Below are 56,816 nucleotides of genomic sequence, written 5' to 3'. Positions count from 1 at the left end.
GCCCGTAATTGTGGGTGTAGAGCGAACCTTCGACGTGGTGATGGTGATGGTGGTGGTGGCGATGCTTGTGCCCGGCCGCGGCCGGCGCGGCGGCGGCAACCGACACCAGCGCGACGGCGCAGATCAGCTTGACGAGGGTCATCGGAAATCTCCTGCTTGCCGGCAATGAACGCGATCCAACCCCATCGGGTTTCATCGCTGACCTGGCCGATGTCAAGCGCGTTGCGGCGCGGCTCCGGCCTGCAGCGGGCGTTCCACCGCGCGCAGCGTGGTCTGGCCGCCGGCGCAGCCCGCCAGCCGCTCGATTTCGGCCGCGATCACCTCGGCATGGGCGTGGTGCGCCATATGCCCGGCGCCGGCGATGCGGACCAGCCGCGCCCCCGGCAGCGCATCCGCCAGCGCCTCGGCGTGGATCCGCGGCGGCACCACCGGATCGGCGCTGCCGGCGACGATCACGGTCGGCACCCGGACGGCCCCGTAGCGCGGCACGTGGTCGGTCAACTGGTCGCGCAGCCCGGAATATTCCTGCAGGCTGCCGGAGAACCGCTTCGCCATCAGCGCCAGCCCGAGCCGGCTGCGGTCGACATAGTCCGGCGGCGGCGTTTCCGGCCGGAAGATCCGGCTCGCGACGCGGTCCGTCATCGCCATGAACATCGGCGGCAGCACCGTGTAGTTGATCGACGGCTTCATCAGCACGTCGAACACGCGCTGGACCCAGCGGATGCCCTGCGGCCGCGGATGGGTGGTCGGGTTGATCACCACCAGGCCCTGCACGGTGTCGGGATTGTCGAGCGCGTAGCGCAGCGCGATCAGGCCGCCGAATGAATGCCCGACCACGATCAGCGGCCCGGCCACGCCGAGCTCGCGCAGCACCTCGCGGATCAGCGTCACCTGGTAGGCGGGCGACGCCAGCGGGCCGAAGCCGGGCGCGCTGTAGCCCTGTCCCGGGCGGTCCGGAATGATCACCCGCAGCTTGCGCGACAGCCGCTCGCCGAGCGCCATCCGCATGTCCTCGCTGCAGAGGTTGGCGCCATGCACCAGCAGCACCGTCGGCAGCGGCCGGTCGGAGGGCTGCGCGGCGGGCAGATCGAGCACGTGCATCCGCACGCCGTTGGCGGTGACGAACACGCCGCGCGGCGGGAATCGCGCCTCCAGCTTGCGCGCGATCGAGCAGGACAGCCATCCGGAGCCGAACAACAGCGCGGCGGCGATCAGTACCAGCACAATAGCGGCAATCATTCGGATCCCTTCGCCCGCTCAGGAACGGCGGACAAGGTCCGCGACGACAACGGAAATTTGATCATGCCCGGGGGCCGCCGCAATTGATCTTCCGCAATAGGGCACCGAGGCTCGCGGGTTACGGCTCGATCAGCTCATCCGATGGGTTCTCATGCTGCACAAAGTCGATCAGCCGGACGATCTGACGCTGCCGCCGCGGCCGCCTGTGATCATCCGCTGGGCGGGCGCGATCTGGCGCCACAAATGGCCGGTGCTCGGCATCGGGCTGGTGCTGATCGCGGCCGGGCTCGGGCTGGGGCGGCTGCTGCTCGGCCCGCAGGTCGCCGCCGTCGTGGTCGAACGTGGCAATCTGGTCCAGAGCGTGGTGGCTTCCGGCCATATCGAGACGCCGTACCGGGTCGAGATCGGCAGCCAGATCACCGGCACCGTCGCGGACGTGCTGGTGCGCGAGGGCGAGGAGGTTCGCGAAGGCCAGAAGCTGATCTCGATCGAGGCCAGCGAGCTCGAGGCCGCGGTGGTGCAGGCCGAGGGCGCGGTGGCGCAGGCCGAGGCGCGGGTGCGCCAGTTGCGCGAACTGACCAAGCCGGCCGCCGACCAGTCGCTGCAGCAGGCGCAGGCCAATCTGCTCAACGCCGAGGCCGCCTATCAGCGCGCCTCCAAGCTCGCCGCCTCCGGCTATGGCACCAAGGCTGTGCTCGACGAGGCGACCAAGAATCTCGACGTCGCCCGCACCCAGGTCCGCACCGCCGAACTGCAGGTCTACACCTCGAGCCCGGTCGGCAGCGACTATGTGATGGCCGAGACCCAGCTCGGCCAGGCCCGCGCCACGCTCAACACCACCCGGGCCCGGCTCGGCTATGCCAGCATCACCGCGCCGCGCGACGGCGTGCTGATCACCCGCAAGGTCGAGCGCGGCAGCGTGGTGCAGCCCGGCAAGGCGCTTTTGGTGCTGGCGCCGGCCGGCGACAGCCAGATCGTGGTGCAGATCGATGAGAAGAATCTCGGCCAGCTCGCGCTCGGCCAGCACGCGCTGGCGTCCGCCGACGCCTATCCGGACAAGCGCTTTTCGGCGCGGCTCAGCTACATCAATCCGTCGGTCGACATCAACCGCGCCTCGGTCGAGATCAAGCTCGCGGTGACCGATCCGCCGCATTATCTGCGCCAGGACATGACGGTGTCGGTCGACATCGCCACCGCGCGCCGCGACAATGCGGTGATCGTGCCGGCGCGGGCGGTCAACGACGCGACGACGGCGCCCTATGTGCTGAAGGCCGAGAACGGCCGCGCCATCCGGCGGCCGGTCAAGCTCGGCCTGCGCGGCGTCGGCGCCTACGAAGTGATCGAGGGTCTCGCGCCGGGCGACCGGGTGATCCCGCTCACCACCGGCGTCAAGCCCGGCGATCGCATCCGCGTGGTCGTGCCGTGAAACGCTGGCTGCCGTTCGAGTGGATCGCCGCGGTGCGCTTCCTGCTCGACGGCGCGACGCAGACGCTGGTGATCGTCGGCGGCATCGCGATCGGCGTCGGCGTCATCGTCTTCATGTCGGCGATGCTGGCCGGGCTGCAGGCGAATTTCATCAAGCGCGTGCTGACCTCGCAGCCGCAGATCCAGCTGATCCCGCCGGATCAGGTGGCGCGGCCGCTGCGCGACGAACCCGGCACGGTCGAGCTCGCGACGGTGCAGCGCCCGACCCAGCGGGTGATCTCGATCGACCAGTGGCCGAAGATCCGCGCCGAGATGCAGGCGCGGCCGGACGTGGTGTACGCGGCCGCCACCGCGTCGGGCTCCGCACTGGCGCTGCGCGGCGACACCAGCCGGGCGATCACGCTGTACGGCATCGAGCCGGAGATCTATTTCCAGATCGTCAAGGTACCGGATTTCATCATCGCCGGCGAAGCGCAGACCACCACGGAAGGCATCCTGATCGGCGTCGAGCTGGCGCGCGATCTCGGCGCCTCGCTCGGCGACAAGATCATCGTCTCGACATCGCTCGCCGGCAATCGCGTCCTCACCATCAAGGGCATCTTCGATTTCGGCAACAAGGCCGCCAACCAGCGCAACACCTTCGTGACGCTGCGCAACGCCCAGAGCATGCTGGGCCTGATCGGCGGCATCACCTCGATCGACATCACCGTGGCCGACATCTACGCCGCCGAGACCGCCGCGCAGGAAATTCAGGCAACGCTTCCGGTGAAGGCCGAGAGCTGGATCAAGACCAACGCGCAGTTCTTCACCGCGGTGAAGGCGCAGCAGAATTCCAACACGCTGATCCGGCTGTTCGTCGGCCTGTCGGTGGCGTTCGGCATCGCCGCGGTGCTGATCGTCTCGGTGATCCAGCGCTCCAAGGACATCGGCATCCTGCGCGCGATGGGCACGCGACGGGGACAGATCCTCCGGGTGTTCCTGATTCAGGGCGGGCTGCTCGGCTTCGTCGGCGCGCTGATCGGCTCCGGCCTCGGCGCGCTGGCGCTGTTCGTGTGGCATCAGTCGGCGCGCCAGGTCGACGGCAGCGAGCTGTTTCCGCTGATCCTCGATTCCGAACTGTTCATCGCGTCGTCGCTGCTGGCGACGCTCACCGGCGTCGCGGCGGCGATCGCGCCCGCGCTGCGTGCGGCGCGGCTCGATCCGGTGGTGGCGATCCGTGGCTGAAGTCCTGCGCCTCGACGGCATCCGCAAGTCCTACAATGTCGGCACCCCGGTCGAGACCGAGGTGCTTCACGGCATCGACCTCAGCCTGCAGGCGCGGGATTTCCTGGCGCTGATGGGGCCGTCGGGATCGGGCAAGTCGACCCTGCTCAATATCATCGGGCTGCTCGACAGGCCGACCGCGGGCAAGCTGACGATCGACGGCGAGGACACCGGCCTGCTCGGCGACGGCGCGCTGACGCAGCTCCGCGGCCGCGCGATCGGCTTCGTGTTTCAGTATCACTATCTGATCTCGGCCTTCACCGCGCGCGAGAACGTGATGATGCCGATGCTGGTCGATCGCGGCCGTCCCGATACGGCGATGGAGCGCCGCGCCGACGAACTGCTCGACCGCGTCGGCCTCAGCCGCTGGCGCAACAACAGCGCCAGCAACATGTCGGGCGGCCAGCAGCAGCGCGTCGCCATCGCCCGCGCGCTGGCGATGGACCCCGACCTCGTGCTCGCCGACGAGCCGACCGGCAATCTCGACACCAAATCCGCCGACGACGTGTTTGCCCTGATGCGCGAGATCAACCGCGAGCGCGGCACCACATTTCTGCTCGTCACCCACAATGACGATCTCGCCAGACGCTGCGACAGCATCGTCCAGGTGGTCGACGGACGGATTGCGGGGTAGGGCAGTTAGTCCAGCGTCGAGCAGGCGGGGCGAGCCCTGCTGCATTGCGCCGCAGCCGCGAGACATCGGTGGTCGGTCGATCTTGTCGCAACGCTGCTCCCGTTCACAACTCTTTTATTGCGACTCCGCGGTGCCGCTCGCCGCTCTGGCTGGTATTCGAGAGCGTCGTCGCTAAGTTCAGGAGACAGGTTCGGTGCTGTTCCATCGCAGCAGCGTTACAGTCCCCAGGAGGAATCAACATGAGCACGGTCGTTCTCAATCGCCGCAAGCTGCTCGTCGCCAGCGGTTCCTTCCTGGCAGCCGGCCTGTCGTCCGGGCTGTTGCTACCTGCCCGCGCGGAAGGCCTCGCACCGACTCCGTCGATGTCGGGCGGGGCCAACAATTATCGCAAGGGTGCTCCGATCGTCGATCGGATCGGCGGGGGTGGATTCTGGATGAGAGGGACCGTTCGCCGTGCAGGTGACGGCGCTCCGCTCGCCGGGCAGCGGATCCAGATCTGGGCGCATACGGTCGAAGGGCAGGAGCACGAGCAGCGCAGTCACGGCGCCACGCTCACCGACAAGAACGGCGAGTTCCGTCTCGAGATGCCGCAGATCATTCCGGTGTTCGGCCAGCCGCACGGGCACCTCGCTTATGACAGCGACGAATTCAAGACCGTGTTCCTGCGTCCGGTCATGCGCAGCGCAAAAAACACCAGCCTGGAAGCGCACTTCGTCCTTCAGCCGGTCTGACTGAATTGGAGACAAAGGCATGAATCGGGTCCGGGCGGCCCTGGTCTGGGCAGCCCTCGCGGCCGCCATCGGCGTGCCGATCGCCGCCGCGGCCATGAGCCCTTTGCTCAATTGGCGCGGTCCAGTCTACATCGTGGCCGGGTTCGCGGGGATCGTCGCGCTCGGTCTCGTCCTGGTTCAGCCTTTGCTGATCGGTGGCTACCTGCCCGGACTGTCGGCCTTGCGCGCGCGGCGTGCGCATCGCTGGATCGGCGGCACGCTGGTGGCCGCCGTGCTGATCCACGTCGGCGGTCTGTGGTACACCAGCCCGCCGGAAATGATCGACGCGCTGACATTCACCTCGCCGACGCCGTTCTCGCCGTGGGGCGTGGTCGCGATGTGGGCGATCTTTGCGGTCGCGCTGCTCGCGGGCGTCCGCCGACGATTGGGCCTCGGGCCGCGACAGTGGCGGATCGCCCACATGCTGCTCGCCGTGGTGATCGTCGTCGGCAGCGTCGTGCACGGCATGCTGATCGAGGGGACGATGGAAATCATGTCGAAGGCGGCGCTCTGCGCGCTGGTCGTCGCGGCGGCCGCAACCGTCATGGTCGACTTGCGGGTGTGGAGAAAGCGAGCCGGCTGGCGCGAACAGAACCCGGCGCCACGGTAAGCGGACCGAGCCGCCGCGCGATCCGTTGGCCGATGCCGCGCCCTTGACAATAATCCTACTATGATTATAGTCCGCGTTGTCCTGTCCGTGAGGGGCGCTTCGCGAGGCGTCGTACAAGCGGGACAGATCGACGGGTTGGGAAACCAGCCCCGATGATAGTTCGGCAATGCCGGCTCGGCCGGTGGAGTCGGACGGACGCGGCGTCCTGCGCGTCGTGCCTCGCAAGCACGCGTCCGGGAGGCAGAGGTCACCGTCCGCCGCTACTACGAGCGGCTGCCGCTTTCGTGGCTGGACGGGCGCAGCAAGGCCGGGGAGATCCCGCACCGCTGTGCTCCCGGAAGAACGGTCCCGATGCCCAAAATCGCCGCGGTGGGCGCGCCGACGAGGCGTTGCGCGATGGTCCGCAAAGCCATCGCGACACTCACCACCTTTGCGCCTTTCGGCGCGCCCCCACCCCTCGCTGTGAAGCGACGGGTGCAAACCTCGGACGCTTCGGCGCCGCGAGAGCGAATGGCCGTGGCTGTTTGATAAGTGAAGATGCCAGCGGGTGCAGGTCCTCAGCTCGCGCGCCGTCATCCTGAGGTGCGAGCGTAGCGAGCCTCGAAGGATGAGCCGCACGCACGGTCCACGTCTCCGCATCTTTCGAGGCTCGCCCTCTCGGGCGAGCGCCCCAGGATGACGATGCTTGAGATTGCCGCGCCGGCAGCGCCGCCTCGCGCCATGCGCGCGAGGCGATGCGTGGAAGGGCGGCGCCTACTTCGTCTGCGGCGTCACGCGGTCTTCGGCCTTGAAGTACTTGCGGGCGTGGGCGACGATCTGGCCGTCGGTCGGATGGTCGACGGTCTCGACCGCGGCGATCTTCGCCTTCAGCGCGGGATTGTGCTGCTCGATATACTTCACCAATTCGGTCTTGGTGTGCGCGGGGCCGATCACCAGAATGGCGCCGGCGTCCGCAATCGCGTCCATCGCCGCCTTCAGGTAATGCGGATCCTCCGGCTTGTGATGGATCTGCTTGGCGGGATGATCAGGATGAACCACCGTGCGCTCGACGTCCTCCGGATTGAAATGGAAGACGCGGGCTTCCTTGTGGTCGATCCAGATCACGGCGTGGAAGTGGTGGGTCGTCATGAGGCGGAATCCTTTCAGGCGCGCGCCGGACGGCCCGGCACGCTTCCTGCGACCTTAGCCGCGGAGCGGAACCCGCAGCATGCGCTCGATCAAATCCCGCCTATTTCTTGATCAGCGGGCAGGCCGGATCGGGCGGGCCGAACGCCTCGTCGCCGGAAATGCGCGTCAGGATCTTGTAATAATCCCACGGATATTTCGACTCCTCGGGACTCTTGACCTGGACCAGCATCAGATCGTGCACCATCAGCCCATCCTCGCGAAGCCGGCCGTTGCGGGAGAAGAAATCCTCGACCGGCTTCTCGCGCATCTTCGCCGCGACTTTCAGCGGCTCGTCGGTGCCGGCGTTCTTGATCGCCTGCAGATAGTGCATGGTCGAGGAATACACGCCGGCCTGCCACATCGTCGGCATCCGGTTCATCTTGGCGAAATAGCGCTTCGACCATTCGCGGGTCTTGTCGTCCATGTCCCAATAGAACGACGTCGTCAGCAACAGGCCCTGCGCGGCCGGCAGGCCGAGCGAATGGATGTCGGTGATCAGCGCCAGCAGCGCCGCCATCTGCTGGCCGCCCTTGAACACGCCGAACTCGGCGCCGGTCTTGATTGCATTGATGTTGTTCGGCGGGCCGCCGGCGATGCCGATGATCTTCGCCTTCGAGGCCTGCGCCTGCAGCACGAAGGACGACAGGTCCGGCGTCGCGAAAGGCGGCCGCACCGCGCCCAGCACCTTGCCGCCGCTCTTCGTCACGACGGCAGCCGCGTCGCGCTCCAGCGACTGGCCGAAGGCGTAGTCGTCGGTGATGAAGAACCAGCTGTCGCCGCCGCGCTTGACCACTTCCTGCGCGGTGCCGACCGCGAGCGCCCTTGTGTCGAACACCCATTGCATCGCGTAAGGCGAGCAGAACTTGCCGTGGAAATCCGCGGCGCCGGTCGAATGGGTGATGAACATCCGCTTCTTCTCGCCCGCGATGTTCTGCACCGCGAGGCCGACGGCGGAGACCGGCACGTCGACGATCAGGTCGACCTGCTCGACGTCGTACCAGCGCCGCGCCAGCGCGGCGCCGATGTCCGGCTTGAGCTGGTGATCGCCAACGATGACGCTGATCGGCTTGCCGAGCACGCTGCCGCCGAAATCCTCGACCGCCATCTGCGCGGCGGTGACCGATCCCTGGCCGGTCGGCGTCGAGGCCGGACCGTTCATATCGGTCAGCACGCCGATCTTGACGATGTCGTCCGAAATTTGTGGCGAGGCCTGCGCGAATGCGGCCGACGGCGACAGCCATGCAGCCGTCATCATCGCTGCCGCCAATGGCTTGGCGAACATGCTGGTTTCTCCCTTGTTACGGCTCTGCGGCCGTGTTGTGATCGCGAACTTACACCATTCCGACGCGGCTGCAATTTGCCGGCGCAACGTGACGAACCGGGGACGATGTTCGCAATTCTGGGGTTGGGGTTCCTGCTGGGAATGCAGCATGCGCTGGAAGTGGATCACATCGCGGCTGTCTCGACGATCGCGGCGCGGCGCAGCGGCGTGCGCGACATCGTCAAGCACGGACTGACCTGGGGCCTGGGCCACACGCTGACGCTGTTCCTGTTCGCCGGCGTCGCCATCATGCTCGGGCAGGCGATCCCGGAGCACATCGCGACGCCGTTGGAAGGCGCGGTCGGGTTCATGCTGGTCGGGCTCGGCGGTCATCTGCTGTGGCGGCTGTGGCGGGACCGCGTCCACGCCCATGTGCATCAGCACGGCGACGGCACCCGCCACATCCATCTGCACAGCCACGCCGCGCAGCGCGCGGCCCACGATGCGCCGGGCGCCCACAGCCACGCGCACGGCTTTCGCTGGCGCACGCTGCTGGTCGGGCTGATGCACGGCATGGCCGGCTCCGCGGCGCTGCTGGTGCTCGCGGTTTCGCAGGCGCCGAGCCCGACGCAGGGGCTGCTTTACGTGGCGCTGTTCGGCGTCGGCTCGATGGTCGGCATGGGCGCGCTGTCGGCGGCGATCGCGGTGCCGCTGGTGATGTCGGCGCGCGGGCTCACCGCGGTCAATCGCGGGCTGCAGATCGCGGTCGGCGTGCTGACCATCGCCATCGGGCTGCACACGATCCAGTCGACGCTGTTGTCCTGAGCGTCGTCGCGGCGACAGCCCGCCGAAACGATGCTATGCGGTCGGCCGGAGTCAACAACGCCGGAAGAGTTGCGATGAACGCCACCACGCCCGCCGAGGAAGAACTGCTCTACACCATCGAGGACGGCATCGCCCGCCTGACCTTCAACCGGCCGCAGGCGCGCAACGCGCTGACCTTCGCGATGTACGAGCGGATGGCGGCGATCTGCGCGCAGATCAACGAAGACCGATCGATCAAGGCGCTGATCCTGACCGGCGCAGGCGACAAGGCGTTCGCCTCCGGCACCGACATCTCGCAGTTCCGCGCCTTCAAGACGCAACAGGACGCGCTCGACTACGAGGCGCGGATCGACCGCGTGCTGGGCGCGCTGGAGCAGTGCCGCGTCCCGGTGATCGCGGCGATCGCCGGCGCGTGCACCGGTGGCGGCGCCGGCATCGCGGCGTGCTGCGACATCCGCATCGGCACGCAAGCGACCCGCATCGGCTTTCCGATCGCGCGCACGCTCGGCAATTGCCTGTCGATGTCCAACATCAGCCGGCTGGTGTCGCTGGTCGGCCCGGCGCGGGCCAAGGAGATGATCTTCACCGCGCGGCTGATCGAGGCGCCGGAGGCGCTGGCGCTCGGGCTGCTCAACGAGGTCGCGCCGGACGTCGAGACGCTGCAGCGTCGCGCCGTCGAGACCGCGCAACTGATGGCGAGCCATGCACCGATCACGCTGGAAGTCACCAAGGAAGCGGTGCGCCGGATCAGGCGGACGCTGACCCGCGACGAGGGCGAAGACCTGATCCTGCGCGCCTATATGAGCGAGGATTTCCGCGAGGGCATGGAGGCGTTTCTCGGCAAGCGCAAGCCGGAGTGGAAGGGCAAGTAAATCAGGTGTCCGGCAGCTTGGCTGTGAATTGATCGCCTCGCTTCGTCATTGCGAGCGAAGCGAAGCAATCCAGCGCGCCGTGCACCGAGCTTCTGGATTGCTTCGTCGGCTTCGCCTCCTCGCAATGACGGTTGGGAAGCTTCGAAGGAATTTCAGAACCCCGGATCGCGCGCCAGCTTCGCCAGTTCGCAGCCCTCGCAATAGCGCGCGTCCTTGTAGTCGATCCAGTTGTGCGCATAAACGCGTTCGGCCGGAATGTCGTAGCGCGCGCGTAGCACCTTGACGAGAATGCGCCACGCCGCGACCTGCGCCTCGGTGGCGGGTCTGGTCACGTCCGGATAGTTGCCGGCGAATTCGATCCCGATCGAATTGTTGCGGGTGACCTGGCGATAGGTCGGCTTGTTGTCGATGTATTTGTCGTCGTTGCGGTTGGCGCCGTCGCCATGGGTGGTGACGATCGTTTCCGGGACAGCCCAATACACCGTGCCGTCGGTCTCGACCCAGACCGTGACGCCGCGCCGCGTCGGGTTTTTCGCCTGCTCGCGGGCGCCGTTGCGCGCCGATCCGCTGCCGCCCTCGGTCTGGTGCACGATGATGTTGCGCCACGGCGCCTTGCGGTAGTCGCCCCACGGCGCGAGCCAGACGATATTCAGGCCGGGAATCTCCGGCGCGCCCGAAAGACGCGCGATCGTCGCCGGATCGGGCGAAGCCGTCTGCGCCGAGGCGACGTGCAACGGCCACAGCGTCGCCGCCAGCAGCATCGTTCCGGTCAGGCGATGGATCATCGACAGGCGCCTTGCGGACGGCCGCGAACGATCAGGCGATCTTGCGCACCGGCTCGAGGAACGGAGGCAGCGGCTCCGATGTCGGTTCGTGGACTGCGTAGCGATCCTTGCCGAGTTTCTTGGCGTTGTACAGCGCAGCGTCCGCGGCCGCGATCAGTCGGTCGGGGTGCATCCCGATATGCGGCGTCCATTGCGCGACGCCGATCGATGCGGCGATGGTGATGGCCTCGTCGCCGCCTTGCATCGAGAGCGTACGGCTCTCTTCAAGGATATGGCGGGCGACCATCGCGCCTTCGCGCAGGGTGGTGGCGGGCATCACCACGCAGAATTCATCGCCGCCGGCCCGCGCGAACAGATCGCCGGAACGCAGCCGCGCCTGCGCGGCGCGGGAGAATCGGCGCAGGCACTCGTCGCCGGCAGCATGGCCGTGGCCGTCGTTGATCGCCTTGAAGCCGTCGAGGTCGATCGCCAGCACCGTGAACGGCTCGCCGGTCTGCATCGACCTCTGGCACTGCGCGGCCATCCGCTGCAGCAAGTGACGGCGGTTGGCGATGCCGGTGAGGTCGTCGATCAGGGCCAGACCCTCGACCTCGGAACGCAGCCGGTCGATCGCCATCAGCAGGAACGAAAAATTCAGCGTCATCGACAGGAACACCAGCATCAGAACCAGCGTGGCCTGGAAATCGTTGAAGTCGACGACCGACAATTCGCCGCCGATGCCGATGATCGCCGCCCCGGAGCGGACCACATAGACGAGCAGCATCATGATCGCCACGGTGGCGGCCATTCGGGCGCCGGGATTGCGGCGGCCGCTGCGCGACAGCATCAGCGGCAACGTCATCGCGATCGGGATGGCCTGGGCCACCGAATAGATCACGATCCGCATCATCATCGAATCGATCACGAGCAGGAAGAAGGCGAGACCCGCGATACAGGCTGCGGTCGCGCCGAGGGCGAGCCGCCAGCTCATGTGCTGACCGTAAAAACGGAATACGCCCATCGCGATCAGATAGGCGGCCAGAACGACGGTGCCGCCGCCGGCGATCAGCGGAACCTTGGTGTCGATCACACCCCGCAGCATCCCGAAACCCGCGCCGAGCGAAACGACAAAGCAGGCCGCCGTCCAGTAACGTGCCGGGGTGAAGTTCGGATAGCTCCGCATCACGTGGGTCCAGACCAGACCCAGCGCGAGAAAATTGATCAGAAAGACCACCCAGAGGGTCGGGACGCTCAACATCGAGCACCCGCGCGAAGTGGTGATGCCAGTGTGCTCTGGATTCTCTGCCAGTTCATTGCAACTCCCGAAGTTGCCGGCAGGTTGCAACTGTAGCGCTTAACGGAGTCTGATTGGGGTCAGTAAATCTACGGGTTGGTGTTGAAAAGATGAACAGCGCTCAGCAGGGCTGCGGCGCGGCATGCACCGCTTGTTAAGCATGGCAGACGGCTGACCCTGAAGACGGCAGAGCAGGTCCGGAGGCGCTGATCAAACCGGGTATTCGACCGATAAGGTACGATTCTCCCGCAACTTGGCTTCAAATGCCGGCGGCGCTCCGATAGGGTCCGCCGCGTCCGATCTATGGCGCCAGGCGCCCAACCCCCGACATCGATGAAAATCACCCAAGCATTCAGGTTCGAAGCCGCCCACCAGTTGCCCAATGTTCCGGAAACGCATCGCTGCCGGCGGATGCACGGGCATTCCTATCGCGTCGAGCTGCAGCTGTCTGGGCCGGTCAACCCGGCGACCGGCTTCGTGCTGGATTTCTTCGAGATCGAGGCGGCGTTCGGGCCGCTGCTGGCGCGGCTCGACCATTACTGCCTGAACGACATCGAGGGGCTGGAAAATCCGACCGCGGAGAATATCGCGATCTGGATCTGGTACCGGACCAAGCCGGGATTGCCGGCTCTGTCGAACGTCCGGGTCTATGAGACCCCGGATTGCTGGGCCGACTACGCCGGCGAAGACGCCGGCGTCTGATCGGCGCCACATCGGGCGTCCGACGACAGCATAGTCGCTGGGACGGCGAAGAAGCCGGAGCGATTCAGCGCACGGCGGCAGCTGCGGCCCTGCTGCGGTCTTCCTGGGTTTCCTGCTCCCAGCGCAGGATGGTCGCGTACAGGTTCTGGAACTTGCTCGCGGTCTCGCCGTCGAACATCGGGTCCTTGCGCTCTTCGATCCGCGCGTCGATCTGGGCCCAGTCCTCGGCAGTCAGCGTCTCCAGCGCGGCCGGGAAGAGCAACTGCTCCTCCTTCGCCATGTGGCGGCGCTGATGCTCGAGGAAATCCTGGGCGGCGGTGTGGAAGGTCTCGCGCGGCAGTTCCTGGTCGGCGAGGACGTCCTCGACCACCTTGGCGAAGCGGGCGAGGCGCTCGCCTTCCAGCTCATGCTCGGCCTCGATGTCGCCGACCGCGCCGGCGACCGCCGGGTTGCGTTGCTTGAGGATCTGGTAGACCACATCCTCCTTCGGGTGGTGGCACGCCTCCGGATACTCCTTGAAGTACTGGATGATGGCCTGGAAGATTTCGTAGTCGGGCCGTTCGCGACGATCGAACACGCTGAGTTCGTGCTCGATCACGCTGAGCAGCTTCGCGATGTTGCGGTGCTCCTCGTACAGTAATTCAATCATTCGTGACATGGCCGACCTCGACTGCTCGCTGACCGGAAAGGCCGCAGCTGCGGCAAAATCCAGGGCGGACGATAGTGGCCGATGCGCGCCGATCCTTGCGGTAGATCAATGGGCGCGGGCGGCTATCAGTCGCAACAAATGCTCATTCCAGCGAGGTGAAACGCAACCGCAAGGCGTTGCCGATCACACTCACCGACGACAGCGACATCGCCGCCGCGGCGATGATCGGCGACAGCAGCAAGCCGAAACTCGGATACAGAATGCCTGCTGCGATCGGGATGCCGGCGGAATTGTAGATGAAGGCGAAGAACAGATTCTGCCGGATGTTGCGCATCGTCGCCTGCGACAATTTTCGCGCGCGAACGATGCCGCCGAGGTCGCCCTTCAACAGCGTGATGCCGGCGCTCTCCATCGCCACGTCGGTTCCGGTTCCCATCGCGATGCCGACGTCGGCGGCGGCCAACGCCGGAGCGTCGTTGACGCCGTCGCCGGCCATCGCGACGACACGGCCCGTCTTGCGTAGTTTTTCGACCACCGCGCTCTTCTGATCGGGCAGCACGTCGGCCTCGACATCCGCAATGCTGAGCTGTCGTGCGACGGCTTGCGCGGTCGTCCGATTGTCGCCGGTCAGCATGATCACCTTGAGGCCCTCGGCGGCGAGCGCGCGCAACGCGTCCGGCGTCGACGCTTTCACCGGATCGGCGATCGCGATCAATCCGGCGAGCCTCCCGTCGATGCCGACGCTGACGACGGTGGCTCCGTCGGCGCGTAGTTGCTCCGCTCTGTCGCCCAGCGCGTCGGTGTCGATGCCGAGCGAAGCCAGATAGTTGGCATTGCCGATCACGACCGGACGGCCGGCGATCCTGCCGGTCGCGCCTTTGCCGGTCGGCGCTTCGAAATCCTCGACCTGCGCGAGTTCGAGATTGCGGCTCTCGGCCTCGGCGACGATGGCGTGGGCGAGCGGGTGCTCGCTGGCGCGCTCGACGCCGGCCGCGAGCCGCAGCAATTCGGCCTCGTCGATGCCGCCCGCGGCGGCGATCGCCACCACCTTCGGCTTGCCTTCGGTCAGCGTGCCGGTCTTGTCGATCACCAGCGTGTCGACCTTCTCCATGCGCTCCAGCGCTTCGGCATTGCGGATCAGCACGCCGGCCTGCGCGCCGCGGCCGACGCCGACCATGATCGACATCGGGGTGGCGAGGCCGAGCGCGCACGGGCAGGCGATGATCAGCACGCTGACGGCAGCGACCAGTGCGAAAGTCAGCCGCGGCTCGGGGCCGAAGGTCGCCCAGGCGGCGAAAGCGACCAGCGCTGCCAGCACCACAGCCGGCACGAACCAGCCGGCGACGAGGTCGGCGACGCGCTGGATCGGCGCGCGCGAGCGCTGTGCCTGCGCCACCATCTGCACGATCTGCGACAGCACGGTGTCGCGGCCGACCTGTTCGGCGCGCATCACGAAGCCGCCGGCCTGGTTGAGCGTTCCGGCGACCACCTTGCCGCCGGCCTCGCGCGTCACCGGCATCGATTCGCCGGTCACCAGCGACTCGTCGAGCGTCGAGCGCCCTTCGAGGATGATGCCGTCGACCGGCACCTTTTCGCCGGGGCGGACGCGGAGCTTGTCGCCGACCGCGAGACTGTCGATTTCGACTTCCTGCTCGGTTCCGTCGGCGGCGATCCGCCGTGCGGATTTCGGCGCGAGCGTGAGCAGCGCCTTGATCGCGCCGGAGGTCGCCTCGCGCGCGCGCAGCTCCAGCACCTGGCCGAGCAGCACCAGCACGGTGATCACGGCGGCGGCCTCGAAATACACCGGCACGGTGCCGCCATGGCTCTGGAAGGCAGGCGGAAACAGTTGCGGCGCCAGCGTCGCGACCAGACTGTAGACATAGGCGACGCCGGTGCCCATCGCCACCAGCGTGAACATGTTGAGGTTGCGCGTGACCAGCGATTGCCAGCCGCGCACGAAGAACGGCCAGCCGGCCCACAGCACGACCGGCGTCGCGCAGGCGAGCTGAATCCAGTTCGACAACACGGGATCGATCAAGCCGTGACCGCCTACGAGGTGGCCGCCCATTTCCAGCACGACCGCCGGCAGCGCCAGCGCGAGGCCGATCCAGAAACGCCGGGTCATGTCGATCAGTTCGGCATTCGGCGGCGCGTCGAGCGACACCAGTTCGGGTTCGAGCGCCATGCCGCAGATCGGGCAGCTTCCCGGGCCGATCTGACGGATCTGCGGATCCATCGGGCAGGTGTAGATCGTGCCCTCCGGCACCACCGGCGCCGGCTTCGCCTTCGACTTGTCGAGATAGGAGACGGGATCGGCCGCGAATTTGCCGCGGCAGCTCGCCGCGCAGAAGTAATAGGTCTTGCCCTCGTGGTCGAAACGATGCGGCGTGGTGGCCGGATCGACTTTCATGCCGCAGACCGGATCGATCGCCTTGCCGTCGGCCGCTGCGGCCGCGCCGTGATCATGGTGATGCGCGGCATGATCGTGACCGCCGCAGCAGGACGACGGTGTCGCGAGGTCGGTCAGTTGATGCAGCTTTGCGCCCGTCTTGGGAGGCAGCGTCAGCGGTTTGGCGGCTTTGGCGAGATAAGCTTCCGGGTCGGCCGCGAATTTGGTGCGGCATCCTGCGCAGCAGAAGTGATAGGTGGTGCCGGCGTGGTCGAAGCGATGCTTGCTGGTCGCCGGGTCGACGCTCATGCCGCAGACCGGATCGATCGCCTTGTCGGACGCCGGCGAGATCTGCTCGTCGCCCTGATGGCCGCCGCAGCAGGACGATGACTCAGGCGGGGCAGCGGCGGCCGCGCCCGCCGAACATCCGCAACCCGCCTTGACAGGGGCCGCGCCCCCGGTGTGCTCTGAGTCGTTCATGCTGCGTCGCCTCGGCGCTTGTAACCCATACCGTGTAGGGGTATATATCGCGAATGAAATCGGACATCAAGGCGTCATGTCAGAAGCGCCTCGGCAGGATCGAGGGGCAGGTGCGCGGCATCTCCAGAATGCTGGAGGAGGGCCGCTATTGTATCGACATCGTCACGCAGATTTCTGCGGTCCGCGCCGCGCTGCGGCGGGTCGAGGAGGAGGTGCTGAAGGATCACGTCGCGCATTGCGTCGAGCACGCGATCTCGAGCGGTGACAAGGCCGATCAGCGCCAGAAGATCGCCGAACTGATGGACGTGATCCAGCGATCCAGCCGCTGATTTGAGGCATTCCGAGGTCGACAGCGTTGCGGTCGATCAAATCCGGCGCGTGGCCGCTCAGTTCAGCTGCTTCCTTTTCGGCGGCGCGCCGAACAACGACGTCTTCACCGCGGTGAGGCCGTTGGAGAGATGATCCCAGCCGCAGGACAAAGGATCGGTGTTGCAGGCGTATTTGGCCGTGCGCGCTGGCCGGTGCTTGTCGTTTCCGCGCGGCCTGTCGGTCGGCTGACGCTGCTTCGTTGCGGCCGGGCGGGTTTTGTCCACAGGCGGTTGCGGCCTGGCTGCCGGACGCGATTCGACAGGCTGCGGCTCTAGAGGGCGCGCTGCGATCTGCTGCTGCCTTGCCGCGAACGCTGCGGCGATGATGGTCCTGCGCCGCTGGTCGAGAAACGCCGTGTACTGCTCGTCCATGTTGCGCAGTTCTTCGGCCGTCGGATTCGGCCCGGCGATGTCGAAGCTGCGGTTCTGCATGAAGTCGAAATAGCTGTAGCCGCCGCCGGGCTTGCGCCGGCCGGCGAATTTCGCATCACACTGGGCCGCCAGCGCCGCCTTGGCGTCCTTGCCCTCGGCGGCGGCCTCGCCCTTCTCGATGCAGTCCTCGTAATCAACCGGCGCACGCGACGGCCACCATTGTGCCTCCGCGCGCGATGGCAGCGTCGTCGCGGCCAGCGCAATCGCAAGATGCAATGAGGTCAGCGTTCGGAAATCGATCATGCCTGTCCCGCGGGCGACGGATCACGCGACGTTCGGGCTGATTTCGCCGTCTGGGGGCGGGTTTTGTCAAGCGCGCCGACGGAAATCGGCGAATGCGCCAGTCGGTTGCAAATCACGCAATATGGAATTCGAGCCCGATCCGGCCGCTGCCACGGGCGTGGGGTTGCAGGCGGCCGGCCGGGCGTCGTGTCTCACCCGGCGCTGCGGCTGCATGGGGATCGGGGAACTCAGGCGGCGAAATGCTCGGCCGAGACCGAATCGGCGTGGTCGATATGGTCCAGTTCGGACAGTTTGGTTGTGGATTTGCCACGACACGACCAGGAGATGAGAGCCTCGTCGCCGCTGATCGACAGGATGATGCCGGTGACGCTGCCATGCGCGGTCACTTCGTCGCCGACCGAGAAGGTCTCGTTGGCGAGCGCCGCTTCCAGCGCGGCGCGGAGGCAGACATCGTCGTGGCCGCCGGCGGCACGAAACGCAGCGGTGGCCTTGGCGACCATATCGTCGGTGACTTTGAGTTTCTGGGTCATTGTTGTTACCTCGATCGGTCTGATCTTCGACAGCGATACGCGCTGGCACTTAACGATCTGCGACTGCGGCCGGTCTGTCCCTCCGCATCGGCTATTTTCCGTTAAAGCAACGCGCCGGCGGGAGATCTTCGCTGACATATTACCGCTGGCGGTACTTGTGCACCTGATGCGAGCCGTTCGGATTGACCTGCATCAAAACGCAGAACGCGCGCCGAAGCGCGCGTTCCAAGTCGAGCTGGGTCGAAGCTTCAGACCGCGATCGAATGCCGGACCGACGAATTCCGCAGATAGGTATCGAACACGGCGGCGACCACTCGCGACAGCCGGACGCCGTCCGGCGTCAGCGTCAGCTTGCCCTGATCGCAGACCACGGCGCCGTCGCGTTCCAGTTCCGCCAGCGCTTCCTGCTCGGGCGCATACCAGTCGTCGCTGAAGCCGAAGGCACGACCGGCGGCGTCGAGGTCGACCTTTCCGTCGCACATGATCCGCTCGATCACATGCGCCCGCAGATTGTCCTGCTGGGTGAGGGCGTGGCCGCGCGCCACCGGCAGATTGCCGGCCGCGACGGCGCGCGCCCAGGCGCCGGTCTCGCTGATGTTCTGCAGATAGCCGCTCGGCGTTCGACCGATCGAGGTCGATCCGATCCCGATCAGGGTCTGTGCGGCGTCGCTGGTGTAACCTTGGAAATTGCGGTGCAGCTCGCCGGTGGCGGCGGCGACCGCCAGCGAATCGTTCGGAAGCGCGAAGTGATCGAGGCCGATCCGGACGTAGCCGCCCTTGACCAGCGCTTCGGCGGCGGCGTCGGCCTGCTCGGCGCGCAGATCCGACTGCGGCAGCGAATCGTCCGGGATCATCCGCTGATTCTTGGCGACCCACGGCACGTGCGCGTAGCCGAACAGCGCGACGCGGTCGGGCTTCATCTCGACGCACTGCTCGACGGTGTGGCGCAGATCTTCTGCGGTCTGGTAGGGCAGGCCGTAGATCAGGTCGAAATTGATCCGCTCCACACCCGCCGCCTTGAAGCGGTTCATGGCGTGCGCGACCATCTCGGGCGGCTGAATCCGGTTGATCGCGGCCTGGACCTTGGGGTCGAACTCCTGCACGCCGAAGCTCGCGCGGGTGAAGCCGAGCTCGCCGATCTTGGCGACCATCTCGTCGGTCAGGGTGCGCGGATCGCTCTCGATCGCGAGTTCCGCATCGGGGACGAATTCGAAGCGCTCGCGCAGCAGCGTCATGATCGCGCCGAGGTCGTCGGGCTCGATCACGGTCGGCGTGCCGCCGCCGAAGTGCAGGTGGCGAACCGGCATCGTGCCGGGCATCGCGTCGGCGAGCAGCTCGATCTCGTTGAGCAGGCTCTCGACATAGTCGGCGACCGGCCCGTATTTCGAGGCGAGCTTCATGTTGCAGCCGCAATACCAGCACATCTGCTTGCAGAACGGCACGTGCAGATACAGCGAGATCGGCTCGTCGGTGTCGAGCTGGGCGAGCCAGCCGCGATACACCGCTTCCGGAAACTCCTTGGCGAAATGCGGCGCCGTCGGATAGCTGGTGTAACGCGGCACCGAGCTCTTGGCGTATTTGTCGAGGGCAGACGACATCGGTTTGTCTCTCACATCGTCCGCGGATCAACGCGCGGAAAGGGTTTCAGAATTGGCCGCGATCGGCTGAGATCTCCGGTCGGCGTAAATGTTGGCGGCGTCGGGGATGGTGGTCCAGTCCGCCACGAAGCGGCAGCAATCGTCGCCGCGCGCTCCGCAGGTGGTTTCGGTCACCCGGGTATATGGCGACACCAGCACCTGGAACAGCCGTTGAAATACGGAGGCGTGCCACACGCAGACGTGATGATCCGTATGCTCGCCGGCGCACAGCGGATTGGCGACGATCTCGAAAGTCACCGTCTTGCCGACCTTCGCCGAGAACTTGCCCGAGCCGGCGAAGGTCCAGGCATGGGCGGTGATGGCTTTCGTCAGCATCCGCGCGGCGATCGGCGCCGGCATCAGCTTGAGCACCATCTGGGCCAGCTTCGGGATGCGGTGGGCCAGGATGTAGTCGCCGGTCCGCCGCCCGGCATCGGCGAGAACCGACGCGGCCTGCTGCTGCGGCAGCAGCCGGCGCACGGTCTGATGAATCGCCGCGACCGGGCGCTCGTCGACCATCGCGGTCGGCGGATGCGCGAGCCAGTCGCTTGCGGCCGCTTCTGAAAAGATCTCGCTCGCGGCCGGCTGAAGGCCGGCCGCGTCGAGGGCGTTGATCAGTTGCGTGACCGCGTTGGGGCCGATCTCGGCAACCGCCGGACCGGTCCCGGCGTCAGTGGCGGGTAAGCGAACCTGCGTCATGGGCGTTGTCCACCATGCGGCTGGTTACGGTCTCCGCCAATTTTTCCTTGGCGCCTTCGCAATTGGTCGGTTCCGACATCTGCTCGGAGCCGCCGCCGCAGGCCGAGACGATCGCCATCTGGGAGGCCGCCGATTTGCGCGAACGGTCGGCGTTGGCTTCCCAGTCGGCCATCTGCGCGTGCGAGATCTTGCGGGTGTCGTCGAAGTGGAAGTCGACCTTCTTCTTCGACTGCGGGCCCCAATAGCCGACCCGGCCGAGGTCGTAGAATTTGCGTTCGAAGCCGGCCTTGAGGAATGCCTTGAGGCACCCCAGCAGATAGCGCCGGCGTCGGCCGCTGCCCGACCACGGATAGGAGAAGAACGCCTTGTACATGTAGAACCGGCGATAATTGTTCATCACCCGGTCGAGCAATTCGCCGCGTTCCATCGCCGCCGGTTTCACGATCGGCGTGACGAAATTGTACTTGGCGAAATCGAACACCTCGACCTTGTCGCTCAGTTCCTTGAACAGCGGCGTGAACGGCCAGGGCGTGTACATCGACCAGTTGGCGAGATCCGGCTTCCAGTCCATCGCCATGCGATAGGTTTCTTCCAGCGTCTCCGGGGTCTCGGAGTCGAGGCCGACGATGAACTGAGCCTCGGTGACGATGCCCGCTTCACGCAGCAACCGGATCGCCCTCTTGTTGTCGGAGATCTTGGTTTCCTTGTTGAACAGATCGAGCTTCAGCTGCGCCGCCGCCTCGGTGCCGAGCGAGACGTGCATCAGGCCGGCTTCGTTGTAGAATTTCAGCAACTGCTCGTCGCGCAAAATATCGGTGACGCGGGTATTGATGCCCCACTGCACCTTCTTGTTCAGGCCGCGGGCGATCAGCTCTTCGCAGAACTGGATGAACTTCTTGCGATTTATGGTGGGTTCTTCGTCGGCGAGGATGAAGAAGCCGACTTGATATTTGTTCACCAGCTCTTCGATCTCGTCGACCACCTTCTTCGGGTCGCGGACGCGATAGTCGCGCCAGAATTTCCACTGCGAGCAGAACGAACAGGTGAACGGGCAGCCGCGCGCCATGTTCGGGATCGCCACCCGGGTGTTCATCGGGATGTACTTGTACAGGTTCCAGTCCAGAATGCCCCAGTCCGGGCTGATAGCGTCGAGGTCCTTCACCGTCGGCGCAGCCGGCGTGGCGACGATCTTGCTCTCGCCGTTCATGCCCTCGGTGAAAGCGAGGCCCTTGATCGTATCGCGATTGGCCGGCCATTGGCCGGAGCCGATCGCGCGCGCCAGCTCGACGACGATTTCTTCGCCTTCGCCGCGCACGATCACATCGACCCATGGCGCCTCGGTCAGCACCTGCTGGTACATGAAGGTCGCGTGCACGCCACCGAGCACGGTGACGATCTTGGGATCCACCTGCTTGGCGATCTTCAGGGCCTCTTCGGCCTTGTAGATCGACGGCGTGATCGAGGTGGTGCCGACCATGTCCGGCTTGTAGTCGGCGATGACCTGAGCGAGGCCTTCGTCCGACGTATCCTCGGTCATCGCATCGAGGAATTTGAGTTCGGTGAACCCGTTGGCCTTCAGCGCGCCCGCGAGATAGGGGGCCCATGCCGGCGGCCAGTTGCCGGCGATCTCGGCGCCACCGGAATGATAATTCGGGTGAATCAGAAGGATGCGCACTGACATTTCTCCCATGATTGTCAAGAAACGATGACACATTAGGTGTCAACGAATATTGACGCAGATCAAACGAATGGTGCTTTGGTAGTTAGTAGGTCGCTGACAAGCGTCCTTGACCCAAGCGGGGCTGTTTCACCCTGCTGCCGCGTCGTGTTCAGAGCTCCGCGGTAAGGTCGATGTTCAGAGCTCCGCGGTAAACTTGTTGTCGTGCTGAAGCGCGTCGAGCGTGTCGACGTTCAGGCAGTATTTCTGATAGGCCGGCACCAGCGTGCCCGCGGCGATGTCCGCGTCGCATTCGCGTTTGTGCTCGCACATCGTGCAGGTGCGCCTCAGATCGTTGAGCAACATCGGCTCCTTTTCGGCGAGCGCGCGAATGCTGATCCGCAGCGCGTCGAGCAGACAGGGTAGTTCTTTGGCGCTACTGCCCTTGGTCGCGAGCGCGCGCACTTCGGCAGGTGACAGGCCGAGGTCTTTGACCATGTTGGCCATCGCCCGTCCGAAGGCTTCCAGCTCGGTCGGACTTGCAGTGATTTCTTCCCACTCTCTGATCACGGTGGCGACGGCGTCGGTCACAGGCGCATTGTTGGTGTTCGGATTGCCGGATGCTGACATGATCGCCTCCAACGCAACTGTTTTGCTGATATACTCACCCGGGTCCCGCGTCCCATTGCGCCAGATCAAGGAGGGCGATGTGGTTGCGATGGATCAAAGACAGTTCGTGCGGGTCCGGCCGGAAGCGGCGTAAAAGACTGTCGGGACAGCGGTTTCCTGCCTGCTGGCATGAGCCGCCGACAAACGAGATCCGCTCGCAAACAACATCCGCTCGCAAAGAGAGGATCGTGAACATGGGAGGTGGGACGTGCTGCTTGCGCTTTTTGCTGACATCCACGCCAACCGGCAGGCTTTCACGGCATGCCTGGCCCACGCGCGCGAGCAGGGAGCCGAGAAGATCATTCTGCTCGGCGACTATGTCGGCTACGGCGCCGACCCGGACTGGACCGTCAGCACGGTGATCGATCTCGTCAAAGACGGCGCCGTTGCGATCCTCGGCAATCACGACAGCGCGGTCGGCAATCCGAAGGTGCAGATGAATGCCGTGGCGGAGGCGGCGATCGAATGGACGCGCGGCCAGCTCGATGTCGCGCAGCGCCAGTTTCTCGCCGGTCTGCCGATGAAGCACGACGAGGCCAACCTGCTGTTCGTGCATTCGGAGGCGACCCGACCGGAAGTCTGGATCTACGTGACCGATACCGCGGTCGCGTCGCGCAGCATGCAATCGGTGGCGGCGCATGTGACGTTCTGCGGCCATGTCCACAAGCCGGCGCTGTACTCGCTGTCGGTCACCGGCAAGATGACCACCTTCGTGCCGACGGCCGACGTGCCCGTTCACCTGCTGCCCGGCCGGCAATGGCTCGCGGTGCTCGGCTCGGTCGGCCAGCCGCGCGACGGCAATCCGGCCGCCGCTTACGGCCTGTACGATACCGGCAAACACCAGCTGACCTACTGCCGGGTGCCGTATGACGCCGAGGGCGCCGCGCGCCGGATCCGCGAAAACGGCCTGCCGATCTGGCTCGCCGACAGGCTGCTGGCGGGGCGGTGACCGGCATGGACCAGCCCTCGTTCGAGCCCGGCTCCACGGTCGACGGCTACCTGATCGAGGGTCCGCTGCATCGCGGCGGCATGGCGGAGCTGTTTGCGGTCCGCCGCGCCGACAATCCGATGCCGATGGTGATGAAAATCCCGCGAACGGGGGAAGGCGAAGACCCGGCTGCGATCGTCAGCTTCGAGATGGAGCAGATGCTGATGCCGCGGCTGAGCGGGCCGCACGTCCCGCAATTCGTCGCGCTCGCGGATTTCTCGGCGCAGCCCTACATCGTCATGGAGCGGATCGCCGGCGAGCCGCTGCTGTCGCGGCTGCCGGATCTGCCATTGCCCTACGACGAGGCGGTGGCGATCGCCGCGAAGATCGCGGCCGCGGTCGCGGATCTGCACCGCCAGCACGTCATCCATCACGACATCAAGCCCAGCAACATCATGTTCCGTCCGAGCGGCGAGGCGGTGTTGCTCGATATGGGGCTGGCCTGCAGCGATCAGTTGCCGGACCTGATGCAGGAGGAATTCCGGCTGCCATTCGGCACCGCGCCCTATATGGCGCCGGAGCGGCTGCTCGGCGTCCGCAACGATCCGCGCAGCGATCTGTTCGGCCTCGGCGTGCTGCTGTATTTCTTCACCACCGGCATCCGCCCGTTCGGCGAGACCGAGACGATGTACGGCATGCGGCGGCGGCTGTGGCGCGATCCTGCGCCGCCGCGCAAATTGCGGCCGGACTATCCGCCCTGGTTGCAGGAGATCGTGCTGCGCTGCCTGGAGATCCAGCCGGAGTGGCGCTATCCGACCGCGGCGCAGCTGGTATTCGATCTCACCCATCCCGCCGAGGTCAAGCTCACCACGCGCTCCGAGAAGCTGAAGCGCGATCCGTGGAAGACGGTGCTGCGCCGGCGCTTCAACAAGGAACTGACCCGGCCGCGCAACGAGACGCTCGCGGCGCATCTGGCGTCGGCGCCGATCATCGCGGTGGCGATCGATATCGCCGAGGGGTCCGCAGTGCTGAACGACGAACTGCGGATCACGGCCGGGCGGATCCTCGCGACGCTGCCGTCGGCGCGGCTGGCGTGCCTCAACGTGCTCAAGCTCGGCCGCATGACGATCGACCGGACGCTCGACGAGCACGGTCACAACAAGCACGTCGACCGCCTGGTGGCGCTGCGGCACTGGGCCGAGCCGCTGAAGCTCGACGACGATCGCCTCACCGCGCATGTGCTCGAGGCGGTCGACCCGGCCTCGGCGATTCTCGAATTCGCGCAGGCGAGCCGGGTCGATCACATCCTGATCGGGGCGCGGCGCAATTCGGTGCTGCGCACGCTGGCCGGCAGCGTCTCCGCCAAGGTCGCGAGCGAGGCGAACTGCACCGTCACCATCGTGCGCGCGGCCGCCGCCGCGCAGGCGCGGCCGTCCGAACGTCAGGCGGCGGCACAGGACAGCTGAGCGAGTAGGACGAAAGTCGTGCGGGGGCGGGTCGTCTACGGGTCTCCGGGCGGAGACGTTCGGTCAGTTGATCATCAGACGGTCATCGACCGCTGCTACGCCGGGCGTCGACCACGCCGCGTTCTGAACCGCGCGACGTTCGTCCCAGGTGTCGACGCGGCCTTCCAGAACCACCATGTTGCCGTTCTTCACCGTGACCCGAATGCATTTGGATGCGATCTCCGCGTGACGTTCGAGTGCGGATTCGAGTTTGGCCCGGATACACGAATGATCGCCGAGCGGATTGTTGATGACGATGGTGTTGGTGACGCCGACCACGCCGGCGAGCTTGCGCACGTCGTCTTCGGCGGCGGCGCGTTCGTAGTACCAGTCGACCGTGCCGCTCAGCGTCAGCCAGCCGTCCTCGACCTGCACCTCGATCGAACTCGCCGGCACCAGAACATTCCAGTCGAGAATATCGGATGCGCGCTGCGCGATCTGGTCGTCGGCGGTCCTTGTGAAAGGATAGCGAACCTCGATGTGCTCGGAGATCGCATGGACGCCCTTGACCCGGCGCGTCGCGGCGATCGCGGCGAGCTTTTCGGCGTAGCTGATGACGTGGCCGGTCAGGATCACCACGCCCTTTTCGACAGCGACAGTGATGTGTCCGCTGTTGAAGCTCGGATCGAACTCGAACTCGTCAAGGATGCTTTGACGAAGCTGGGACTCAGACATGCTTGGCCTCTGGAGTTCCGCTGCGCTAACCGGCGGCATCTTCCGTGGTTGAAGGTCAAACACATTGATCCCAATCAACCAGTTTCGGCGCGAATGTTGATCTGCATCAAAGGTCGTCGGCATGGTTAGCCGCCGCATTCTCAACAAGCCGATTGCCGACAATGGATGCTCGATCGACCTTCAAGCCGCACATTGCGTCGCGTTCGCGTCGATTTGTGTCAGGACGGGCTGACACTGGTTTTGCTTTTCTGCTCGCGGTCAATCACCGAAAGCGTCACGCAGGGTGCCGAACTGAGCAGACGACAGATCGAATCGATCGCGGCAGGCTGCCCGAACGGTTCGCGAGAGATTTTTGAATTCAAAGGCGGAGATAGTGATGTCTGACGTGTTGTCCAACGAACTGATGCAGAAGATGGACGCCTATTGGCGTGCCGCGAACTACCTGTCTGTCGGCCAGATCTATCTGCAGGACAATCCGCTGCTCGAACAGCCGCTGCGGATCGAGCACATCAAGCCGCGTCTGCTCGGCCATTGGGGAACGACGCCGGGGCTGAACCTGCTCTACGTCCATCTCAACCGTCTGATCACCGAGCACGACCTCGACATGATCTACATCATCGGTCCGGGCCATGGCGGCCCCGGCCTGGTGGCGAATTCGTATCTCGAGGGCTCCTACACCGAGCGCTATCCGGCGATCGAACGGAGCCGCAACGGATTGCAGCGCCTGTTCCGGCAGTTTTCCTGGCCGCACGGCGTGCCGAGCCACGTCTCGCCGGAGACGCCGGGCTCGATTCACGAAGGCGGCGAGCTCGGCTATTCGCTGGCGCACGCCTATGGCGCCGCGTTCGACAATCCGGATCTGATCGTCGCCTGCATCGTCGGGGACGGCGAGGCCGAGACCGGCGCGCTGGCGACGAGCTGGCATTCCAACAAGTTTCTCAATCCGGCCCGCGACGGCGCGGTGCTGCCGATCCTGCACCTCAACGGCTTCAAGATCGCCAATCCCACCGTGCTGGCGCGGATCAGCCGGCAGGAGCTCACCGATCTGATGCGCGGCTACGGCTATGAGCCGATCGTGGTCGAGGGCGACGATCCTGCGCTGGTGCACCATACGCTGGCGGCGGCGCTGGATCGGGCGCTGGCCGACATCCAGGCGATTCAGGCCGCGGCGCGCCACGAGGGCGTCACCGCGCGGCCGCGCTGGCCGATGATCATCCTGCGCACGCCGAAGGGCTGGACCGGGCCGAAAGAGGTCGACGGCAAGCAGGTCGAGGGCACCTGGCGCGCCCATCAGGTGCCGATCGCCGACTTCAAGGACCCGGCGCATGTGCAACTGCTGGAAACATGGCTGCGCAGCTATCGGCCGGAGGAATTGTTCGACGCCGACGGCAAGTTCCGCGACGAGCTGGCGGCGCTGGCGCCGACCGGCCATTGCCGGATGAGCGCCAATCCGCACGCCAATGGTGGCGAACTGCTGCAGCCGCTGTCGCTGCCCGCCTTCCACGATTACGCGGTGACGATGCCCTCGCCGGGCACCGTCAAGGCGGAGGCCACCCGCGTGCTGGGCGGATTCCTCCGCGATGTGATGAAGGCCAATCTCGACGCGCAGAACTTCCGGCTGTTCGGGCCCGACGAGACCGCGTCCAACCGCCTCGATGCGGTGCTCGAAGTCACCGACAAGGAGTGGATGGCGGACGTCGAGGACGTCGACATCGCGCTCGGCCCCGACGGGCGGGTGATGGAGGTGCTGAGCGAGCATCTGTGTCAGGGCTGGCTCGAGGGCTATCTCCTGACCGGCCGCCACGGCCTGTTCTCGTGCTACGAGGCGTTCATTCACATCATCGATTCGATGTTCAACCAGCACGCCAAATGGCTGAAAGCGTGCGACGCGATTCCGTGGCGGCGCCCGATCGCCTCGCTCAACTATCTTCTGACCTCGCATGTCTGGCGTCAGGATCACAACGGCTTCTCGCATCAGGATCCCGGCTTCATCGATCACGTCGTCAACAAGAAGGCCAGCGTCGTCCGGGTCTATCTGCCGCCGGATGCGAACTGTCTGCTGTCGGTGGCGGATCACTGCCTGCGCAGCCGCAACTACGTCAATCTGATCGTCGCGGGCAAACAGCCGGAGTGGCAGTGGCTCGATATCGACGCCGCCGTCCGGCACTGCACCGCCGGCGCCGGAATCTGGCAATGGGCCAGCAATGACGACGGCGATCCCGACGTGGTGATGGCCTGCGCCGGCGACGTGCCGACGGTCGAGACGCTGGCGGCGGTGATGCTGCTGCGCGAATACGTCCCGGACATCCGGATCCGCGTCGTCAACGTCGTCGATCTGATGGTACTGCAGCCGAGCTCGGAACATCCGCACGGGCTCGACGACCGCCGGTTCGACGAGTTGTTCACGGTCGACAAGCCGGTGGTGTTCGCGTTCCACGGCTATCCCTGGCTGATCCATCGCCTCACCTACCGGCGGCGCAATCACTTCAACATTCACGTGCGCGGCTACAAGGAGGAGGGCAGCACCACGACGCCGTTCGACATGGTGGTGCTGAACGATCTCGATCGCTACCGGCTCGCGCTCGACGCGATCCGACGAATTCCGCGGCTGGCCGGGCAGGTCGAGGCCGCCACCGACAGGTACTGGGCCACAATGCAGCGGCATAAACTGTATATCGGCGAGCACGGCGACGACATGCCCGAAGTGCGCGACTGGCGCTGGCAGGCATGAGACAGCGCATCGTGCGCTCGTGATCGGGTCTGTCGAGGCTCGGTAAGGTCCTATCAACCAACAGACTATCGGATAAGGGGGCGGCCGGGAGGCCGCCCTCGCGGCGTTGGGCGCGTCGCTGATCGGTCCCGTCAACACCAACGTTCCGCGCATCCATGTCGTCGTCAGCCGTGGCGGTGGCGGACGATGCGCGACTCCCGTCGAAGACGCGGGCACACACCGCCGTCTCCGCTGGTACGACTACTGGGGACCAAAATTAACGAGAGTGAAGGCCAATGACGGCTAGAGCAGTCAGGACGCGAACTCGCGACCGGCAGGGTGGCCATGGCGGAATCGGGAGTTCGAGAAAGGCGGCGGGAATGCATGATGTTGTGTTGCGAGGCCTAGCCGCGCGCCGGTCGGCGGAGAAAGCCGTGATTGTGGAACTGGTGGGATCGCCGGTCCGGCGATCTCCTGATGACCGGGCGTGGTCGATATCATGACAGGACGCGCGGATCGGTCGGCCGTCCGCCACCGTGATCTGTCGCGTGCGAATTCTGCAGGAAGCAGCAAATGACCCCGCTCGACTACGACTATTTGCAGAAAGTGCTGAAGGACCGGTCCGGCCTCATGCTGTCTGCGGACAAGAAATATCTGCTCGAAAGCAGGCTGCTGCCGCTGGCGCGCAAGATCGGATTGCCCGGCATCAGCGAACTCGTCCAGAAGATGAGATCCGGTTCGGAATCGGTGACCCACGACGTGGTCGAAGCGATGACCACGAACGAGACATTTTTCTTTCGGGACAAGACGCCGTTCGATCACTTCAAGGACAGCGTGATCCCGGAACTGATCAAGGCCCGCGCCGGACGCCGCAGCCTGCGGATCTGGTGCGCCGCTTCGTCGACCGGCCAGGAGCCCTATTCGCTGGCGATGATCCTGAAGGAGAAGGCGGCTGAACTCGCCGGCTGGCGGATCGAGATCATCGCGACCGATCTGTCGCCCGAGGTGCTCGAAAAATCCAAAGCCGGGCTCTACACCCAGTTCGAGGTCCAGCGCGGTCTGCCGATCCAGTTTCTGGTGAAGTACTTCAAGCAGAGCGGCACGCTGTGGCAGCTCAATGCCGACGTCCGCTCGATGGTGCAGTATCGTCCGTTCAATCTGCTGCAGGATTTCGCGCCGCTGGGCAAATTCGACGTCATCTTCTGCCGCAACGTGTTGATCTATTTCGATCAGGCGACCAAGACGGACATTTTCAACCGGCTGATGAGGGCCAACGAGCCCGACGGCTATCTGTTTCTCGGCGCGGCCGAGACCGTGGTCGGCCTGACCGACAGCTACAAGGTCTGCCCGAAGCGCCGCGGCGTCTATTTGCCGAATGTAGCAGCGCCGTCGGTGGCGCCGGGCATTGCAGCGGGCGGCTTCAGGCCTGTGAGCTTTGCCGGCCGATAGAGGGAGGTGGCATTGACCACCGAGAATGCCGGCGCAGACAGGGTGACCTTCGGACGGGGCTACAACGTCTGGATCATGGGGATCGACGGGACCTGGCGGCGGAGCTGTGTCCTAAAGGCAATTTCGAATTCCGAAGCCGAGCTGGAACTGGAAGGCTCGATCGAGGGGCTCAACCTCAAGGAGTTCTTTCTGTTGTTGTCGTCGACCGGACTCGCTTATCGACGCTGCGAACTGATCCGGGTCAACGGCTCGGAAATCGACGTGCGCTTCCTCAAGACCAAGACCAAAGCCGGTCGGCCGAGCGGCAGCCCGGCGATGGCCGACTGAGTCGGGCATCGGCGTCGGAAACCGGTAACCACTCGGTATCCTTGGGGACCATTCGCGCATTCGAAGAACGTTTCATTCAGCAGAAGCGGATAGCGTGGGCTGTCGTGCCTCGCCCACTCAGCAAAGGCATATACAACGGACAACGGAATCGCCGATGCCGTATTCGACCGATCAAGTGCAGGCTGCACGCATTCTCGTCGTCGACGACGACCCGGTTCAGGGCGCGATCATCAGCGGCGTCTGCCGGCGGCGTGGCTATCAGCCGACCTTCGTGTCGTCGTATCAGTCCGCGGTCGATCAGATCGCTGCGGGCGGCTTCGAGTGCATCACCATCGACCTTTCGCTCGGTGATCGCGATGGAATCGAATTATTGCGTTTGATCGCCGCCGCCGGCAGGTCGCCGCGCGTCATCGTGATCAGCGGCTGCGACCAGCGGATTCTCAGCGCGACCGTGCGGATGGCGCACGCAGTCGGTATCGTGGATGCGGTATCGCTGCGGAAGCCGGTCGACCTGACGTCGCTCGGTGATGCGCTGAGCTTCGGCGCTGGTGAGCAGCCGTCCTTGCGACGCCGACCCGATCGGCGTCCGCGTCAGGTCACCGCCGACGATTTGTCGCGCGGCCTCGAAGCCGGCGAGGTTTATCCCGCCTTTCAACCGAAGGTACACCTCGCGACCGGGAAGGTCGTCGGTTGTGAAGCGCTGGCGCGATGGGACAGCCCGACCTTCGGATCGGTCGGCCCGGATGTCTTCATCCCGCTGGCCGAACAAGGCGGACTCATCAAGCCGCTCACGATGCTGATGCTGCGCCAGTCGATCGAAATGGCGCGGCACTTCTTCGACATCGATCCGTCGTTCGCGGTGGCCGTCAATCTGTCGGCGGCGCTGCTGTCCGATACGACGATGCCCGCAGAGGTCGAGCGATTGCTCGACGAGACCCGGTTGCCTGCGCGCTCGCTGATCATCGAGGTCACGGAATCGACCGCGATGACCGATATCGCCTGTGCGATGGACATCATGCTGCGGCTCCGGATCAAGGGCGTCGGGTTGTCGATCGATGATTTCGGCACCGGCTATTCGTCGCTTGCAGTGCTCGCCAGAATGCCTTTCAGCGAGCTCAAGATCGATCGCTGCTTCGTCAAGGACTGCCTCACCGATGCCGACATGTGGAAGGTGGTATCCGCCTCGGTCGCGATCGCGCATCAGTACAACATGCAGGCCGTGGCCGAAGGCATCGAGGATGCCGAAACCTGGCGCGCCCTCGATGGACTGGGGTGCGATATCGGGCAGGGATTCGGCTTCTCCCGCGGGCTGCGGAGGAACGCCTTCGTCGAGTGGTGCCGGCGCTGGGACGAGCGTCTGGCGTCGGTGGGGGCGGCCGAACGACACCGCGCCTGCGCGACCTGAGCTGCACCCGCCGGCGCTTTTGTTCACGCCGGGTCTGCGAGTTCGACCAGACAATCGTCGCCCGTCGGCGCCTGCCGCACCGCCGCGAAGCACGCCCTGATTTCCGCCACCTGCGCGATGTAGCCGGCCTCGGAGAGCTCCGGCGCGCTGCGCTCGAGTTCGCGGGCGAGGCTCGCGAGCCGGTCGAGCCCGAAGGTGGCCGCCGCGCTCTTCAGCGAATGCGCTTCGCGTTCGATCTGACGCCTGTGGGTGGTGATCTGGAGCGTGGCCAGCAAATCGAGCCTCGCCTCGGTGTCGCGGACGAAGACCGCGAGCACGTCGCGGCTGGACTGCTCGCCGATTTCGGCGACCAGATGCTCGAATGCGATCTTTCCGACGTAGACGCGGGTGGGTGAAGCGCCGTCGACCGCACAGGCCGTCGGGGACAGATCCCGCGCGGCCGCTGTGCCGTCCTGTGAGCCGAACGCCGCCGCGGCTGCGGCCGCATCCGATTGCGGATGGCCGCTGCCCACCAACGGCGAAGAAACGGCGGGCAGCGCCCGCAGGATTGCGTCGACGAGAACGGTCTTGCGGACCGGCTTGGCGATGTGATCGTTCATGCCGGCGTCGCGGCAGGCGATCTCGTCCTCGATGAACGCGTTTGCGGTGAATGCGATGATCGGGACCGTGGCCAGCGCGCCGCCCTTGGCGCGGATGGCGCGGGTCGCCGCGAGACCGTCCATCTCGGGCATCCGCATGTCCATCAGGATCGCGTCGTAACTGAACCTTGTCGCGGCCGTCACGGCTTCGGCGCCGTCGCAGGCCGTGTCGCTCTGGATCGCGAATTCGGCCAGCATCCGGACGGCGACCGCGCGATTGGTGGGATTGTCGTCGACAATCAGCAGGCGCAATGGCCGTCCGCCGGCCGCGATCCGCGCCCTCAGCTCCGCGTAGCGCAGCTGGTGGTCTTCCTCCTTCGGAGGATTGTCCGTCGTGACCGGAAGCGTCAGCGTGAAGCGGAACGCGGAGCCCTGCCCCGGCGTTGAACTGACGTTGATCCGCCCGCCCATCTGTTCGATCAGGCGCCGGCTGATGGCGAGGCCCAGCCCGGATCCGCCGAACCGGCGCCGGATCGAATTGTCGGCCTGGACGAAATCACTGAACAGGGATTCGATCTTGTCGGGATCGATGCCGATCCCGGTGTCGCTGACGGTCCACTGCATCCGCGCGGTGACGCCGTCGTTCGAAAGAGCTTCGAGCGCGACGACGATCTTTCCGGATGCGGTGAACTTCACCGCGTTCGAAAGCAGATTGAGCAGCACCTGTCGAATCCGTCCCGGGTCGCCGATCAGCGCCCGCGGCAGGTCGTCGCCGATCTCGGCACCGATCGCCAGTCCCTTGGCTATCGCGCGCGGGCCGATCATGCTCAGCGAATGCTCGACGATACTGTGCGGCGAGAACGGAATCAGTTCGAGCGGCAGACGTCCGGCTTCGAGTTTGGAAAAGTCGAGGATGTCGTCGAGGATTTCCAGCAGGTTGTCGCCGGCGTCGTGAATGCCGACGACGGCGCGACGCTGCTCGGCGTCGAGCCGGGTCTCGAGCAGGTTGTTGGCCAGCCCGAGCACCGCGTTCATGGGCGTGCGAATCTCGTGGCTCATCATCGCCACGAAGCTCGACTTCGCGGCGCTGGCGGCTTCGGCGGCCTCGGTGTAGACCGCCTGCTTGTTCCACCAGCGGGCGATCGCGATGCTGCCGGTCAGGATGATCAGCGCGCTGACGACCGACATTGCGATCAGCAGAGCGGCCATTTCCTGCCAGCTTCGCAGCAGGTCGTCTTCGTGCTGGGCCACCGTCACCAGAACCGGATAGTTCGGCAGCATCCGGGCCGAGCGGATGAGGGGCTTGCGGGCTCCGCCGCCGGCCTCGCGGAGCTTGCCGCCGGCCTCCAGAGCGAGGCGCCCGCCGGACGATTTCAACTGGCCGATCGCCTCCGAATGCGGGTATGTCGCCAGTAGCAGGTCGTCGTCGCGCACCAGGGCGATCTCGGTATCGGGCCCGGGGGCGGTCGCGGCGAAGAAATTCTCGATGTAGCGCTGCGACATCGCCCCCAGCAGCATGCCCATGAACTTGCCGTTGGGGTCGTCGAGGCGGCGCGCGAGGTAGATGTTCCAGCTGCCGTTTCCGCGGTTGCGGACCGGCGCGCTGATGAAGGTCTCGAGATTGGCGTCGCTGCTGAGCGCTTTGAAGTAGTCCCGATCCGACACGTCGACGTCGGGGATCGGCCAATAGCGCGAGAAATTGATCAGCTTTCCCTTGTCGTCGATCATCGACACGGCGTCGATCTGGGGCAGGCCGGTGATCTTCTCCTTGAGCAGGATGTGGCTGTCCTGACCGGACACCGTGCGTTTGTAGGAATTGCTGTCGGTGACGTCGCGGCGGGCAAGGTAGTCGCCGACGCTCGACAGCACCAGGTCGAGCGATTTGAGCGAGCGGTCGGCCTCCTCCGAGAGCGTGAGAGTGTAGCGCTGCAGGTTGGCTTCAGCGGTCTGCCGCGTGCTCTCGCGCAGATTGCCGAGAAAAATCAGGTTGCTGCCGACGATCGACAGGATCAGCGCGGCCGCGGTGATCCGCAGGGCGATCTGCGAGCGTTCGAGTTGCGGACGGATCGAGCCTGGAAGCGTGGTCATTGTCGCACCCGCTCGCCGCCCGGTGCGGCCTCCGGTCGCGACAGCGGCCTCCATCGCGAGACTTCGCGCTGGACCTGACCGGTCAGCGAGGACGGGCTGCGCTCGTCGGCGAGCGGGATCTCGCCGCCGAGACTGCCCAGGGCCCGGCGGATTTCGGGGTCGTCGAGCGCGTGACCGAGCGCGGCGTTGAGACGATCGACGACGTGCTGCGGCGTGCCCTTCGGTGCGAACAGCGCGCTCCAGGCAGATACCTCGAAACTGGGGACGCCGGCCTCGGCGGCGGTTGGGACATCCGGCAGGATCGGACTACGCCGAACCGAGGAGATCGCCAGGGCCTTCACCTCGCCGGTCTTCACGCGCGGCGCCGCGCCGACGATCTGATCGCACATGTAGTCGACGCGGCCCGCCACGAGCGCCTTCAGGGCCGGGCCGGTGCCTTGAAAGGCTCGCGTTGCGGGCTGAATGGCGCCGATCGTGTTGAGCAGCGTACAGGTCGCATGGGAGATCGAGCCGAAGCCGGCGTGCGCCATCGCGATGTGTTCGGCGTGCTGGCTCGAATACCGAATCAGATCGGCGAGATCGTTCACCGGCAGGCCGGGCCTCACCACAACGAGAACCGGCGTTCTCACCACCATCCCGATCGGAGCGAAGTCTTTGACGGGATCGTAGACCAGTTGCGGGTACGCGGCGAGCGCGCTGCCGTGGGTTCCCATGTGCCCCATCAGCAACGTGTAACCATCCGGAGCAGCGCGCGTTGCGCGGATGGCCGCGGTGGTGCCGCCGGCGCCGACGACGTTTTCGACGATGATCTGCTGTCCCAGCCGCTTCGCCAGATGGCCGGTGACGATATGGGTCACGACGTCGGTCGGCCCCCCGGCGGCGAACGGCACGATCACGGTGATGGCCCGTACCGGATAGGGTGGCCCGGCAACCGAGGGCGTCGTCGCGATCGCAGCGGCCAGCAGGCCCAAATACCCCCCGCGCAGCAGCCGTCGCAGGTTATCCCCTCGACATCTCCGCATATCGGCTGCGTCGCTTGCTCGAATCTGGTTCATGGTGCTATGCGGACGAGTGATCTCACGCGTGACTATGTCAGAGACGAATGAGTAGTGCGTAAATGGCTGCCGGGCGCGTTGGCGCGCGATAGCGATATGATCGGTCCTTTCCGGGAAAGGTCTCCGCCCGTCGGTCGGGGGCAGATAGCACCCCGCGGTTTTGCTTTCATTCTTTCTTGTAGCGTTTTAGCGCCGTCTGAGCATTATCTTGGAGCCTCGTACAGATACGGGGTACGGACGAGATTGGGTTCGTTCAAGTGTTCTGGAGGTTGATTGATGAGTGAGAAGTCATCAGCACGGGAGGTGTTCGTCGTCGACGACGACCCGGCCGTGCGCGAGACGCTATCCATTGTGCTGTCAACTGCGGGCTACGAAGTGATCTGCTTCGCCGACGGCGAATCCTTGCTCGCGGTGACGCGCAGCCGAAGTCCCGCCTGTATCCTGCTCGACGTTCATATTCCGGGGCGCTCGGGTCTCGACATTCTGGCCGAGTTGCATGCCGAGGATTATCCGGCGCCGATTTTCATGATTTCCGGCAAGGGCGACATCGCGATGGCGGTCAACGCCATCAAGAACGGCGCACTCGACTTCATCGAGAAGCCGTTCCGCGGCAAGGAGATCGTCGACCGGGTCGACGAGGCGATCGACGCCTTCCAGCGTCGCCGCGGGCCCGGCACCGAGGTGAAGGCTCCGTCCTATGTTTTTCAGGGCAAGGAGCCGCTGACGCTACGGGAGCGGGAGGTGCTGGAGCTGTTCGCGGCGGGTAACACCAACAAGGAGGCGGGCCGCCAGCTCGGCATCAGCCCCCGCACCATCGAGTATCACCGCGCCAACATCATGAAGAAGCTCGGCGCGCGCAATGCGACCGACCTGGTCCGGATCGTGATGACGGCGCCGAAGGTCTGACGGCGGCGCGGGACGCCGTCGCCTCCGCGTCGCGCGTCACTGCGCCTCTGGTCACAGCGCCCCTGGTCACAGCGCCCCTGGTCATTGCGTTCCTGTCCATGGCGCCCCTCGTCACAGCGTGCCGGGAAACGCGCCGCCATCGAGCAGGATGTTCTGTCCGGTGATGTAGCCGGATTTTGCGCCGCACAAGAATGCACAGGCCAGCCCGAACTCTTCCGGATCGCCGAACCGGCCGGCCGGGTTTTCGTTCATCCGCGTCTGCAGGATCTGCTCGACCGGCACGCCGGAGGCCTTGGCCTGTCCGGCGGACACGCCGCGCAGCCGGTCGGTATCGAAAGGCCCCGGCAGCAGCGCATTGATCGTCACGTTGTGACGAACGGTCTTGCGCGACAGGCCGGCGACGAAGCCGGTGAGGCCGGTGCGCGCGCCGTTAGACAGGCCGAGCACGTCGATCGGCGCCTTCACGGCCGCCGAGGTGATGTTGACGATCCGGCCGAATTTCCGCGCGATCATCTGGTCGACCGTCGCCTTGATCAGTTCGATCGGCGTCAGCATGTTGGCGTCGAGCGCCTTGATCCAGTCGTCGCGGGTCCAGTTGCGGAAATCGCCGGGCGGCGGGCCGCCGGCATTGTTCACCAGGATATCCGGCTCCGGGCAGGCCTTCAGCGCGGCCGCTCGCCCTTCGGGCGTGGTGATATCGCCGGCCACCTCGATGATCTCGACATCGGGACAGGCCTTGCGCAATTCGGCCGCCGCCTGGGCCAGCGCCTCGGCGCCGCGCGCGGTCATCGTCACATGCACGCCTTCGGCCGCGAGCGCCGCGGCGCAGGCCCGGCCCAGTCCCTTGCTCGATGCGCACACCAGCGCGCGGCGGCCTTTGATTCCCAGATCCACGTTTCACTCCCGGATGTGTTTGCGATGTCGGTGAGGCCGGCACTCTAGCCAACCCCGCCCGGCATGATAAGGGGAGGGCAACGCATAACGCATCAACGGGAAACGCGCATGGACCAACTGTTCGACGTCAGCAACGAAGTCATTCTCGTCACCGGCGCGTCGCAAGGGCTGGGGCGGCAGTTCGCGCGCGTGCTCGCCGAGCGCGGCGCGGCGGTCGCGCTCGCCGCGCGCCAGACCGACAAGCTGAAGAGCCTCGAACAGGAAATCACCGGCAAGGGCGGCCGCGCCGTCGCGGTCCAGATGGACGTGACCGATCTGGCCTCGATGGCGAGCGCGCTCGATCAGGCCGAGACGGCGCTCGGCCCGATCACCGTGCTGATCAACAATGCCGGCGTCGCCACCGAGAAGCTCGCGGTGGATACCAGCGAGGCCGATTGGGACAAGGTGATCGGCGCCAACCTCAAGGGCGCGTACTTCCTCGCGACCGAAGTCGCGCGGCGGATGATCGCGCGGCAGCAGGGCGGCAACATCGTCAACATCGCCTCGGTGCTCGGCCAGAGCGTGCTGAAATTCGTCTCGCCCTACGCGATTTCCAAAGCCGGCATCATCCAGGCCACCAAGGCGCTCGCGCTCGAACTCGCCAGCTCCCGCATCCGCGTCAACGCGCTGGCGCCGGGCTATATCGACACCGACATCAACCACGCGCTGTGGTCGACGCCGGCCGGCGAGAAACTGCTGAAAAGCATCCCGCAACGCCGCGTCGGCCACGAGTCCGACCTCGACGGCGCCATCCTGCTGCTGGCCTCGAACGCGTCGCGCTACATGACCGGGAGCGTCGTGACGGTGGATGGCGGGTTCTTGTTGGCCTAGCTACCAATTATCGCCTCTCGGTTGTCATTCCGGGGCGCTCACGCAGTGAGCGAACCCGGAATCCCGCAGTTCAGAGCACCTCGGAATTCCGGGTTCGCCGCTGCGCGGCGCCCCGGAATGACTCCCGGTGAGCGATCACATTGCCCGCATCTCCTCCCGGATCATATCCGCGGCCTTCTCGCCGATCATGATGGTGGGCGCATTGGTGTTGCCGCCGATCAGCGTCGGCATCACCGAGGCGTCGACGATGCGCAGGCCGCCGACGCCGTGGACGCGCAGGCGCGGATCGACCACCGCCATCGGGTCGCTGCCCATTTTGCAGGTGCCGACCGGGTGATACACGGTGTCGACCCGGGCGCGCAGGATGGCGCGGATGTCGTCGTCGGTGCGGACGTCGGCGGTGAACAGATCCTTCTGCTGCAGCGCGCGCAGCGCCGGCGCGTCGACCAGCCGCCTCGTGGTCTTGTAGCCAGCGACCATCGCCTCGAGATCGTCCGCCTCGCCGAAGAAGTTCGGATCGATCCGCGGCGGCGCGAGTGGATCGGCGCTGGTCAGCCCGACGCGACCACGACTCTTCGGCCGCAGCAGGCAGACATGGCAGGAAAACCCTGTGCCCCAGCGGCGCTTGCGGCCGTGATCGTCGACCATCGCCATGCCGAAATGCAACTGGATATCCGGCACGTCGAGATCCGGCTGCGTCTTCAGGAAGCCGCCGCATTCGGCAAAATTGGTCGTCAGCGGACCGCGGCCGTCGCGGCGATACAGGCCGATGTTGGACAGCAGCCGGCCGATGCCGGTGAAACTGGTGCCGGTGAAGTAGGGGCTGTCCGACTGGTACGAGAAGATGAAGTCCGGATGGTCCTGGAGATTCTGCCCGACGCCCGGCAGATGATGCGTCGCCGCGATGCCGTGCTGCTGCAACGTGGCGGCGTCGCCGATGCCGGACAGCATCAGCAGTTGCGGCGTCTGAAACGCGCCGGTGGCGACGATGACTTCGCGACGCGCGCGCAGCTGCCGGGTCTCGTCGTTCTGGCGATATTCGACGCCGACCGCGCGGCCGCCCTCGAACAGGATACGCGTTGCCTGCGCCTGGGTCTCGACGCGCAGATTGGGCCGCGTCGCCATGTAAGGATGCACATAGGCACGGGCCGCGCTCCAGCGCTCGCCATTGTGCTGGGTGAGCTGATACAGGCCGAGGCCTTCCTGCTCCTCGCCGTTGAAATCGTCGCGGATGCGGAACTGCGCCTCGCGCGCCGCCTGCAGGAAGATCTCGTGCACCGGATTGTCGGTGCGGAGCTTGTTGACGTGCAGCGGGCCGCTCTGGCCGTGATAGGCGCCGTTGAAATCGGAATTGTTCTCCGAGCGTTTGAAATAGGGCAGCACATCGGCATAGGACCAGCCGGTGGCGCCGAGTTCGGCCCAGTGGTCGTAGTCCCATTGATGGCCGCGGATGTACACCATGGCGTTGATTGCCGACGATCCGCCGAGGCCCTTGCCGCGCGGCTGATAGCCGATGCGGCCGTTGAGGCCGGGCTGCGGCACGGTCTCGAAGTGCCAGTTGTTGAGCTTGCCCGGCACCATCAGCGACAGCGCGTAGGGCGTCTTCACCACCCAGTTGTCGGCGGTGCCGCCGGCCTCGAGCAGCGCCACCGACGTGCCCGGATCTTCCGACAGCCGCCCGGAGACGGCGCAGCCGCCCGAGCCGGCGCCGACCACGACGAAGTCATACGTGTCCGTCATCGTTTCCCTCCCGATTTGTCTCTTTTGTCTTTGTAGTGCCGCTTCGTCTCGTTGAACGGGCGGGTCGTCGTCGCTCAGGACATCCAGCGCAGGACCTTGGCAAGCCGCGCGATCTTGCTTCCATAGGGCGGATAAAGATCGGCGAAGCGGTTGTAGGGCGAGCGATAGAACACCGGCTTCAGTTGCGTGAAGGTGTTGAAACCCCATTCGCCGTGATAGGCGCCGCTGCCCGATGCACCGACGCCGCCCATCGGCTGGTTGACCTGCGCGAAATGCACCAGGCAGTCGTTGATGGTGACGCCGCCGGAGACAGTGCGCGCCAGCACCTCGTCGCGCGCGGCCTCGTCGGTGCCGAACCAGTACAGCGCCAGCGGCCGGTCGCGCGCATTGATGAAGGCGACCGGTTCGGCCGGATCGTCGTAGCCGAGGATCGGCAGCAGCGGACCGAAGATTTCCTCCTGCATGATCTTCATCTCGGGCGTGGCGCCGAGCACCACGGTCGGCGGAAATTTGCGCTGGCTCCGCCACGCCGCGTCGTCGGCCGCAGCCGGCTGAAGCAGCCTTGCGCCGCGCGCGGCGGCGTCGTCGACCAGGTCCTTCAGTCGCGCATAATGCCGGTCGGCGACGATCGAGGTGTAGTCGGCGTTGCCGGGATCGGCGCCGAACAACCGCTGCATCGCCGCGCGGATCTTTTCGGCCAGCGCTTCGACCTTGTCGCGTGGCGCCAGCACGTAGTCCGGCGCGATGCAGGTCTGCCCGGCATTCATCAGCTTGGCATAGGCGATCCGCGGCGCGACCTCGTCGAGATCGGCGGAGCGGTCGATGATGGTCGGCGACTTGCCGCCGAGTTCGAGCGTGACCGGGGTGAGGTTCTTGCCCGCTTCCGCCGCGACGATGCGGCCGACCCGGGTCGAGCCGGTGAACATCAGATGGTCGAACGGCAGCCTGGCGAACGCCTCGGCGACGCCGTCCTCGATCCCGGTGACGATCATCTCGCTGGGATCGAATGTCGCCGCCACCGTCTCCTGCAGCAGCGCCGCGAACGAAGGCGACAATTCGCTCGGCTTGATCATCACCCGGTTGCCGGCGGCCAGCGCCCCGATCGCCGGCGCAAGCGTGAGCTGGAGCGGATAATTCCACGGCGCGATGATGCCGACCACGCCGAGCGGCTGCGGGATCAGCCGGTTCTTGCCCGGCCAGAATTGCAGCTCGGTCTTCACCTTGCGCGGCTCCATCCAGCCTTTGACGTGCTTGGTGGTGTGCTTGATGTCGCCGAGCAGGCTCAACGTCTCGGCGATCATGGTCTCGACCGCGCAGCGATGGCCGAAATCGGCGGAGATCGCCTGCGCGAATCGCTTCTCATTGTCCTGGAGCAGGCTGCGCAGCCGCGCCAGCCGGTCGAGCCGCTGCTCCAGCGACACCGGCGGCTCCGCGCGGGAGCGCTCGAACATGCGGTGAAAGCTGTCGTGCAGGGCATTGCCCCCGAAGCCGACCATCGGCTGGTCCATGCTGCGCTCCACCAGTTTGCCGGCAGTTTGTCACGTTTTGGGCCGGTTTTGCCGAAGTCTTGCAGGAGCGGGGGCGGCGGGCAACCGCATCCGGTTCCGGTCGTCATAATATCTTGAAAATCTGCGTCGCAGGCCTTCCCAAACCCCCCGGGCATTGATACACACCCCTCGCGCCCCGGGCTTTCGCCCCGGGCAGCCTTCTCAGGAAGCTTCCGGGAGGATCGATCGGCGCCCTTGGGCGTTGACCGTTCGCTTTGGTTTTCTGAAAGCCGCGCAAAGGTTTAACGCGGGGTGGAGCAGCCCGGTAGCTCGTCAGGCTCATAACCTGAAGGTCATAGGTTCAAATCCTATCCCCGCAACCAAATTATTAGATAAATCAAGGGGTTGGACGAAAGTCCGACCCCTTGATTTTGCGCAAATAGCCAATCCAGCCTCACTCAAACCCGACTGTCGGGTTTCCTCGTGCTGCTCGGTGGTCCTTATCCAGATGTCCGGGCGGACTGGCCGGTCGTGGCGGTGAAACAGGGCAGGCGCCTCGAGAGCGAGGGCGCCGCCTTCCACCGAGCCGACCGACTCTGCCGAGCCGGCAAACCATGTCTTGGCTGTCCATGGATTCGGATTTCTGCCGAAGGGCAGCGCAATGTAGTTAGGTGAGCAGCCCGCGCTTGCCTTCCTGCCAGCGGGCGAATTCGGTCTGCAGCACGGCGACGTGCTCTTCCTCCTCGGCGGCGAGTTCGCGATAGAGTTGCCGCTCGACCGATCCATCCGGCGTCTCGTCGACGCGGGTCTTGAAGAACGCGGCGGCGCGGCGTTCGAACTCGATCGCGGCGTGGAACAGCGTCACCGGATCGTCGATCTGGCCTTTGACGCCGGCCATGATCGCCGCCGTGCCGAGATGAAAACCCTCCGCGGCGTCCGGCAGCCCGACGTGATAGCGATGCGCCAGCGTCGTCATGTGCTCCTCCTCCATCTCGGCGAAGGAAAGAAACAACTCCTGCAACGTCGGGTCGGAGGATTCCTTGGCGGCGCGGGTGTAGAAGGCGCGGCCGCCGAGCTCGATCTCGAAGGCGGTGCGGATGGCCGCGAGGCCTGCGGCGTCGCTGACTTCGGGGCGATCCAGCGCCTGCAGCTTGCCGCCGCAATGCGGGCACATGCCGTAGGGGAATGCGAATCCTTCGCTCACCTTGGCGCAATCGTCACAGCGCCATTGCAGCTCGGATTCGGCGCAGCAGATATATTGCTCGGTGCCTTCCAGCGGCCGGTGACACTTCGGACAGATCGCCACGCCTTCCTCCATGATCGGCGGCGCCAGCTTGCCGGCGACGAAGTCGTCCGCCTCCTGCGCCGTAATGGGCCATTTGCTTTTGTTCAATTGCAGCCAAGCCGCGATCGACTTTGCGGCGCGGCGCCCTGCGCTCATTGCAAGAATGACGGTCGCGCCGCCGGTGACGATGTCGCCGCCGGCGAACACGCCGGGCATGTTGGTGGACTGGGTGTCGTCGTCGGCGGCGATATTGCCCCATTTGTTGAGGACGAGGTCGGGCGTCGCCTGGCCGATGATCGGATTGGGCTTGGTGCCGAGCGCGTAGATCACCGTGTCGCATTCGAGCTCGATGAACTCGTCGAGCGCGACCGGCTTGCGGCGGCCGCGCTCGTCGGGCTCGCCGAGCTCCATCTTCTGCAGCCGCACTGCGCGCACCACGCCTTCTTCGGTGACGAGGATCTCGACCGGCGAATGCAGGAAGAAGAAGTCGACGCCCTCTTCCTTGGCGTGGCGGATTTCCTCCACGCGCGCCGGCGCCTCGGCTTCCGAGCGGCGATAGACGCAGCGCACCGTCGCGGCGCCGATGCGGCGCGCGACGCGCAGGCAGTCCATCGCCGTGTTGCCGGCGCCGATCACGATCACGCTTCGGCCGACGCTGACGGGCGTATCGAGATAGGGAAAGCGGTCGCCGCCCATCAGATTGATGCGGGTGAGGAATTCATTGGCCGAATAGACCCGTCCGGCGAATTCGCCGGGGATGCCGAGGAAGGTCGGCGCGCCGGCGCCGGCCGCCACGAACACTGCATCGAAGCCGCGCTCGCCCATCAACTGATCGATGGTGAAGGTCTTGCCGACCACCTTGTTGGTTTCGAATTTGACGCCGATGTCCTTCAGCCGCTGGATTTCGCGGTCGATAATGTTGCGCGGCAGGCGGAACGACGGGATGCCGTATTGCAGCACGCCGCCCAGCACATGCAGGGCTTCGTACACCGTCGCCTCCACGCCGTAGCGCGTGAGGTCGGCCGCGGCCGCAAGGCCCGCGGGGCCGGAGCCGACGATCGCCACCTTGCCGATCGAGTTGGACAGGTCGATCGGCTTGCCCTTGGGCGCGCGCGCATTGTCGCCGACGAAACGTTCGAGACGGCCGATCGCGACCGGCTCGTGCTTCTTGTATCGGCGGATGATGCACTGCGCCTCGCATTGCGTCTCCTGCGGGCAGACGCGGCCGCAGATCGACGGGAACACGCTGGATTGGTAGATCGTCTCCAGCGCCGCATCAAAGTCGCGCAGCAGGATGTTGCGGATGAAGACCGGAATGTCGATGCCCACCGGGCAGCCGGCAATGCAGGTCGGCTCGATGCACTGGATGCAGCGCTCGGCCTCGCGCAGCGCCTCCTCGACCGAATAGCCGAGATTGACTTCCTTGAAATTGGTGGCGCGATCCTGCGCGTTGCGCTCGGGCATCGGCGTCTGCTGCGGCGCCAGCGTCGCAAGCTTCTTGTAGTTGCGCTTGCCGTCGACGATCAGCTGCTTTTCCAGATTGCAGACATGGGCGAAATGTTCGTTCGCCTTGTCTTCCTCGGTCTTGAAGCGGTTCTGGCGGGCGTGCAGCTCCTTGAAGTCGACCAGATGACCGTCGAAATCCGGGCCGTCGACGCAGGCGAATTTCACTTCGGTGCCGACGGTGACGCGGCACGAGCCGCACATGCCGGTGCCGTCGACCATGATGGTGTTCAGCGACACCATGGTTTTCACGCCGTAGGGCCGGGTGGTCTCGACGCAAGCGTGCATCATCGGCATCGGGCCGATCGCCACCACCTTGTCGGGCTTCTGCTCCTCGACGACGCGCTTCAGCGCCGCGGTGACGAAGCCCGGCTCGCCGTAGCTGCCGTCGTCGGTGCAGATGATGAGATCATCGGCATATTCGCGGAACTTGTCCTCCCAGAACACCAGATCCTTGGTGCGGAATCCCATGATCGCGGTGGTGCGCGCACCGGCCTGCTTGAAGGCCCGCAATTGCGGGAAGATCGGCGCGACGCCCAGGCCGCCGCCGACGAACACGACATGGCCGGCCTTGTCGATATGCTGGGGCAGCCCGAGCGGGCCGACGAAATCCTCGAAGCTGTCGCCTTCCTTGAACTTGTCGCGCATCTCCCGCGTCGTCTTGCCCAGCGCCTGAACCACGATAGTGACGAGGCCCCTTGTGCGGTCGTAGTCGGCGACGGTGAGCGGGATACGCTCCGCGCCGTCATAGAGGCGCAGCATGACGAAATGCCCGGGCTCGGCGGAGGCCGCAATGTCCGGCGCCTTGACATCCCAGAGGAAGGTCGTGTCCGAAAACTGCTCGCGTCGCACAATACGATACATATTGGAAGTATCCGTTCGAGGCCGGCGCACGGCCTCCTGAGGGTGAGGAGGAAGCCGCCCAAAATACCTAACCGGCGCCGAAATGATTTGACTTCGGTCATGTTGCGCCGGGCTGCGAGCGGCACCCGGAGCGGATCGGCATGTCGATCCGTGCCAGTGGCGGCGACGAATGTCTCGGGGATTGGCCCACAACGACGGGGCGCCGAGCCCAGCGTGCAGCGCCACCAGCCCCCGGGCCGTGTTTGAGTTCTGTTCGACGAAGGATCGGCCGGATCGGCATCACCGATCGGATTGCGGGGCGATCGCCCATGACTTTCTGCGAGAGCGCCAGCTGTTGCCCTCCCCACAATTCGGCTCTCTCGATCGAGAGAACTCCGCTCGCAGGCGCAGCAACCTGCGAAGTCGTCGACGCGCATGCGCTGCATTGCAGCACAATCTAGTACGGGAATGCATAAAATAGTTGACGGCGATCAAGGATCGCAAATTAGCACTTGGGCTTTAGTCGATGAAAATAGGGAGCGAGCGTCCTCGATGGCCTCGAAATTGACCGGTGGTGATCTGCAAATCATCATGCGGATCGCCGTCTTTCGCGGATTGAAGGCAGAAACCGTCGCGCACATGATCGCGCCGGCTACTGTTGTCAGTGTGCGCACGCGCGAACCCATCGTGCAGCAGGACGAGCCGGCGACCGCTTTTTTCATCGTCATTGATGGTTGGGTCAAACTGTTTCGCAGCAACCTCGCGGGTGACGAGGCCGTCATTGAGATCATGACCAAGGGCGGTAGCTTCGCCGAGGCGGCGGCGCTGACCGGCAGTCGCTATCTTGCAACCGCGGAGGCGGTGAACGAAGCGCGGGTGGCGCGGATTCCTGCCGACCACCTGGTGAGGTGCATCCGCCACAATCCCGATATCTCGATCCCGATCATCGCCTCGATCTGCCAGCACATGCACTATTTGGTGCAGCGGGTGGAGCAGCTCAAGGCGCTCAGCGGTGTGCAGCGTCTCGCGGAATTTCTCGCTTCGCTGGCGCTGCAGGAGCAGGGTTCGTGCGCACTGGTGTTGCCTTACGACAAGACCTTGATCGCGGGCGAATTGGGCCTGACCCCGGAATCATTGTCGCGAGCGTTTGCAAAATTGCGGAGCGTAGGCGTCACGGTCGACGCCTCACAGGTCGCGGTCCGCGACGTCTCCCGATTGCGCAAACTCGCGGCCGATGGCCGCAGCGCAGTGCGCGGCACGCTGCAGGCGCGCTGACGCGGCGGCGATAGGGCGGTTGGCGATCAGGCCGCCCCGAGCGAACCGAACAGCTCGTTGGTGAGGCGGCGGGCGATCGCAGCAGCCGCCAGCCTGCGGTAGTTCGCGGACATCAGCGTGGTTCGCATCGGTTGCACCTGCTTCTGCACCAGCCTGTCGATCTCCTGCAGCATCGTGTCGTCCGGCGGCCTTTGCTCGAGTGCCTCCGTCCCGGCGAGCAGGAATGGCCGGGAGTTGGTGCCGGTGAGGGCGATGCGCAGTTGCGCAATATTCGAGGCGGACCGCGACAAGGCCACAGCGACGCCCGCCAGCGGATAGTCGATGGCGCCGCGTACCCGCACCTTTTGATAAGTCGACGCCAGTGGACTGGCCGGCAGCCGGACCGTGGTCAAGATCTCGCCGGGCTGCAGTGACAGATGCGCTCTGCCGTCTTCGACGTAAAGCGCGAACAGCGGAATGCGCCTGTTGCCGTCCGGTCCGGCGATGTCGATCTCGGCACCGAGCACGAGCAAAGCGGGGGCCAGATCGCCACTGAAGGCGGCGTGGCACCGGTTTCCCTGGGGCGCGACGTGGCAGGTCTGGCCCTTGTTCTTGAGGCAATAGGAATTGGCGCGGCGCCACCATTCGCTCTGGTTGTAATAAATGCAGCGGGTGTCGAGACAGAGATTGCCGCCCACGGTACCGAGCCTGCGGTGGCTGGGGCCCGCGATGGCTTTGGCCGCCTCGGCCAAGGCGCGATAGCGCGATGCGATCAAGGCGTCGCTGGCGAGTGCCGCGATGCTGACGCCTGCGCCGATGATCAATCCGTCGCCATCCGATCGGATTTGTTTGATGTCGGCGATGGCGGAGGTGTCGATCAACAGATCCGGCTGCTGCACGCCGCGGCGCATGTTCACCAGCAGGTCGGTGCCGCCGGCCAGCAAGCGGCCGTGAGGATGTTGCAGCAACGCGGCAACCGCCTCGTTGACGGTGCCGGGTTGAACCAGCCGCAGCGCGCAGAGCGAGTCGTTCATGATGCGGCCCTCGCAGCATCGGCCCGTCTCGCCTCGCGCCTGCGCCGGATCAGCGCGTCGATGACGCGATCCGGCGTCACCGGCAACTCGTCCAGCTCGATGCCGATCGCGTTGGCGACGGCATTGACCATTGCCGGCGGGAAACCGGCCAGCGCACCTTCACTGGCCTCCTTGGCACCGAACGGGCCGAACGGATCGTGGCTTTCGACGATCTGCACCTCGATCGGAGGAGATTCCGCCATGGTCGGCATGCGATATTCGAGAAAGCTTGCATGGGCCGCCAGACCCTCGAGATACCGGGTTTCCTCACACATGGCCTGGCCCATGCCCATCCACACCGCGCCCTGCACCTGGCCGACCACCGCGAGCGGATTGATGGCGTAGCCGCAGTCGAGCGCGGACCATACCTTGTCGATGCTGACCAAGCCGGTGGCGTCGTCGACGCTCACCTCGACCACCTGAGCGGCGTAGCTGAAGCCCATTGTGGAGCCGACCGCGCCGCCGCGATGCTTGCCGCCCTGGGATTCCGGCGGGCAGGTGAAGGAGCCCTTGACGGTGATCGCGCCCTCGTCGACCAGCGCCGCCGCCACGACCTCGGCGAACGGCAATGCCGTCTGCGCGCCGCTGCCGACATAGAAGGTTTCCCCGGCGCATTCGATCTGGTCGGGCGAGGCTTCGAGCTTTCGCGCCGCAGCGGCGACCAGGATGTCTTTCAACTGCTTCGCGGCATCGATCGCAGCGTTGCCGACCATGAAGGTGATGCGCGACGAGTAGGCGCCATTGTCCTTCGGGGTGAGCGCGGAGTCGCCCGAAATCACCCGCACGCGGTTCAGATCGATGCCCAGCGTCTCCGCGACCGTGATGGCGACCACGGTCGAGGAGCCCTGGCCGATATCGGCCGCGCCGGTCAGTGCGGTGACGCCACCGTCGAAATCCAGCCGGAGTGCGACCACTGCGTGGGGCTCGCCGGTGAAGTGGATCGGCTTGGCCGATCCGCTGACATAATGCGAGCAGGCCATGCCGAGGCCCTTGCCCGGCGGCATCTTTCCGATGCGCTCGTGCCATCGGCTTTCGCGCTCGACCTTGTCGAGGCAATCGCCGAGGCCGTAGCTGTTCACCATCAGATCGTTCAGCGTCCGGGTCGGCGCGCTCAGCAGATTGGCGCGGCGGACAGCGAACGGATCAAGGCCGAGTTCGCGCGCCATCCGGTCGATCAGCGTTTCGAACGCATGACGGACGTCGACCGAGCCGTGACCGCGCATCGCGCCGCAGGGCGGCAGATTGGCATAGACCCGGTAGCCATCGTATTTGACGGCGGGAATGTCGTAGAGGCCCTGCAGCAGCGCACCGGCATAGAGGATGGTGACGATGCCGTATCCCGCATAGGCGCCGCCGCGCTGCACCACTTCGCATTCGCACGCAGTGAACCGGCCGTCGCGCTTCATCCCGATCCTGAGCTTGATGTCGGTCTGCGGCCGCGCTCGATGGGTGAGAAAAGTCTCCTCGCGCGTGAGGCGCATCGACACTTTGGCGCCGGCCTTGCGGGCGAGCAAAGCGGCGATGATCTCGAAGTTCAGGACCTCGACACGCGCGCCGAAGCCGCCGCCGACGAAGGGTTTGACCACGCGAATGCGCGACTGATCGATCTCCAGGCAGCGCGCCAGCATCAGATGCAGATAATAGCCGACCTGAGAGACGCTCTGCGCGGTGAGCCGCCCGGCGATTGGATCATAGTCCATCAGGCAGGCATGAGGTTCGATCTGGGCGTGATTGACCTCGGCGCAACTGAACCCGTGCTCGCGGATCAGATCAGCCGCGTCGAACCCGGCACCGAGATCGCCGAACTCATTGTGGACTTCGCGCTCGATATTGCCCGGTTTGTTGTCATGCAACAACCAGGCGTCCGGAGCGCGAGCTGCCGGTGAATCGTAGTAAGCCGGGAGCTTGCGCACCTCGATTTCGATCAGACTCAGTGCGCGTTCCGCCGTCTCGGCGTCGATCGCGGCCACTGCGGCGATCGGCTCGCCGCGGTAGCGAACCCTTCCGCGTGCCATCGGAAATTCGTTCATCGCGATCGGCAGCACGCCATAGGTGATCCCGCAATCCTCGCCGGTGACCACCGCGACGACTCCGTCCAGTGCGAGCGCCTTGCTGATGTCGAGGCCAACGATATCGCCGTGGCTGATCGGACTGCGCAGAATCCGGCCGACGAGAGCCCCGGAATGGTCGAGGTCCGCGGTGTAGCGCGCGCCCCCGGTGACCTTCTCGATACCGTCGATCAGCGGCACGCCGCTGCGGCCGAGACCGCCCTGTGGCATCGGTCCTCCAGTCATCGGTCCTCCGGTCATGGGTCCTCCAGTCATGGCGTCACGCCCGCTGCTGCCTGAACCGATTCGAGGATTTTCGTGTAGCCGGTGCATCGGCACAGATTGCCGGACAGCGCTGTTCTAATCTCTGCATCGGTGGGAGACGGATTGCGCCGCAGCAGGCCCTCCGCGGCCATGATCATTCCTGGGGTACAAAAGCCGCATTGCGTCCCCAGGCGCTCGTGAAAGGTCTGCTGCAGCCGACTGAGCCGTCCATTCGCCGCAAGTCCTTCGATGGTTTCGACGTGACGGCCTTCGCAGCGCACAACGAGCGTGAGGCATGACGGCACAGCCTCGCTATCGATCAGTACGGTGCAGGCCCCGCACTCACCACCGTCGCAGCCGGTCTTGACGCCGGTCAGGCCGACGATATCACGCAGGTAGTCGACGAGTATCATTCCATCGGCGACCGCATCTTCGCGCCATCGGCCGTTGATCTTCAGACGTAGTAGACGCTTGTGTGGCCGTGGCATCGGTTCATGCATAGGTCGCTCCCTCGATGCCAGACTGTCGACGCGCGAGCGATGCTTCCATGACTAAAGTCAAGGCGAGCTGGTTTGCTGAGAATTTCGACGTTCGGCACCTAGCAAAAGTCAAGGAGGCCGCCGCGGCGACGTGCTAGTCGAAGGATAACTCAAGGGCGAGGGAAGACATGCCGCTACGTGACTACAATGCGGCGGTCGATTTTGTAGATCGCAATGTCGCGGAAGGTCGGGGCGAGAAGATCGCCTTCATCGATCCGTCGCGCCGGCTGTCCTATGGCGAACTGCGCGATGCGGCGGCGCGGGTCGGTCCGATGCTGGCGCGGATCGGCGTCGAGCAGGAAAACCGCATCGCGCTCGTACTTCATGACACCGTCGACTTTCCCATTCTGTTCTGGGGAGCGATCCGGGCCGGAATCGTCCCGGTGCTGCTCAACACCCGGCTTACCGCCGATCAGTATCGCTACCTTCTGGAGGATTCACGGGCGAAGGTGGTGTTCGTGTCGGCCGATCTACTGCCGTTGATCGAGGAAGCAGCGGCGGAACTTCCCCATCTTCGCTCGATCGTCGCGGTCGGCGATGGGCCGACAGCGACCGCCCGGCTGGCAGACCTCCTGGCGGCCGAGAACGAGGGCGGCGCGCCAGCCGGAACATGCGCCGACGACGTCGCCTATTGGCAATACTCGTCGGGTACCACGGGCATGCCCAAGGGCGTCATGCACGTCCACGCGAGCCCACGCATTCTCTCCCATAATGTCGGCGTTCGTCGGATCGGCTATCGCGAGAACGACCTGGTGTTCTCGGTGGCAAAACTGTTCTTCGCATATGGACTCGGCAACGCGATGTTCTGCTCGATGTGGGTAGGCGCAACCTCGGTGCTGTACCCTGAACGGCCGACGGCCGTATCCGTGTTCGAGATGTTGCGGGTGCATCAACCGACCCTGCTGTTCGCGGTGCCGACGCTCTATGCCGCGATCCTTGCCGACAAGGGGACCATGGACGACCAATTGCCGGAACGGCTTCGCCTGTGCGTTTCCGCCGGTGAGCCTTTGCCTACGCAGGTCGGGCTGAATTGGCGAAGCCGATTTGGGCGAGACATCGTCAACTGCGTCGGCTCCACCGAGATGGGGCATATGTTTGTGACCAATCTGCCGAACGCGGTGGAGTACGGCACCTCTGGCGTTCCGGTGGAGGGGTATCGCCTCAAACTGGTGGATGATCAGGGTCGCGACGTCGCCGACGACGAGATCGGCGAACTGCTGGTCAACGGCGGATCCGCCGCCGCGGGCTATTGGAATCAGCGCGACAAGTCCCGGGCGACCTTCGTCGGCGAGTGGACGCGCACCGGCGACAAATATCACCGTCGCGCCGATGGCGTGTACACCTACCGCGGCCGCAGCGACGACATGTTCAAGGTCAGCGGCATCTGGGTGTCGCCGTTCGAGATCGAAGAGGCGCTGATGAGCCATTGCAAGGTCGCCGAGGCCGCGGTGATTCCGGTCGAGGATACCGATGGGCTGATCAAGCCGAAGGCCTTCATCGTGCTGGCGTCGAAGGACGAAGAAATCAGCGCGCTGTTCGATGAGCTCAAGGAACACGTCAAGCGTTCGATCGGCCCGTGGAAATATCCGCGCTGGATACGCGTGGTCGACGAATTGCCGAAGACGTCGAGCGGCAAGTTGCAACGCTACATGTTGCGCGAGATGGCCTGGGACCAGACCCAATCAGTCGGATGACGCTGCAACTCGCACGGCGTTGGGGCCGATCGCTCGCCGGAGTTGACGAACCGTCTGATCGAATTCGCGGAATGTACTGAGTAACAAGAAAAAACGACAGATACGCAGGAACGCCAAGTTGAACCGAGGGGGAGGAGACTATGATCAATCGACGGCGATTGTTGTCCATTGGAGCTTCGACGGGCGCCGCTCTGGCGTGTGGCCCGTTCATTCGATCGTCCCACGCGCAAGCCGGACCGCTCAAGGTCGGGCTGTTGCTGCCATATAGTGGCACATTCGCGCCATTGGGGGAGGCGATCACGCGTGGCCTCGAACTCTACATCGGTTCGCAGGGTGGCAAGCTCGCCGGGCGAAGCGTTTCGTTCGTCAAGGTCGATGATGAGTCCGCGCCACCCAAGGCGACTGAACTGACGACGAAGCTGATCCAGGGTGAGAAGTCGGACATTCTGATCGGCACCGTTCACTCGGGTGTCGCCATGGCGATGGTCAAGATCGCACGCGAGGACGGCATTCCGACCATCGTGCCGAATGCCGGAGCCGACATCATCACGCGCGCGATGTGCGCGGAGAATGTGTTCCGAACCTCGTTCGCCAATGGTCAGATCGGTCGCGCGACCGGCGACGCGATGCTCGAGGCGGGACACAAGAAGGCCGTGACGATCACCTGGAAGTACGCCGCGGGTGAGGAAATGGTCAACGGCTTCAAGAAGTCCTTCATTGCGGGGAAGGGCGAAATTCTGAAGGACATCACCATCGCATTCCCCGACGTCGAATTCCAATCGGCGTTGGCGGAGGCTGCTTCGCTCAAGCCGGACTGCGTCTATGCGTTCTTCTCCGGCGGCGGCGCACTCAAATTCATCAAGGACTACGCCGCGGCGAAACTAGGCATTCCGCTCTGGGGCCCGGGCTTCTTGACCGACGGCGTCGAGGCCGCCGCGGGGCCGGCAGGCGATGGCGTCAAAACAGTGTTGCACTATGTGGGCGATCTGGACAACGCCGAGAATCAGGCCTTCGTGAAATCATTCGAAGCCGCCTACAAGATTCCTCCGGATGTATTTGCGGTGCAGGGATGGGACGCCGGCCAGCTGCTCAATATCGGTCTGAAGGCCGTCGGCGGTGATATCTCGAGACGCAAGGAATTCAACGCGGCGATGGCGGCGGCCTCGTTCGACAGTCCGCGTGGCCCGTTCAAATTGTCGGCCGCTCACAATCCGATCCAGAACTTCTACTTACGTGAGCTGAAAGGCGGCAAGAACATGAATCTCGGGCTTGCTGCGAGCGCGGTGGCCGACGTTGCAGTTGGTTGCAAGTTGGCCGGATAGCCAAAGATCCGATCAACAGGAGAGGCGGGAGGTCTCCGGCCGGCCTCTTTTGGGTCCTCCAGAACGTCGATTGCGGTGTCCATGAGCCTCATCCTCATCCAGCTCTTGAATGGCCTGCAAACAGGTCTGGTGATCTTCCTGGCAGCGAGCGGACTGACGCTGGTTTTCGGAATTCTCGGCGTCATCAATCTCTCCCACGGATCGTTCTACATGATCGGCGCCTATCTGGCGTTGTCGCTCACCGGTGTGTTCGGCGACGTCTTTGTGGCACTGCTGGCGGGCATCCCGCTCGCCTTTGCGTTGGGTGTGTTGATCGAATGGCTATTCATCCGTCATCTTTACGATCGCGACCACTTGCAGCAGGTGCTGCTCACCTTCGCGCTGATCCTCGTATTCAACGAGTTCCAGCAGGTGGTCTGGGGGTCCTACCCACACGCGATACCGGCGCCGAGTTACTTGTCTGCAAGCGTTCGTCTGACAGACGGACTGAGCTATCCGGTCTACCGGTTGGCGTTGATGGCGATCTGTATCGCCCTGGCGATTGCGATGGCCATCGTGATCCAGAAGACCCGGGTCGGCCGCCTGATCAGGGCTGCGGAATCGAACCGAGAAATGGTCGATGCGCTCGGCTTCGACTCGCGGTTGATCTTCCGAATGGTGTTTGCCACGGGCGTGGCCCTGGCTGCCACCGCGGGCATGCTCGCGGCGCCGATCGAAAGTGCCTATCCCGGCATCGGCGATCGCGTGTTGATCACGTCGTTTGTCGTCGTTGTGATCGGCGGGATCGGGTCGGTCCGCGGTGCATTCATCGGATCGTTGCTGATCGGCCTGGCGGACGCCTTCGGCAAGGTGTTCCTGCCACAATTTTCCAGCATCATCATCTATGCGCTGATGGCTTTGGTTCTGGTGGCGCGTCCCGCCGGATTGTTCGGGCGGTCCTGACATGCTGACCCGCCCCAATCCTGTCGTCATGGTGTTCTTTGCGCTGCTGCTTGCGTGTCTCGTGGCACTGCCGTTCTTCACCGGTCCGTATCCGGTGAAGCTGATGACCCGCATCGTGATCCTCGCGACCTTCGTCCTGAGCCTCGATCTGCTGATCGGAGTGACGGGCCTCGTCAGCTTCGGTCATGCGGCATTCTTCGGCTGCGGCGCCTACGCGGTCTATTTTGTCTCGCCGGAGTCGGAAGCCGCCAATGTGTTTGTGACCCTCGGCGCCGGTCTGCTGGCCGGCGGACTGGTGGCGTTGATCGTCGGCGCCTTTGCGACCCTCACGCGGGGCTTCTATTTCATCATGGTAACGCTGGCGGCCGGACAGATGCTGTTCGCGCTGTTCCACGACACCGACATCGCCAAGGGTTCGGACGGGGCCTTCATCAACGTCAAGCCGGAATTGACGATGTTCGGCGTCAGCCTGCTCGACTTTTCCGATCGGCGTCAGTTCTATTTTGTCTGCATCGCGGTTCTGGTGGGAGTCTATTTCCTGCTTTTCGCACTGGTACGCTCGCCGTTCGGCCGGGTATTGCAGGGCATTCGCGCCAACGAAGTCCGGATGAGTTCGCTCGGCTACAATGCCTATCGCTACAAGCTCGCCGCCTTCACGCTGGCCGGAATGCTGGCCGGATTGGCCGGCGCGCTGTTCGCGTCGATCGACGGCTTCGTCACGCCGGATCTGCTCAACTGGCATCAATCCGGGCTGGCCATCATGATGGTGGTGCTGGGAGGCGCCGGCACTTTGTTCGGACCGATCCTCGGGGCGCTGGCCTATTCGTCGCTGGAGGAATTGCTCAAGACTGCGAGTATCGTCGGTCCTTTCGTGGCCGACCATTGGCGGCTGGGGACTGGCGCGACGCTCATCGTCGCGGTGTTGATATCGCCGGATGGCCTCGCGGGCCTTCTCCGATGGAAACAAGCGCGACAGGATCGCGCGCCGGTTCGGCCGGTCGATATTGCGTCCCGGCGCCCGGCGCGCGTTGCGAAAACCTTGTCGACCGAGGGATTGAGCAAGAATTTCGACGGCGTGATCGGCGTCGACGACGTCTCGGTACGGTTCGAAGCCAATATGGTGCATGCCATCATCGGGCCGAACGGCGCTGGCAAGACGACATTCACCAATCTGCTCTCGGGCGCGCTTCCGGCAACGACGGGCAGCGTGCGGATCGACGATCTCGACGTGACCGGTTGGCCGGCGCACCGGATCGCCCGCGCCGGTCTCGGACGGTCCTATCAGCGCACCAACATCTTTCAGCGGTTTACGGTGCGAGAGAACTGCGCGCTCGCGGCGCAGCTTCACAAGGACGCGCTGTGGCGGTTGCGCGACGGGCCATATCGCGCCCGGGAGGATGCCGCGATCGATCGTGCGCTCGGAGTCGCGGGCCTCGCCGATCGGGCCAACGTCATTGCGGGCCGGATGTCGAACGGTGAACAGCGTCAACTCGAGATCGCGATGCTGATCGCGAGCGGCGCGGATCTGCTGATTCTCGACGAGCCGCTGGCCGGCATGGGGCCCGAGGAGACCCAGCGCGTCGTGGCGCTGCTGCGCGATCTGGTGCGCGACCACACCATCATCGTGATCGAACACGACATGGACGCGGTGTTTGCCGCGGCCGACACATTGACCGTCCTGGTCCAGGGCAAGCTGTTCGCCCGCGGACGTCCGGATGAGATCCGCTCCAACGAGGCGGTGCTGGAGGCCTATCTCGGCCATCACGCCAGGATGAGGGGAGCAGCATGATCGCCGCAGCGGAGGCGATGCTCGAGGCACGCGGCATCGATGCGTTCTACGGGCCCAGCCATATCCTGCGAAGCGTCAATTTTCGCGTGGGACGGGGTGAGACCGTGAGTCTGCTGGGGCGCAATGGCATGGGCAAGACCACGCTGCTGCGCACGCTGATAGGATTGCTGAAGCCGAAACGCGGGTCGATCCTGCTGAACGGACGCGACATGACCGACGCCCGACCGAATATCAGGGCGCGGGCCGGAATGGGCTTCGTGCCGGAAGGCCGCGGCATCTTTCCGAACCTGTCGGTCGAGGAGAACCTGCTGTTCGCCGCGCGCCTGGGTCCGGAAGGTCAGGTCGAGTGGACGCCGGAGGCGATCTACGAGATGTTTCCGAGGCTAGCTGATCGTCGCAAGATCTGGGGCAATCTGCTCTCCGGTGGCGAGCAGCAGATGCTGACGATCGGACGGGTTCTGTTGAGCAATCCGACCGTTCTGCTGATCGACGAAGCGACCGAGGGGCTCGCGCCGAAAATGCGCGACGAGATCTGGAAGACGCTTGGATTGATCGCAACGAAAGGGATTGCGACCGTGATCGTCGACAAGAACCTCGATGATCTGGTCGAACTGGTTGATCGCCACGTCATCCTGACCAAGGGCGAGGTGGTGTTCGAGGGAACGTCGGATGAGTTGCTCGCGGATCAGGACATGGTCAGGACCATGCTCGGCGTATGATCGCGACCGGGCGCACTGTGGAAGGTTTCAACGCAATCCGGCATCCGGGGGTCGGCGGAAGGTTCCGCCCTTTTGCGGTGCCATATCCAAGGTGAACCTCATGCCGAACGCGCAGACTCAGTCGAGTGCCACTCACCAGGTCCGTCCGTTGCTGCCGTCCGATCTCGACAGGGTGGTGGAGATCGATCGGGACAACACCGGCCATGCGCGACGCGGCTTCTTCGAAAGCCGCCTGGCCGCCAGTCGGAGCGATCAGAATGGCTTCCTAGCGCTCGCCTATACCGAACATGACAGGGTCGAAGGATTTGTCCTCGCCCATATGCTCGATGGCGAATTCGGCACGTC

48 protein-coding genes and 1 tRNA gene (2 of these 49 only partly in view) are annotated in these 56,816 nt (G+C 65.1%); 25 read left to right on the top strand and 24 right to left on the bottom strand.

Going from position 1 to position 56,816, the window contains the following annotated elements:
- A protein-coding gene (locus ACTZWT_RS02255; protein WP_444768091.1) for a hypothetical protein crosses the window boundary here: on the bottom strand, positions 1–142 show its 5' portion. Its footprint begins 116 nt before the window's first position; only the first 142 of its 258 coding nucleotides appear in the window; the start codon lies at positions 140–142; its stop codon lies off the left edge, out of view.
- A 71-nt stretch (positions 143–213) separates the two neighbouring features.
- Positions 214–1,239, bottom strand: coding sequence for an alpha/beta fold hydrolase (locus tag ACTZWT_RS02250; protein WP_444768090.1), 1,026 nt, complete (start codon positions 1,237–1,239; stop codon positions 214–216).
- A gap of 151 nt (positions 1,240–1,390) precedes the next feature.
- Between ACTZWT_RS02250 and ACTZWT_RS02245 the strand changes: the two genes are divergently transcribed.
- The 5 genes from ACTZWT_RS02245 to ACTZWT_RS02225 all read left to right on the top strand — a co-directional run bounded on the left by ACTZWT_RS02245 (position 1,391) and on the right by ACTZWT_RS02225 (position 5,941).
- Complete coding sequence (locus ACTZWT_RS02245) at positions 1,391–2,665, top strand: efflux RND transporter periplasmic adaptor subunit (RefSeq protein WP_444768089.1); 1,275 nt, start codon at positions 1,391–1,393, stop codon at positions 2,663–2,665.
- A complete protein-coding gene (locus ACTZWT_RS02240) occupies positions 2,662–3,888 on the top strand; it encodes an ABC transporter permease (RefSeq protein WP_444768088.1) in 1,227 nt (408 codons plus the stop codon). Before ACTZWT_RS02245 ends, ACTZWT_RS02240 begins: the two co-directional genes overlap by 4 nt.
- A complete protein-coding gene (locus ACTZWT_RS02235) occupies positions 3,881–4,561 on the top strand; it encodes an ABC transporter ATP-binding protein (RefSeq protein ID WP_444768087.1) in 681 nt (226 codons plus the stop codon). Before ACTZWT_RS02240 ends, ACTZWT_RS02235 begins: the two co-directional genes overlap by 8 nt.
- A gap of 239 nt (positions 4,562–4,800) precedes the next feature.
- Positions 4,801–5,292, top strand: a complete 492-nt coding sequence (locus ACTZWT_RS02230) for a peptidase associated/transthyretin-like domain-containing protein (protein WP_322516045.1) — start codon at positions 4,801–4,803, stop codon at positions 5,290–5,292.
- Between the two features lie 19 nt (positions 5,293–5,311).
- Positions 5,312–5,941 carry a ferric reductase-like transmembrane domain-containing protein gene (locus ACTZWT_RS02225; protein WP_444768086.1) on the top strand — a complete coding sequence of 210 codons (630 nt, stop codon included), beginning with the start codon at positions 5,312–5,314 and terminating at the stop codon, positions 5,939–5,941.
- 753 nt (positions 5,942–6,694) lie between these two features.
- Here the strand turns inward: ACTZWT_RS02225 and ACTZWT_RS02220 are convergent.
- Positions 6,695–7,069: a translational machinery protein gene (locus tag ACTZWT_RS02220; RefSeq protein WP_444768085.1), complete on the bottom strand. Its 375-nt coding sequence runs from the start codon at positions 7,067–7,069 to the stop codon at positions 6,695–6,697.
- A gap of 100 nt (positions 7,070–7,169) precedes the next feature.
- On the bottom strand, positions 7,170–8,390 hold the full coding sequence (locus ACTZWT_RS02215) for an ABC transporter substrate-binding protein (RefSeq protein ID WP_444768084.1): 1,221 nt from the start codon (positions 8,388–8,390) through the stop codon (positions 7,170–7,172).
- A 105-nt stretch (positions 8,391–8,495) separates the two neighbouring features.
- On the opposite strand from ACTZWT_RS02215, the gene ACTZWT_RS02210 reads away from it, so the two are divergent.
- Complete coding sequence (locus ACTZWT_RS02210; RefSeq protein ID WP_444768083.1) at positions 8,496–9,194, top strand: urease accessory protein; 699 nt, start codon at positions 8,496–8,498, stop codon at positions 9,192–9,194.
- A gap of 74 nt (positions 9,195–9,268) precedes the next feature.
- Positions 9,269–10,066: an enoyl-CoA hydratase/isomerase family protein gene (locus ACTZWT_RS02205; RefSeq protein WP_444768082.1), complete on the top strand. Its 798-nt coding sequence runs from the start codon at positions 9,269–9,271 to the stop codon at positions 10,064–10,066.
- A 152-nt stretch (positions 10,067–10,218) separates the two neighbouring features.
- Here the strand turns inward: ACTZWT_RS02205 and ACTZWT_RS02200 are convergent, their stop codons facing one another.
- Together ACTZWT_RS02200 and ACTZWT_RS02195 are read right to left on the bottom strand one after the other, a co-directional pair.
- Positions 10,219–10,851 (bottom strand): peptidoglycan recognition protein family protein, encoded by a 633-nt coding sequence (locus ACTZWT_RS02200; RefSeq protein ID WP_444768081.1) that lies wholly within the window; start codon positions 10,849–10,851, stop codon positions 10,219–10,221.
- Between the two features lie 31 nt (positions 10,852–10,882).
- Complete coding sequence (locus ACTZWT_RS02195) at positions 10,883–12,088, bottom strand: GGDEF domain-containing protein (RefSeq protein WP_444768080.1); 1,206 nt, start codon at positions 12,086–12,088, stop codon at positions 10,883–10,885.
- Positions 12,089–12,457: 369 nt separating this feature from the next.
- Here ACTZWT_RS02195 and queD point away from each other — a divergent pair, with 369 nt between their 5' ends.
- Positions 12,458–12,826 carry a 6-carboxytetrahydropterin synthase QueD gene (queD, locus tag ACTZWT_RS02190; protein WP_444768079.1) on the top strand — a complete coding sequence of 123 codons (369 nt, stop codon included), beginning with the start codon at positions 12,458–12,460 and terminating at the stop codon, positions 12,824–12,826.
- Positions 12,827–12,890: 64 nt separating this feature from the next.
- Here the strand turns inward: queD and ACTZWT_RS02185 are convergent, their stop codons facing one another.
- Positions 12,891–13,484: a hemerythrin domain-containing protein gene (locus tag ACTZWT_RS02185; RefSeq protein WP_444768078.1), complete on the bottom strand. Its 594-nt coding sequence runs from the start codon at positions 13,482–13,484 to the stop codon at positions 12,891–12,893.
- A gap of 133 nt (positions 13,485–13,617) precedes the next feature.
- Positions 13,618–16,344, bottom strand: a complete 2,727-nt coding sequence (locus tag ACTZWT_RS02180) for a heavy metal translocating P-type ATPase (RefSeq protein ID WP_444768077.1) — start codon at positions 16,342–16,344, stop codon at positions 13,618–13,620.
- A gap of 53 nt (positions 16,345–16,397) precedes the next feature.
- Here ACTZWT_RS02180 and ACTZWT_RS02175 point away from each other — a divergent pair, with 53 nt between their 5' ends.
- Positions 16,398–16,673, top strand: coding sequence for a metal-sensitive transcriptional regulator (locus ACTZWT_RS02175; protein ID WP_322516056.1), 276 nt, complete (start codon positions 16,398–16,400; stop codon positions 16,671–16,673).
- A 57-nt stretch (positions 16,674–16,730) separates the two neighbouring features.
- On the opposite strand, the gene ACTZWT_RS02170 is transcribed toward ACTZWT_RS02175, so the two are convergent.
- The 6 genes from ACTZWT_RS02170 to ACTZWT_RS02145 form a co-directional block, all read right to left on the bottom strand.
- The gene (locus tag ACTZWT_RS02170; protein WP_444768076.1) at positions 16,731–17,387 is read right to left on the bottom strand and encodes a hypothetical protein; all 657 of its coding nucleotides are present in this window, start codon (positions 17,385–17,387) and stop codon (positions 16,731–16,733) included.
- Positions 17,388–17,614: 227 nt separating this feature from the next.
- Positions 17,615–17,917 carry a preprotein translocase subunit YajC gene (locus ACTZWT_RS02165; protein WP_444768075.1) on the bottom strand — a complete coding sequence of 101 codons (303 nt, stop codon included), beginning with the start codon at positions 17,915–17,917 and terminating at the stop codon, positions 17,615–17,617.
- Positions 17,918–18,165: 248 nt separating this feature from the next.
- On the bottom strand, positions 18,166–19,515 hold the full coding sequence (gene hemN, locus ACTZWT_RS02160; protein ID WP_444768074.1) for an oxygen-independent coproporphyrinogen III oxidase: 1,350 nt from the start codon (positions 19,513–19,515) through the stop codon (positions 18,166–18,168).
- Positions 19,516–19,542: 27 nt separating this feature from the next.
- Complete coding sequence (gene bchJ / locus ACTZWT_RS02155; protein ID WP_444768073.1) at positions 19,543–20,253, bottom strand: bacteriochlorophyll 4-vinyl reductase; 711 nt, start codon at positions 20,251–20,253, stop codon at positions 19,543–19,545.
- Positions 20,225–21,928, bottom strand: coding sequence for a magnesium-protoporphyrin IX monomethyl ester anaerobic oxidative cyclase (gene bchE / locus ACTZWT_RS02150; RefSeq protein ID WP_444768072.1), 1,704 nt, complete (start codon positions 21,926–21,928; stop codon positions 20,225–20,227). The genes bchJ and bchE overlap by 29 nt, the downstream gene beginning before the upstream one ends.
- A gap of 180 nt (positions 21,929–22,108) precedes the next feature.
- The gene (locus tag ACTZWT_RS02145) at positions 22,109–22,540 is read right to left on the bottom strand and encodes a hypothetical protein (protein WP_444768451.1); all 432 of its coding nucleotides are present in this window, start codon (positions 22,538–22,540) and stop codon (positions 22,109–22,111) included.
- A gap of 247 nt (positions 22,541–22,787) precedes the next feature.
- On the opposite strand from ACTZWT_RS02145, the gene ACTZWT_RS02140 reads away from it, so the two are divergent.
- Positions 22,788–23,528 carry a metallophosphoesterase family protein gene (locus ACTZWT_RS02140; RefSeq protein WP_444768071.1) on the top strand — a complete coding sequence of 247 codons (741 nt, stop codon included), beginning with the start codon at positions 22,788–22,790 and terminating at the stop codon, positions 23,526–23,528.
- A gap of 5 nt (positions 23,529–23,533) precedes the next feature.
- The gene (locus tag ACTZWT_RS02135) at positions 23,534–24,973 is read left to right on the top strand and encodes a serine/threonine protein kinase (protein ID WP_444768070.1); all 1,440 of its coding nucleotides are present in this window, start codon (positions 23,534–23,536) and stop codon (positions 24,971–24,973) included.
- 63 nt (positions 24,974–25,036) lie between these two features.
- Here the strand turns inward: ACTZWT_RS02135 and ACTZWT_RS02130 are convergent, their stop codons facing one another.
- Complete coding sequence (locus ACTZWT_RS02130) at positions 25,037–25,687, bottom strand: BON domain-containing protein (RefSeq protein ID WP_444768069.1); 651 nt, start codon at positions 25,685–25,687, stop codon at positions 25,037–25,039.
- 376 nt (positions 25,688–26,063) lie between these two features.
- Here ACTZWT_RS02130 and ACTZWT_RS02125 point away from each other — a divergent pair, with 376 nt between their 5' ends.
- The 4 genes from ACTZWT_RS02125 (at position 26,064) to ACTZWT_RS02110 (ending at position 31,578) form a co-directional block, all read left to right on the top strand.
- Positions 26,064–28,418, top strand: coding sequence for a phosphoketolase family protein (locus ACTZWT_RS02125; protein WP_444768068.1), 2,355 nt, complete (start codon positions 26,064–26,066; stop codon positions 28,416–28,418).
- A gap of 552 nt (positions 28,419–28,970) precedes the next feature.
- A complete protein-coding gene (locus ACTZWT_RS02120; protein WP_444768067.1) occupies positions 28,971–29,846 on the top strand; it encodes a CheR family methyltransferase in 876 nt (291 codons plus the stop codon).
- A 12-nt stretch (positions 29,847–29,858) separates the two neighbouring features.
- The gene (locus tag ACTZWT_RS02115) at positions 29,859–30,173 is read left to right on the top strand and encodes a PilZ domain-containing protein (RefSeq protein WP_444768066.1); all 315 of its coding nucleotides are present in this window, start codon (positions 29,859–29,861) and stop codon (positions 30,171–30,173) included.
- Between the two features lie 154 nt (positions 30,174–30,327).
- Positions 30,328–31,578 carry an EAL domain-containing protein gene (locus ACTZWT_RS02110; RefSeq protein WP_444768065.1) on the top strand — a complete coding sequence of 417 codons (1,251 nt, stop codon included), beginning with the start codon at positions 30,328–30,330 and terminating at the stop codon, positions 31,576–31,578.
- A 23-nt stretch (positions 31,579–31,601) separates the two neighbouring features.
- Here ACTZWT_RS02110 and ACTZWT_RS02105 read toward each other — a convergent pair whose 3' ends face one another.
- Both ACTZWT_RS02105 and ACTZWT_RS02100 read right to left on the bottom strand, forming a co-directional pair.
- Positions 31,602–34,244 (bottom strand): ATP-binding protein, encoded by a 2,643-nt coding sequence (locus ACTZWT_RS02105; protein ID WP_444768064.1) that lies wholly within the window; start codon positions 34,242–34,244, stop codon positions 31,602–31,604.
- Complete coding sequence (locus ACTZWT_RS02100) at positions 34,241–35,299, bottom strand: tripartite tricarboxylate transporter substrate-binding protein (protein ID WP_444768063.1); 1,059 nt, start codon at positions 35,297–35,299, stop codon at positions 34,241–34,243. Before ACTZWT_RS02100 ends, ACTZWT_RS02105 begins: the two co-directional genes overlap by 4 nt.
- Before the next feature lie 276 nt (positions 35,300–35,575).
- On the opposite strand from ACTZWT_RS02100, the gene ACTZWT_RS02095 reads away from it, so the two are divergent.
- On the top strand, positions 35,576–36,205 hold the full coding sequence (locus ACTZWT_RS02095; protein ID WP_444768062.1) for a response regulator transcription factor: 630 nt from the start codon (positions 35,576–35,578) through the stop codon (positions 36,203–36,205).
- Between the two features lie 111 nt (positions 36,206–36,316).
- Here the strand turns inward: ACTZWT_RS02095 and ACTZWT_RS02090 are convergent, their stop codons facing one another.
- Positions 36,317–37,099 carry an SDR family oxidoreductase gene (locus ACTZWT_RS02090; RefSeq protein WP_444768061.1) on the bottom strand — a complete coding sequence of 261 codons (783 nt, stop codon included), beginning with the start codon at positions 37,097–37,099 and terminating at the stop codon, positions 36,317–36,319.
- Between the two features lie 108 nt (positions 37,100–37,207).
- Between ACTZWT_RS02090 and ACTZWT_RS02085 the strand changes: the two genes are divergently transcribed.
- Complete coding sequence (locus tag ACTZWT_RS02085) at positions 37,208–37,969, top strand: glucose 1-dehydrogenase (RefSeq protein WP_444768060.1); 762 nt, start codon at positions 37,208–37,210, stop codon at positions 37,967–37,969.
- Positions 37,970–38,104: 135 nt separating this feature from the next.
- Here the strand turns inward: ACTZWT_RS02085 and ACTZWT_RS02080 are convergent, their stop codons facing one another.
- On the bottom strand, positions 38,105–39,709 hold the full coding sequence (locus ACTZWT_RS02080; protein WP_444768059.1) for a GMC family oxidoreductase: 1,605 nt from the start codon (positions 39,707–39,709) through the stop codon (positions 38,105–38,107).
- 74 nt (positions 39,710–39,783) lie between these two features.
- Positions 39,784–41,217, bottom strand: a complete 1,434-nt coding sequence (locus ACTZWT_RS02075) for a coniferyl aldehyde dehydrogenase (protein ID WP_444768058.1) — start codon at positions 41,215–41,217, stop codon at positions 39,784–39,786.
- Positions 41,218–41,502: 285 nt separating this feature from the next.
- On the opposite strand from ACTZWT_RS02075, the gene ACTZWT_RS02070 reads away from it, so the two are divergent.
- A tRNA-Met gene (locus ACTZWT_RS02070) sits at positions 41,503–41,579 on the top strand.
- Between the two features lie 284 nt (positions 41,580–41,863).
- Here ACTZWT_RS02070 and gltA read toward each other — a convergent pair.
- On the bottom strand, positions 41,864–44,848 hold the full coding sequence (gene gltA, locus ACTZWT_RS02065) for an NADPH-dependent glutamate synthase (RefSeq protein ID WP_444768057.1): 2,985 nt from the start codon (positions 44,846–44,848) through the stop codon (positions 41,864–41,866).
- Positions 44,849–45,379: 531 nt separating this feature from the next.
- Here gltA and ACTZWT_RS02060 point away from each other — a divergent pair.
- Positions 45,380–46,102 (top strand): Crp/Fnr family transcriptional regulator, encoded by a 723-nt coding sequence (locus tag ACTZWT_RS02060; protein ID WP_444768056.1) that lies wholly within the window; start codon positions 45,380–45,382, stop codon positions 46,100–46,102.
- 26 nt (positions 46,103–46,128) lie between these two features.
- Here ACTZWT_RS02060 and hcrB read toward each other — a convergent pair whose 3' ends face one another.
- The 3 genes from hcrB to hcrC are packed head-to-tail and all read right to left on the bottom strand — an operon-like array spanning position 46,129 to position 49,966.
- Complete coding sequence (gene hcrB, locus ACTZWT_RS02055; RefSeq protein WP_444768055.1) at positions 46,129–47,115, bottom strand: 4-hydroxybenzoyl-CoA reductase subunit beta; 987 nt, start codon at positions 47,113–47,115, stop codon at positions 46,129–46,131.
- Positions 47,112–49,433, bottom strand: coding sequence for a 4-hydroxybenzoyl-CoA reductase subunit alpha (hcrA, locus tag ACTZWT_RS02050; protein ID WP_444768054.1), 2,322 nt, complete (start codon positions 49,431–49,433; stop codon positions 47,112–47,114). The genes hcrB and hcrA overlap by 4 nt, the downstream gene beginning before the upstream one ends.
- Positions 49,434–49,474: 41 nt before the next feature.
- Positions 49,475–49,966: a 4-hydroxybenzoyl-CoA reductase subunit gamma gene (gene hcrC, locus ACTZWT_RS02045; protein ID WP_444768053.1), complete on the bottom strand. Its 492-nt coding sequence runs from the start codon at positions 49,964–49,966 to the stop codon at positions 49,475–49,477.
- A 167-nt stretch (positions 49,967–50,133) separates the two neighbouring features.
- Here hcrC and ACTZWT_RS02040 point away from each other — a divergent pair, with 167 nt between their 5' ends.
- The 6 genes from ACTZWT_RS02040 to ACTZWT_RS02015 form a co-directional block, all read left to right on the top strand.
- On the top strand, positions 50,134–51,699 hold the full coding sequence (locus ACTZWT_RS02040) for a benzoate-CoA ligase family protein (protein WP_444768052.1): 1,566 nt from the start codon (positions 50,134–50,136) through the stop codon (positions 51,697–51,699).
- 140 nt (positions 51,700–51,839) lie between these two features.
- The gene (locus tag ACTZWT_RS02035) at positions 51,840–53,021 is read left to right on the top strand and encodes an ABC transporter substrate-binding protein (protein ID WP_444768051.1); all 1,182 of its coding nucleotides are present in this window, start codon (positions 51,840–51,842) and stop codon (positions 53,019–53,021) included.
- 81 nt (positions 53,022–53,102) lie between these two features.
- Positions 53,103–53,963, top strand: a complete 861-nt coding sequence (locus ACTZWT_RS02030; RefSeq protein ID WP_444768050.1) for a branched-chain amino acid ABC transporter permease — start codon at positions 53,103–53,105, stop codon at positions 53,961–53,963.
- A 1-nt stretch (position 53,964) separates the two neighbouring features.
- Positions 53,965–55,752, top strand: coding sequence for a branched-chain amino acid ABC transporter ATP-binding protein/permease (locus ACTZWT_RS02025; protein WP_444768049.1), 1,788 nt, complete (start codon positions 53,965–53,967; stop codon positions 55,750–55,752).
- Positions 55,749–56,471, top strand: coding sequence for an ABC transporter ATP-binding protein (locus tag ACTZWT_RS02020; protein WP_444768048.1), 723 nt, complete (start codon positions 55,749–55,751; stop codon positions 56,469–56,471). The genes ACTZWT_RS02025 and ACTZWT_RS02020 overlap by 4 nt, the downstream gene beginning before the upstream one ends.
- A gap of 100 nt (positions 56,472–56,571) precedes the next feature.
- Positions 56,572–56,816, top strand: partial view of a GNAT family N-acetyltransferase gene (locus tag ACTZWT_RS02015; protein WP_444768047.1) — the 5' portion only. 724 nt of this gene lie beyond the right edge of the window; 245 of the gene's 969 nt are visible here — the first part of the coding sequence; the start codon lies at positions 56,572–56,574; its stop codon lies beyond the right edge, outside the window.

It is taken from the genome of Rhodopseudomonas sp. NSM (assembly GCF_052445935.1).
In the GTDB taxonomy this organism is placed as follows: domain Bacteria; phylum Pseudomonadota; class Alphaproteobacteria; order Rhizobiales; family Xanthobacteraceae; genus Rhodopseudomonas.
The sequence above is the reverse complement of the archived record's forward strand: the minus strand, read 5'-3'. Positions and strand labels throughout refer to the sequence as shown.

Bases quoted from the DNA above. Each gene is read 5' to 3' on its own strand.
- ACTZWT_RS02205 (WP_444768082.1), top strand. From the start codon at position 9,269: ATGAACGCCACCACGCCCGCCGAGGAAGAACTGCTCTACACCATCGAG.
- hcrB (WP_444768055.1), bottom strand. From the start codon at position 47,115: ATGAACGACTCGCTCTGCGCGCTGCGGCTGGTTCAACCCGGCACCGTC.
- ACTZWT_RS02105 (WP_444768064.1), bottom strand. From the start codon at position 34,244: ATGACCACGCTTCCAGGCTCGATCCGTCCGCAACTCGAACGCTCGCAG.
- ACTZWT_RS02145 (WP_444768451.1), bottom strand. From the start codon at position 22,540: ATGTCAGCATCCGGCAATCCGAACACCAACAATGCGCCTGTGACCGAC.
- ACTZWT_RS02230 (WP_322516045.1), top strand. From the start codon at position 4,801: ATGAGCACGGTCGTTCTCAATCGCCGCAAGCTGCTCGTCGCCAGCGGT.
- ACTZWT_RS02020 (WP_444768048.1), top strand. From the start codon at position 55,749: ATGATCGCCGCAGCGGAGGCGATGCTCGAGGCACGCGGCATCGATGCG.
- ACTZWT_RS02215 (WP_444768084.1), bottom strand. From the start codon at position 8,390: ATGTTCGCCAAGCCATTGGCGGCAGCGATGATGACGGCTGCATGGCTG.
- ACTZWT_RS02225 (WP_444768086.1), top strand. From the start codon at position 5,312: ATGAATCGGGTCCGGGCGGCCCTGGTCTGGGCAGCCCTCGCGGCCGCC.
- hcrA (WP_444768054.1), bottom strand. From the start codon at position 49,433: ATGCCACAGGGCGGTCTCGGCCGCAGCGGCGTGCCGCTGATCGACGGT.
- ACTZWT_RS02185 (WP_444768078.1), bottom strand. From the start codon at position 13,484: ATGTCACGAATGATTGAATTACTGTACGAGGAGCACCGCAACATCGCG.
- ACTZWT_RS02040 (WP_444768052.1), top strand. From the start codon at position 50,134: ATGCCGCTACGTGACTACAATGCGGCGGTCGATTTTGTAGATCGCAAT.
- ACTZWT_RS02100 (WP_444768063.1), bottom strand. From the start codon at position 35,299: ATGAACCAGATTCGAGCAAGCGACGCAGCCGATATGCGGAGATGTCGA.
- ACTZWT_RS02080 (WP_444768059.1), bottom strand. From the start codon at position 39,709: ATGACGGACACGTATGACTTCGTCGTGGTCGGCGCCGGCTCGGGCGGC.
- ACTZWT_RS02250 (WP_444768090.1), bottom strand. From the start codon at position 1,239: ATGATTGCCGCTATTGTGCTGGTACTGATCGCCGCCGCGCTGTTGTTC.
- ACTZWT_RS02035 (WP_444768051.1), top strand. From the start codon at position 51,840: ATGATCAATCGACGGCGATTGTTGTCCATTGGAGCTTCGACGGGCGCC.
- ACTZWT_RS02195 (WP_444768080.1), bottom strand. From the start codon at position 12,088: ATGTTGAGCGTCCCGACCCTCTGGGTGGTCTTTCTGATCAATTTTCTC.
- ACTZWT_RS02130 (WP_444768069.1), bottom strand. From the start codon at position 25,687: ATGTCTGAGTCCCAGCTTCGTCAAAGCATCCTTGACGAGTTCGAGTTC.
- gltA (WP_444768057.1), bottom strand. From the start codon at position 44,848: ATGTATCGTATTGTGCGACGCGAGCAGTTTTCGGACACGACCTTCCTC.
- ACTZWT_RS02170 (WP_444768076.1), bottom strand. From the start codon at position 17,387: ATGATCGATTTCCGAACGCTGACCTCATTGCATCTTGCGATTGCGCTG.
- bchJ (WP_444768073.1), bottom strand. From the start codon at position 20,253: ATGACGCAGGTTCGCTTACCCGCCACTGACGCCGGGACCGGTCCGGCG.
- ACTZWT_RS02110 (WP_444768065.1), top strand. From the start codon at position 30,328: ATGCCGTATTCGACCGATCAAGTGCAGGCTGCACGCATTCTCGTCGTC.
- ACTZWT_RS02030 (WP_444768050.1), top strand. From the start codon at position 53,103: ATGAGCCTCATCCTCATCCAGCTCTTGAATGGCCTGCAAACAGGTCTG.
- ACTZWT_RS02180 (WP_444768077.1), bottom strand. From the start codon at position 16,344: ATGAACGACTCAGAGCACACCGGGGGCGCGGCCCCTGTCAAGGCGGGT.
- ACTZWT_RS02095 (WP_444768062.1), top strand. From the start codon at position 35,576: ATGAGTGAGAAGTCATCAGCACGGGAGGTGTTCGTCGTCGACGACGAC.
- ACTZWT_RS02245 (WP_444768089.1), top strand. From the start codon at position 1,391: ATGCTGCACAAAGTCGATCAGCCGGACGATCTGACGCTGCCGCCGCGG.
- ACTZWT_RS02075 (WP_444768058.1), bottom strand. From the start codon at position 41,217: ATGGACCAGCCGATGGTCGGCTTCGGGGGCAATGCCCTGCACGACAGC.
- hemN (WP_444768074.1), bottom strand. From the start codon at position 19,515: ATGTCGTCTGCCCTCGACAAATACGCCAAGAGCTCGGTGCCGCGTTAC.
- hcrC (WP_444768053.1), bottom strand. From the start codon at position 49,966: ATGCATGAACCGATGCCACGGCCACACAAGCGTCTACTACGTCTGAAG.
- ACTZWT_RS02210 (WP_444768083.1), top strand. From the start codon at position 8,496: ATGTTCGCAATTCTGGGGTTGGGGTTCCTGCTGGGAATGCAGCATGCG.
- ACTZWT_RS02200 (WP_444768081.1), bottom strand. From the start codon at position 10,851: ATGATCCATCGCCTGACCGGAACGATGCTGCTGGCGGCGACGCTGTGG.
- ACTZWT_RS02025 (WP_444768049.1), top strand. From the start codon at position 53,965: ATGCTGACCCGCCCCAATCCTGTCGTCATGGTGTTCTTTGCGCTGCTG.
- queD (WP_444768079.1), top strand. From the start codon at position 12,458: ATGAAAATCACCCAAGCATTCAGGTTCGAAGCCGCCCACCAGTTGCCC.
- ACTZWT_RS02125 (WP_444768068.1), top strand. From the start codon at position 26,064: ATGTCTGACGTGTTGTCCAACGAACTGATGCAGAAGATGGACGCCTAT.
- ACTZWT_RS02165 (WP_444768075.1), bottom strand. From the start codon at position 17,917: ATGACCCAGAAACTCAAAGTCACCGACGATATGGTCGCCAAGGCCACC.
- ACTZWT_RS02220 (WP_444768085.1), bottom strand. From the start codon at position 7,069: ATGACGACCCACCACTTCCACGCCGTGATCTGGATCGACCACAAGGAA.
- ACTZWT_RS02085 (WP_444768060.1), top strand. From the start codon at position 37,208: ATGGACCAACTGTTCGACGTCAGCAACGAAGTCATTCTCGTCACCGGC.
- ACTZWT_RS02175 (WP_322516056.1), top strand. From the start codon at position 16,398: ATGAAATCGGACATCAAGGCGTCATGTCAGAAGCGCCTCGGCAGGATC.
- ACTZWT_RS02060 (WP_444768056.1), top strand. From the start codon at position 45,380: ATGGCCTCGAAATTGACCGGTGGTGATCTGCAAATCATCATGCGGATC.
- ACTZWT_RS02120 (WP_444768067.1), top strand. From the start codon at position 28,971: ATGACCCCGCTCGACTACGACTATTTGCAGAAAGTGCTGAAGGACCGG.
- ACTZWT_RS02135 (WP_444768070.1), top strand. From the start codon at position 23,534: ATGGACCAGCCCTCGTTCGAGCCCGGCTCCACGGTCGACGGCTACCTG.